A 56,402-nucleotide genomic window follows, 5' to 3' on the forward strand; every position below is an offset into this window, starting at 1 on the left:
GCAGGTCGACCAGGTCGTACCAGTCGCCGGCCACGCTGAGTGCTTCGGCGGCGGGCCGGTAGCGGACGGCCGTCGGGTGCCGGCCGACCGGGCGGAGGGTGGGCAGCATGGCCTCTTGCAAGGTCAGCGCGACCTCACGGGCGCGGATGAGTTCGGTGACGTCCTCCAGCCGCTGCAGCAGCAGCGTCACCCGCCCGTCAGCTCCGAACACGGGAATGTTGGTCACGTTGAAATACCGCTCGTGCCATACCCCGGGCTGGTCGGGATCTTTCATGTCGAAGCGTTGCAGCAGTACGACGGTGCGCTCACCGGTGTCCGCGGCCCGGCGCAGTGACGCCAGAACCCTGAGCAGAAGAGGCTCGGCGGAGTCGTTTTCGGGGCGGTCCTCGGGCATGAAGCTGCCGACCACTTGCTCGCGGGGCAGGCCCCGCAGGCGCAGGAACTCCGCGTTGGCGTCCGCGAAGACCAGCTGCGGAGTCACCAGCGCCACCGCCCCGGGAAGAGCCTGGAACACCGCCGCGTAGTCGACCGCCGGTTCTGCCATAATTTTCCCGCTCACCGCGCCGCTCTGTCTTCTCACGATACGAGCAGTTGGTCATGGCTCGCATCATGAGGTCGCGGCGTCCCGCGCCTTCCCTGCGCCGTGTGTACGGATCACGCCTGGTGGAGGGCCGTCCTTGCCCCTCACCCGGCACCGGAACGCCTCCGCTCGGAGCCTTCCTGGGACAAGGAGCTCAGGACGAGAGAGCCTGGACGGCCGAAGCATCCGGGAGAAGGCGGATGTCGTCGTCGGTACTCGCGGGTGGCGGCGAAAGGTGGATTCCGGCGGCCATGCGCAGTCGTCCGGCCCCGAGGCTATCGGCGGCCATCTAGTTGACGCCGCCTGCGCCGCAGTGCGCGACGTTGCTTTCCTGGCAGGGTGCCGGCCAACTCGCCCACCAGGGAGACGTCGTGGCAATCGCCGTCCCGGCTGCCCCGGCACCACCACACTGGTGGGCCGGCCGCGTACGGTCCGCCCTGGTCCCAGTCGTCAGTGGTCCCCGCGGGGCGAGGGTGCATTCCGATCTTGTGTTCCGAGCAGATCGGCCACACCCGCCAGAGCAACTCCATGATGGTCGACTGCGCCGCGTCCGCGACCACGGTCAGGACCGTCGACGCATCGTCCGGCTCTGGTGGATCGCCCTCCTCCAGGTCGCACGCGTTCACCGAATTGCCGTGCCAACGGCCGTCGGGCATCGCCACATAGACCTGACCCCTGTCGATCCCGCTCGGAGGAGAAGGCTGCCGCGGCGGGTCGACCATCAGTATCAGTGCTTCTTGATCCGGCAGTGTCGCCACCAGGTCGAGGTTGACCACAGCGAGCGCGGCCTCCAACTTCGGCCACCGACCGGGCTCGGCCGGCCCGGGCTCCGGGAAATGCTGCCGGTCCTGACCAGGACCGATGCCGAAATACGAGAAGTGGTTCACCGGGGCATCGTCTCAGGCACCCCGTCGTGGCGGCGGACCTTGGGCTGCCCGTGCCCTGCCGGGAGATACGCCGCGTCCTGGTCACCCGTCCCGGCCACCCGCGAACTACGGAGCTAGTGCCGCTCGGCCAGGCTCTGGGTGCCGAGTACCGAGATCAGTTCCAGTTTCTCGGCGTCCTCGGTGCCCGGCTCGGCCGAGTACACGAGGATGTGCAGGTCGTGCTGTTCGACCCGGAGCTGGTCGCAGTCCAGCGTGAGCAGGCCGACCTGCGGATGCTCGATGGTCTTGCGCGACGCCTCCAGCCGGCCGACGACCCCCGCGTCCCACAGCTCGGCGAACCGCTCGCTCCCTGCGCGCAACTCCGTGATCATGCGCTGTAGTTGACGGTCGGCCGGATAGCGGGCGGCCGTCGAACGCAGCTCGGCGACCATGCCGACCTCGAAGGCACGCCGTTCCTCGGGCGCGTGCCGTACCCGGGTCGGCCGGCCGAGGAAGTTGCGCCACACGCCGTTGCGTTCGAAGCCGCGCCGACCGGACGGGTCGCCCATCAGCGCCGCGTACATCGGATTGGCCACCAGCAGGGTCATGGCCGCGTCGGAGACCGCGACCGGAGTGCCGGACAGCCGGTCCAACAGCCGCTGCACGCTGGGCGTGAGATACCCGGGAACCACGTCCGGACCCGGCGGCACCAGCCCCGACAGCCCGAACAGGTAGGTCCGCTCGTCCGCGGAGAGCCGCAGCGCCCGCGCCAGCGCCTCGACGACCTGCACGGACGGATTGACCGCCCGGCCCTGTTCGAGGCGGGTGATGTAGTCGACCGAGATCCCGGCCAGCAGCGCCAGCTCCTCGCGCCGCAGCCCGGCCGCGCGCCGCTGGCCACCGGCAGGCAGCCCCGCCGCGTCCGGGGCCACCCGGTCGCGCCAGCGCCGCAGCGCCCGTCCGAGTTCCGTCGCCGTCATGCCCCCCAGTCAACACCGCCGGCCGCGGATGTGCCTGGTACCGGCAGTCCCAGTCTCCGACTGCCTCACGTCGTTGTTTGTGCAGGTCAGAGGGAACCCTTGGGGGGTGTAGCAGGGTGTGGGGTCGAATTCGGGTCGAAGTGGCTGCGCAGTAAGCGGCAATTCTCTGCAGAACTGGGGAGTCTCATTGAGGGGTGGCGAGTGTCGAATTTGGATTGGCCCCGACTCGAATAGAACCCCCGGCATACAGCCCGACTCGGCTGCCGCTTTACGTTTTTTGGCCAAACAAACCCTCCGGGTCGAATCCGGGTCGAATTCGACCTCGCGTATTGTCCGCCGCGTCCAACCTGCCGAGGGACCAGCGGCTCATATAGGGCACGCTGGGAGCGAGGGGATGGGAGGCGGCGGACGGCGGCACGGGAAGGCAGGAGCGCATACGAAAGTACCGTCCAGCAGGTCCCTTGTGGATTGGGCTGATGCCGCGTTGGCGGGGTTGTGTTGGATCTGGCGCTGCTCAAGGGATCTGTTTCCTATGACCTCGCACGTGAAATGCGTGGCGATCTTGGAGCCTGCTCAGTAGGGCCTCTGACCTGCGGTTTTTCAGGTGCTGTCGGTCTACCCGACCTGTTTCCGGGACAACAACAGGTCAAGTGGTCGGCGTGGCTGCGGAGACGGTCTGACCCGCGAGTTCGTCGGGAAGCAAGGAACTGCGCCAGTGTCCTGTCAGGGCGTCTGTGTGAATTCTTGACGCCCAGGTGACGCTCGTGGGCGGTGTCCGGATGCGGTTCCTACCTGCTGATGGGACGAGGACAGCTTCTCTGGGCAGGTCGCTGAGTCTCCACCTATCTCGACCGTGCCCGCGCGGCCCGCGTGGAGCAGCGCCTGGGCTCCTGCCCCACTGTCCGGGTTGCAGGTCGCGCACGCGGCGGCCGGTGGCGTGGAAGACGGCGTTGGCGAGGGCGCGTGCCACACCGAGGGTTCGCGTTGACGATGCGGCCGTCGCGGTGGTCGGTGACGGTGTGTTCGAGCTGGGCTGTGCCGATTCCGCCGACCCTGGCACCGATGGCCTGGCTGTCGGCGAGCTTGGGGCTGATGATGCGCCCCGCGTCGAAGACGCCCAGCACGCGTCGCACCCGGACCATGCCGCGGCAGGCCTCGACGGCGACCTCGGCGACCACCGCGTCGTAGGCGTACATGGACGACCGCGACCGGCTCGGTGTAGGAGCTGAGCGTTTCCAGGGCGTCCAGGTCATTGCGGGTGAGGAGCTGCCGGTATGCCTCTCCGCGGGCGGGGTTGTCCTTCATGTGCAGCCGGTCGCCCCGGGCGACGATGTCGTCCGCGTCACCCTGTGGGGGCGTATGGCAATGCCAGACTTGGCGGATCAGCAACACTGGTGCGAAAACTGCTGCTCCAGTGCAAAATTGACGGTCCGTCGTCTACGCAGGGGCGACTGGGGGTTATTCACCTGGAGACGACATGTCGGTAGGGAAGCAGGCGCTGTTCGAGCGGCTGGACCGGGGTCCGTCCTTCTTGTTCCTGGGGCAGAGCTATCTATCTATCGAAACGGGGCACGACCCGCTGGTAGGACCTCTAGCCAGGTCACTGGGTATGGACAACTTGCCCGAGACCGCCTATCAGGCAATCCTTGGCGCCGCTCCGGACAGCCGTGAGGCAGCTGCCGAGGCGCTCAGTGATGCTGGACGTGCACTGGTACTGCCGCCGTCATTGAAGACCACGCTGGAGTTCCCATGGAACGGCGTGCTCTCCTCGGCCGTCGATCCCTCGTGGCGGCTGGGTCTCAGACAGGACTGGCGGACGGTCCAGGAGACTGTGCCCCAGCGCGACCGGACGCGCCTGTCGCGCGACATGGCCGACGTCCAGGCGCTCATGCTCTTCGGAGGCGTTGATCAGCCGGTCGACGAAAGACCGCCCGCGACGAAGATGGAGTTGTCGCGACGCAAAGCGTTGGCAGCCGAGGCTCTGTCGCGGATCGTTACGGACGGACTGACCCCGCGGGGTTTGCTGGTGGTGGAGGGGTGGTCCCTCAACGACTGGCTCGACCCCGAGACGCTCTACAGCCAGATCTGCGACGCGGTCGCGAACCAGGTGCACCTGTTCTCCACGACCGACGAAATCCTCGCGGACGAGTTCATACGTGAGGCGATCAATCTCAAGGTGCTTGTCCCGCATCGGGAGACATTCGCCTCCCTGGTGGAGGAGGCACGCAGCACTGGTCGTTTGAGCGACGGCGGCCCGACCACAACCTCAACCCACGCGGTACGCGTAGGCGACCGACGCCTGCCCATCGAGCGGAGTCGCTGGCAGCGGATTCTGCCGCACGCCCGCCCGGTGGACGTGGACCTCCTGGACGATCCGCCTGCTGAGTCCAAGCATCGGCGCTTCCAGAAGTTCCGCGAGTTTCTCGGTGCGAGCGACGGCTCGCCGACCTGGTGGGCGCACGCCCGCGGACTCCCCTTCCAGCGCAACTTCGAGAAGGTCTTGACGGACTTGGTCGAAGATGCAGCCGCATCCCCGGAACGACAGGGGCCGCTTCTGGTCGTCGGTCAGTCGGGGACGGGGAAGAGCGTCGCTCTGGCTCGACTGGCCTTCCAGACCGCCCGGACGGGGAGGCGAGTCGTCCTCCATATCCCGCGCAAGTCGACGCGCCCGGAGTTTCAGGCACTCGACGACTTCTGCCTGTGGGCGGAGGAACAGTCAGGGGCCAACACTCTGATCGTGTGGGACGGCATGCTGGAGCCTGAGGAGTACCAGCGACTCTTCGACTATCTGCGCAGCCGGGGCCGCAAGGTGGTCATGGTTGGCAGTTGCTACTGGGACGCGGACCAGTTCGGCGACGGCGGCGGCAGAAAGCGCGGGCGGGCTGACAAGCAGGTGAGGACGGCCTCCCGGTACCGGCGAGATAAGGATTTCGTTGAGGCGCCGGCCACCATCGCCGGAAGGGAGCTTGACCGCTTCACCCGCTACCTGGCGGACTTTGGCATCGTCCTCAAGGGCGCGGACGAGGCGATCGTGGCTCGCGATCGGTCGTTCCTGTCGGCTCTGTACCGCCTGCTGCCCGACGCGCACGCTCCTCTGTCCCGCGGCTTGGTGCTCGAGCTGAGGCGTTCCGAGGAGCGCCTGGGCCATGCCGCCCGTACGCGGGTCAACTACGAGCCGTCCACGATCATGGCGGCGGCCCTGGAGGAGGCCGGCCTGCTGCACGGCCTGGAAGCACTCCCGGGTACCTCGGAAGAGGGGGCGGCCGCCTGGCAGGACGACCCATACGAGCGCCTCCTCAGCCTGATCCTGCTGATTCACAGCCACGGTCTGCGCACGCCACTTGAACTTGCCCTGCGCACCATCGGCCGCGACGGCGTCCGGAATCTTCCGGACCTGCTGAGTGGCATAGACATAATCCGCTGGGACGAGGACGAACAGGGCAATTACACACTCGGAGGGCGCAACCAGTTGGAGGCAACCCTGCTGACCGGCGCCCGCAGATGGGGGGAGGAGCGGGAGGCGGCTCAGATTTCCGAAGTGATCGAGCTGGTCCGGCCTGATTCCCGAGCCCGTAATGGCGGCCCGGAGATCGAGTTCGTCATGGCGCTCCTCACCGCGATCGGCCCGCAGAAGAACCGGGAGCAGCGGAAGTACGGGGCCCAGTACCTGCTGATCGCTGACTCCATCGCCAAGCTGAGAATGCTGGTGACCAACCCTGTGATTCACGCTCGGCTCACCCACAAAGAAGTGAACATGCGGCGTGAGTGGGCGGTGTGGGACCAGCGCCGGCAGGGACCGGACGTCGACCTGCGGCGCCGTGCCTTGGAGGCAGCGCAGGAGGCGGTGGACGAGGCGCTGCGGGAAGCGGAAGACCTGGGTCACCGGCGGGACATCCGCCTGAATCTCTACGTCGAGCAGGCCAGCGTCCGGGGCTCCCAACTGTACGAACTGCTCCACTCCGGACCCGGCGGCGGCATCCCTCAGACGTTGCCGAGCGAGGAGTACATCTCGGGCGAACTCCGGGAGCTCAAACGAAGCGTCCAGTCGGCTCTGGAGTGTGAGGCGACCAATTACTACCCGGTGGATGTGCTCTGCTGGGCTACCCGGGACACGTTCAAAGCGGGAGCGCTGTCCGACGAGACCGCAGCCACGCTGGTCGGTGACTGCCTGAGCGCCCTGACAGTGATCGACCCGGAGACTCTAGAGCCCGGACAGGCCGGCCTGTACCACAGCAAGTTCGTGGATATCGCCTCGCTGGCGAGCGACCATTTCCTGGCAGAGCAGCAACTGAAAAAGCTCGAGGCGTACGACGAGCCGCTGGCCGCCTTCTTCTATGCCCTGAAAGTCAGTGGCTTCATCAACAATGAACCCAACCAGGAGGGAGTGCAGCGGGCTCTGGAGCATCTCAGGCGGAATCCCCTCCGGCTCCAAGACGAACGCTGCGTGCGCCTTGCCGTCGATCTGCTGTGGTTCGCGCGAACCGGTGAGCGCTTCCTCTCGGGTGAGCGACAGACCCTGCCGCTGGATCAGGCTGCCTGGCAGGAATGCCTCGAGCTCACGGAGCTTGCGTCGGCCTACGACGCGATGCCTTCGCTCAGGGTCCACTTCATGCGCGCGCTGGCGCTCTTCCACCTGGGCAGCATCGACCGGGCGATGGAGGCGTTCCGGGACCTGGACCGGCTCTCACTGGAGCAGCGGGATCGCCGCCGCGTGATCAACGTCTACGTGTCGAGCTGGGAGGACGGTGCTCCCCGAGTCTTCAGGGCCAGAGTCCTCCGGGTCGACGCGAACTTCCAGGGCGGTCGCTGTTGGGTCGAGGGGTACCAGCGGGAGCTCCCCTTCGACCCGTCCGGCTTCGGACCCGATCAGGCCGTCGAAGGCAGGACTCTTGACGCCTACATCTCGTTCAACATGATCGGTCCGCGGCTGGAGCCTCCGCGGGAACCTGGAGAGCGTCGTGGGCCCACGCTTCTGGGTCCTGCCGCCCATCGGCAGAGCAAAGTGCGAGGTGCACGGTGACAACGACGCAGTCCACCCCGCCGGTCGCGCCTGCGGCCGCCTGGAATCGCATCACCGGCGTCCATCGCAATCTCGACCGGCTCGCCCGCCACTTGCTGAGGCGCTCAGCTGGCACGGACGTCAGTCTGCCTCCACCCGACTTCACCCACCCGCAGACCGCTTTCTTCTTCGCCACGATATGGATGCGGGCGTGGTACTCGGAGGCATGGGCGGCGTCCAGCAGGTGGCTCTACGAACAGGCGGCGGCCCTGGGACACACGCCGCCCGAGAAGGACTTTGCGGACACGATGCGCCGGTTGCGCGCGTTCCTGGTCCATCACATGGACGCTTCGGTGTCCGAGAGCGAGGATACCGAGCGAATTTGCAACGAGTGGTTTGAGCGGGCCTGCGGGTCAGTTGTGCCCCAGTCCACCGTTGAATGGCAGCACTGCTTGGCCAGGCTGCTCGAACAGAACGAGGCGTATGCCCACTTCATGCTGGCCATAGCCAAGTCCGTCGAGCGTAGTCCGGAGAAGTCCACGCTGGTGTTGCAGTGGCGTGCCGCCTTGGAGCGTCAGGACTATCCGCGCTACAGGCAAAGCCTTCAGGAGGCTGCGGGAGACCTGGGGCTTCAGCGGTTCAACGATCAGAAGCTGAACAGCATCCATGCAAGGTACCGGGTGCGGTGGGCGAAGGCACTCGAGAAGCTGGCGCACGATGCCGACTTCGACCGTGAGATCCGCCTCCGCGCCGAGTGGGCACTTCTCGCCGACACGACCGGTGCCCTGATCGTCTCCGCCTCCGACGTCATGGAGGCGCTCGGCCTTTCCCCTGGTCCCCAGGTGGCCCGCGCCCTGCGTCTCGCACAGGTCCTCCGGGAGTTCCACCCCGACGACTCGGCCGAGCAGCTTCTGCAGCGCCTTTCCGTGCAGTGGGTCGCTGTACGTCAGTAGCTGCACGCGTCGACAACGCCAGGGGGATGGGCCACGGATCGGAAGCGCGGCCCATCCCCTGTGACGGGAATGACCAGCTCACGGATCGCCGAAACGGACAGCGCACCGACCGCGACGGTGAGGGTCGTGGAACGCCACCGGTGTCTACTGCGCTGGGCTCCACCACCGTCGCCGTGACGCTCGTATGACGCTCTAGGTGCCCGCAGGGGCGCTCGGAGCACCGGGAACCAACCCTGACCTGCGGTTATGCCTTCCCCGCTTAACGTGACGTGTTTCCGATGACGCACCATGTGGAGTGCGTTGCCAGCCTTGAACCGGTCACGAAGAGCGCCTGACCGGGGGTTTTGTGTGTGCACATTATGTGCGGTGTGGGGCGGGCGATATCTTGACGCTCGTTTGACGTTCGTTCTGATGAGGTGTCAGGTGTGTCGATGGGCTGGTCAGGCCACCTGCCCGTCGACTTCGACGGCATAACATTCCTGGCCCTATCGCTTCATCATGCAAGAGGGCGCCGCGGCCATTTGGACGGCCACGGCGCACTGCTCCAGGATCGAGGAGGTATCAGACCAGTTCCAGGCCACCGTCGACGGTGAGGACCTGACCGGTTAGCCAGGTGGTCGCAGGGTCGGAGAGGCGGACGATCCACTCGGCGACCTCCTCCGGTTCGCCGCGACGGCCGAGTGGAATGAGGGCGGCTTCCGCCTTCTTGGCCTGTTCGATGGCCGCGTCGGGAAGTCCCGCGGCGGCCAGGGCCTCGCTCTCGGTCGGGCCGGGGGCGACGGCGTTGACGCGGATGCCCTCGGCCGCGAGTTCAACGGCCCAGCTACGGGTGAGGTGTTCGATGGCGGCCTTGGATGCCGCGTAGTGGGCAGCGTTCGGCGCGGCCTTGTGGCCGTAGGTGCTGGAGATGTTGACGATCGTGCCCTTGCTCCGGCGCAGATGCGGCAGGGCGGCGTGCGCCAGCAGGCTGGGGGCGAGGACGTGCAGGTCGAACAGGGCGGTGACGGCTGCGGGATCGGTGTCGGCCAGCGGCATCATGCGGAAGACCCCGGCGTTGTTGACCAGGACGTCCAGTTGTCCCCAGCGCTCGACGGCGGTGGCGATCACGCCCTCCGCGGCTTCCGGAGCACTCAGGTCGGCCGAGTGGACGGCGATCGACGGGTGTCCGGCGGCGGTTTCCTCCAGAGCATCGATGCGGCGGCCGACTGCCAGCACGTTGGCCCCTGCGTTGGCGTAGGCGCGTGCGGTGGCGCGGCCGATACCGGTGCCGGCGCCGGTGACGATGACGACACGCTCGTTGAGGTCGGCAGGGAGCTTGGTGTTCATGTCTACCTTTCGGTGTTCGGTGTGCACTGTTCGTTGAGGGGCGCTCAGTGGCCCCGTCCGGGTTGCTCTGATGGGTGTTTGCCGACAGGCGCGAGCATGGAGGGGGCGGACTCTCCGTGCCGGTCCAGGTCCGTCTCCTCCTTGTAGCCCGCGCGCGCTGTCGAGGCGCGGCCGGCCCTGGGCAGGAACAGGGCCAGGACCACGCCGATGGCGACCGCGACCGTGGCTATCAGGAAGGAGACGCGGAAGCCCCGCAGGGTCGGGACGGCGACTCCGTCGATGGTCTGCGAGGTGTTGGCCAGCACCATGCCGACGACGGCGCTCGACACGGACGTACCGATGGACCGCATCAGCGTGTTGATGCCGTTGGCCGCGCCGGTCTCCTCGGGCGGGACCGCGCTCATGATCAGCGTCGGCTGTGCGGCGTAGGCGAGGCCGAGGCCCGCGCCCACCAGTACCGCGATGACCAGGGACTGCCAGGCCGCGTTCATCAGGCCCTGGCCGGCGCCATAGCCGATCCCGATGACAAGAAGGCCGAGGATCAGGGTTGCCCTGGGGCCGTACTTCGCCGACAGACGGGCGTAGACGGGTGCGGTCAGGAGCATCGTCAGGCCGAGCGGGGCGACCAGCATGCCCGCGGTGACCATCGACTGGCCGAGGCCGTAGCCGGTGCTGGTGGGCAGCTGGAGGAGCTGGGGCAGCACCAGGGAAATGGTGAAGAAGGAGACGCCGATCATGATGGAGACGAGGTTGGTGAACAGCACCGCGGACCGGGCCGTGGTCCGCAGATCCACCAGCGGCGCCGACCGGCGCAGTTCCAGCACGACCCACAGCACCAGGGTCACGAGCGCGCCGGCGAAGAGGCCGAACGTCGCGGCGGACGTCCAGCCCCAGTCGCCGGCCTTGGTGATCGGCAGCAGCAACATGACCAGCCCGGCGGACAACCCCACCGCGCCCGGCAGATCGAAGGAGCCCTTCGCGCGTACCGTCGTCTCCGGTACGAAGAGCAGCGTGAGGACGATGGCCGTCGTGCCGAGCCCTGCGGCGCCGTAGAACAGGACGTGCCATTCCATGCGTTGGGCTACCAGGGCCGCCGCGGGCAGCGCGAGACCGCCGCCGACGCCCATCGAGGAACCCATCACCCCCATGGCCGAGCCCAGCTGTCCGCGCGGCAGGGTGTCCCGCATCAGGCCGATGCCGAGTGGCAGCGCGCCGTGCGCGAACCCCTGGAGGATACGGCCAACCAGCATCGGCAGCAGCGTGCTGCTGAGCGCGCTGATCAGAGCGCCGGCCACCATGACCGAGAGGCTGAGGATCAGCATCCGCCGCTTGCCGTACAGGTCGCCGAGCCGACCCATGATCGGGGTGGCGACGGCGCCCGAGAGCAGCGTCGAGGTCACCACCCAACTCGCGTCGCTGGGCGCGGTGTCCAGCAGCAGCGGCAGATCCTTGATGACCGGGACGAGCAGGGTCTGCATCACCGCGACGACGATGCCCGCGAAGGCGAGCACCGGGACCACGGTTTTGCCGGTGCCCCGGCCGGGCCGGTCGTTCGGGGTGTGCGTCATTGAACGGGGCCTCCGGGCCGACGAGGTCGGGTTCTGAACGACTGGATCTGAGTGACTGGATCTGGACGAGTGGACCTCAGCGAGGGAGGCAGCCCGCCGAGGCGGGCCAAGGGGCCGAACCCGCCTGTCGCCGGTGCGGCCGGCAACGATCAGGGGTATCACCAGGACCCCGCGGCGCGTGACGTGGCGTATGCCGCGTTGCCTACACGTTCGAGTCACACGTCCGGCTCGCTGGGGTCCGCCCGCCGATGGCCCCAGTAGCTTGCCGCGTCGTAACGGGCCGGCGCCCAGGTGGCGTCGTCGACCAGCTTGCCGCCGTAGCCGTACTCGACCTGGAACCCGGAGGGAGTCACCACGTAGAAGGAAAGCATCTCGTCGTTGGTGTGCTTGCCGAAGGTCGCTGCGATCGGGGCAGCGCCGTCCTGGACCTTGTCCCAGGCCCTGCCCACGAGGTCGAGTTCGGTGACCTCGATCATCAGGTGCCCGAAGCCGGTCAGCCCGGGGACCGAGGCGAAGGCGAAGGAGTGATGGCGCTCGTTGGCGTGGAGGAACGTGCCACTCTGGCCGGGTGCGAACTCGATGAGGTCGCTCAGCCGGAAGCCCAGGAGGTCCTGGTACAGCCGGCTCTGGGCAGCGCCGTCGGCGGTGAACTGGAAGACGTGGCCCATCCCGCCCCGCCCGGTGAGGAAGCGGGCCCCGGTGGGCGACACGAACCGCTGGTTCGCCTCCAGGAGGCCCCAGAAGAGTTCCAGCCGCTGGCCGCTGGGGTCGTCGAACTCGACGAGCCCGCTCACCTGACGTGTTGTCACCGCGTCCTCGGCCGCCCGCTTGACGGAGTAGCCGTTGCTCTCCAACCGCGCCGAGATCTCCTCCAACTCCTTCGGGCCCTTCACCTCCCAGCCGATCGCGGTGACCTGGTCGGTGTCGCCACGGCGGATGTCGAGGCGGTACGCCTTCTCGTCCATCCGCAGCAGGAGCCTTTCCGGTGTGTCCACGGCCGGCTGCAGACCGAGCAGATCAAGGGCGAACTTCCGCCATGCGTCGAGGTCTTGAGCCTCGACGACCACATATCCAAGACCGATGACCTCAGCCATGATCCGTCCTTCCTCCTGCATTGAAGTTCTGCCGGGCGTCGGTGCCCTCGCGCTCACGGCGCGGAGACGAAGTCGGCGACGAGACGGTTGAACTCGTCGGCGTGTTCGAGCTGGAGCCAGTGGCCGCACCGGTTCATCAGGACCATGCGGGAGTCGGGGATCAGCGAGACCAGCTTCAGCGAGTTCTCGAAGTGCACGACCCGGTCGTCCCGGCCGTGGAAGTGCAGCGACGGGACCCGGATCGCGGCGATGTGGTCCGCGGTGATCCCGCTGGGCATGTCGGCGCCGAGCCCGCCCGCGAGGAAGTGGGCCAGATGGTCGGGGCGGCGACGGGCCTCGTCCGAGCGCTGGCGGACCAGTTCGTCGGTGGCGAAGGCGGAGTCGTACGTCATGATCTCGACCAGCTCGCGGATCGTCTCGGGCGAGGGGTCGTGGTAGCCCTTGAGCAGGACCTTCAGGCCCTCGCTGAGGCCGCCGCCCGGGCCGAAGAGCGACAGGCTCACCCCCGGGGCTCCGGAGCCCATCGTGACCAGGCGCGAGATCCGGTCGGGGTGCCGGACCGCGAAGGCGACGGAGATGAGGCCGCCCAGCGAGTTCCCGACGAAGGCCGCCTTGTCGATCTCCAGGGCTTCCAGCAGTTGCAGGGCCGCTTCGACGTGGTCACGGTCCTGCGGCGCGACGGCGTCGGAGGCGCCCCAGCCGGGCATGTCCACGGCGATCACCCGGAAGCGATCGGCCAGCATCGCCATGTTGGGTCCGAAGTTGCTCCAGCCGGTGGCGCCCGGGCCACTGCCGTGCAGCATCAGGATCGGCGGACCCTCGCCCGCTTCGTTGTAGTGGATCTTCCAGCGCTTCGTCCGGACGGTACGGCTGGTTCCCTCGGCCGTCAGCGTCTGCGGCATACGTCACTCCTACGTGATTCGTGCTCACCGTCCGGACCCTGGCCGACGGCCTCGGGCCGACCGCGGATCGGGTGAGCCGACATGACATTCACCCTGCTCGTGGGGCCTAGGTCACCGGAAGGGCGCTGTTCCACATCGCGGCACACCTGTGAGCCGGCCACCCCGTCCTCGCCTTGACAGCCGCCCCCGGCAGGCGTAAATGTCGTACATGTAAATGGCCATTTACATGATGGCTGTCGGCGAGGGAGGCGACTTAGGTGAGTGGTCTGATCGGTGTTCCCGCCGACGTGTCGGATATGACGTCGCGACAGGCCGAGGCGCGGACGGGCCTGGCGGACACCTCCGCCGCGAAGGTGCTGGTCATGCTCGACGCCTTCCGGGGACCGAAGACCGTCCTGGGTGTGACGGAGCTCGCGCACATGGTCGGGGTCCCGAAATCGACCGCGCACCGACTGTTGTCGATCATGGTCAAGGGCGGCTTCGTCCGGAAGATCGGCGGGCGCTACTGCCTCACCGAGCGCCTCTTCGAGGTCGGGAACCGGGCCGGCCCCACCGCCATCCGGTCCACCGGACTCAGGCGGCGGGCGATGCCCTACCTGACCGAGCTGTACGCCGGGAGCCGGGACACCGTGCACCTGGCCACGCTCAGCGGCACAGACGTGCTCTACCTGGAGAAACTGTTCGGGCACAGCACCGGAAGTTCTCCCACGGCCGTCGGAACGCGGCGGCCCGCGCATGCCACCGCGTTGGGCAAGGCCATGCTCGCGTACGCCTCGGACGAACAACTGGAACCCGTCATGGCCGGCCCGTTCCAGCGGTTCACCGCGCGGACGATCCACAGCGCCGACCGGCTTGAGCAGGACCTGGCGCGAGTGCGTGAGGAGGGTCTCGCTTACGACGAGGGCGAGTTGAGGGACGGCCTGCACTGTGTCGCCGTACCGATCCTTGATCCCGAGACCCGTACATCCGTCGCGGCCGTCTCCGTCTGTTCCTTCCGCCCGCAGAGTCTGAAGCGCTACGCGCCTCGGCTCATCTCCATGGCCCGCGACCTGTCCCGCGCCGCCGCCTGACTGTGCCGCCCCGTGGAACTCCGCTGTGTTCCGCGGCGAACGGTTCGCCGACCATCGGGGCATGACAGAGACCACCACCCCTTCAAAACCGGTACTGGAGGAGGCCGCCCAGCGGCTGCTCGACGCCGAGACACTCCGCACACCCTGTGCACCGGTACGGGACCTCATCGGTCGCGACGACCTCAAGGCCGCCTATGACGTCCAGCGGCTTGTCGTCGCGGCGCGGCGTGCTCGTGGCGCGGTCGTCGTCGGGCGGAAGATCGGTCTGACCTCGGACGCCGTTCAACAGCAACTGGGCGTGGACAAGCCGGACTTCGGCATCCTCTTCGACGACATGTCCTACCTCGGCGGCGACACGATTCCGATCGACTCGATCATGCAGCCGCGCGCCGAGGCGGAAATCGCCTTCGTGCTCGCCGAGGATCTCTCCGACGGCCCTCTCGACGTCGCGCAGGTGCGGGCCGCGGTCGACCACGCGGTCGCGGCCCTGGAGATCTGCGGGAGCCGGATCCGGAACTGGGACATCAGCTTCGCGGACACGGTTGCGGACAACGCGTCCAGCGGCGCCTTCGTACTGGGGCCGCGGCGCATGCGTCTGCACGAGTTCGAGCCGAAGGACGTCGTGATGTCGCTGTCGATCGACGGCACGGAGGCGGCGACCGGGAACGGTGCAGCCTGCCTCGGGGACCCGCTGGAAGCGGCTGCATGGCTGGCCCGCCAGGCCCGGGACCTGGGCGAGCCGCTGCGCGCCGGCCAGGTGATCCTCTCCGGCGCCCTCGGCCCGATGCGGCCCGTGACCGCCGGCGACAAGGTGACCGCGAGGATCTCGCCTCTCGGCGCGGTGACCGTGACCTTTACCGAAGGAGAATCGTGAGCGATACACATGTGGCGATCATCGGCTCGGGCAATATCGGCACCGACCTGATGATCAAGGTCATGCGGATGGCCAAGCACCTTCGGATGGGTGCCATGGTCGGCATCGATCCGGAATCCGACGGCCTCGCGCGGGCGGCCCGTCTGGGCTTCGCCACCACGGCTGAAGGCGTCGAGGGGCTGATAGCCCTGCCCGAGTTCGCCGACATCGACATCGTCTTCGACGCGACGTCCGCGAAGGCCCACGCGTACAACGCCGACAGGCTCGCGCCCTACGGCAAGCGGCTCATCGACCTGACTCCCGCGGCGATCGGCCCTTACGTGATCCCGGCGGTCAATCTGAGCGATCACCTCGACGCCCCCGACGTGAACATGGTGACCTGCGGGGGCCAGGCAACGATTCCGGTCGTGGCCGCCGTCTCCCGCGTCGTTCCGGTGGCCTACGCCGAGATCGTCGCGTCCATCGCCTCCAAGTCCGCGGGTCCCGGTACCCGCGCCAACATCGACGAGTTCACGGAGACCACGTCGGCGGCCATCGTCGAGGTGGGCGGAGCCCGACGGGGCAAGGCGATCATCGTCCTGAACCCCGCCGAACCGCCGCTGATCATGCGGGACACCGTGTTCTGCCTGGTCGACGCCCCCGACCTGCGACAGCACCAGGAGATCCGCGAGTCCATCGAGAAGATGGTGGCCGACGTGGCAGCGTACGTTCCCGGCTATCGCCTCAAGCAGGACGTCCAGATCACCGAGACCCCCGCCGACCAGCCGGTCCAGACCCTGACGGAGGGGGGCGCGACCCGGCCCACCCATCAGGTCTCGGTGTTCCTCGAAGTCGAGGGCGCCGCGCACTACTTGCCGGCGTACGCGGGCAATCTCGACATCATGACGTCGGCAGCGCTGCAGGTCGCGGAGCGTATCGCCGCCGGAACGGAGACCCGATGACCACCTCGATCTTCGTCCAGGACGTCACCTTGCGCGATGGCATGCATGCCGTCCGTCACCGCATCACCCCCGAAAAGGTCCGCCGAATCGTCACGGCTCTCGACAAAGCCGGCGTCGACGCGATCGAAGTCGCCCACGGGGACGGTCTTGCGGGCGGGTCGCTCAACTACGGCCCCGGTTCGCACACCGACTGGGAGTGGATCGAAGCAGCTGCCTCTGTGATCGAACGGGCTCGACTGACGACCCTGCTCCTGCCTGGCGTCGGTACGATCCACGAACTCAAGCGGGCCTGGGACCTGGGTGTGCGTTCCGTTCGGGTGGCCACGCACTGCACCGAGGCCGACATCGCCGCGCAGCACATCGCCTCGGCCCGCGAGATCGGGATGGACGTGTCGGGCTTCCTGATGCTTTCCCACATGGCCGAGCCCCGTGAACTGGCGCGGCAGGCCAAGCTGATGGAGTTTTACGGCGCGCACTGTGTGTACGTCACCGACTCCGGCGGCCGGCTCACCATGAAGGATGTGGAGGCAAGGGTCCGCGCGTACCGGGAGGTCCTGGACCCGGCGACCGAGATCGGCATCCACGCCCACGAGAACCTCTCGCTGTCCGTCGCCAACTCGGTAGTCGCCGTCGAGCACGGTGTGTACCGGGTCGACGCGTCGCTCGCCGGCCACGGCGCGGGCGCGGGCAACTGTCCCATCGAGGCGTTCATCGCGGTCGCCGACCTGTCCGGCGTGCGGCACGGCTGTGATCTGTTCAAGCTCCAGGACGCCGCCGACGACCTGGTGAGGCCGCTTCAGGACCGGCCGGTCCGGGTCGATCGAGAAACCCTCACCCTCGGCCACGCGGGCGTCTACTCGTCCTTTCTGCGTCACGCCGAGAACGCCTCCCGGCGCTACGGCGTCGATGTCCGTGACCTCCTCATCGAGTGCGGTCGGCGAGGGCTGGTCGGCGGCCAGGAGGACATGATCATCGACATCGCCCTCGCCCTGCTCGCCGAACGCACCCCTGCCGTGTGACCAGGGGGAAATCACTCACCCGCGGATCCGTTCCGAAGATACGGCGTCGAACTGTTCCACCCCTCTGAACGGGACGGTTCGCCTTCCGGACCCGCTGCCGCAGGCTTCTCTTCGAAAGAGTCGCATCGCCTCCACCAGGAGCGGACATGATTGACCTGAACACCATGGTCGACCCGGATCGGGGTTGGAACGACCCGCGGATCTACACCGATCAGGACCTGTACGAGCGCGAGTTGGAGCACGTCTTCGGGCGGACCTGGCTCTTCCTCGCGCACGACTCCCAGTTGCCGAAACCGGGCAGCTTCATCCAGACGTACATGGCTGAGGACCCGGTCCTGGTGGTCCGGCAGCGGGACGGCTCCGTGAAGGCCTTCCTGAACCAGTGCCGGCACCGGGGCATGAGGATCTGCCGGACGGACGCCGGCACCAGCAAGACCTTCACCTGTACGTACCACGGGTGGGCCTACGATCTGGCGGGCAACCTGATCAACGTGCCGCTGGAGGAGGCGGCGTACCGCAACGAGATCGACAAGAGCAAGTGGGGCGCGCTGAAGGTCCCACGGATCGCGAACTACCGGGGCTTCCACTTCGGCACGTGGTCGGAGGAGACGCCGGAGTTCGAGGACTATCTCGGCGACATGGCCTTCTACTTCGACGCGGTCGTCGACCGCTTCGAGGGCGGCCTGGAGCTGGCGCCCGGAACCACCAAGTGGGTCATCGACTGCAACTGGAAGTTCGCGGCCGAGCAGTTCGCCAGCGACATGTACCACGCGCCTGTCTCGCACGCCTCCGCCATGATGGCGCTGACGGACGATCCCAACGCCTCCGGCGGTCAGACCGACCCGGGCATCCCCGGCCGCCAGTTCGGCGGCAACGGACACGGGTCCGGCGGCTTCTTCAAGCCCGCACCCGTCATCAGGCCGCCCTACCTGGGTGACGCCACGTTCGCGTGGGTGAAGAGCCGGCAGGAGGAGTCCGTCGAACGCATCGGGCTGGACCGGCTGTTGAAGGTGGACAACCACAACACGATCTTCCCGAACTTCTCCTGGCTCGCCTTCGGCCTCTCGACGATGCGGGTGTGGCACCCGCGCGGACCCGGCCAGATCGAGGTGTGGGCCTGGACCTACCTCCCCAAGAACGCTCCGGACGAGGTCAAGGCCGAGCTGCGGCAGTACACCCAGCGGACGTTCAGCCCGGCGGGTTCGTTCGAGACCGACGACGGCGAGAACTGGACCGAGATCCAGCAGGTGCTGCGCGGTCACAAGGCGCGCACCAGCAAGTTCCACACGGGCATGGGCCTCGGTCACGAGGAGACCGACGTCCACGGTCTGCCCGGTACGTCGAACTACGTGTACGCCGAGCACGCGGCGCGTGGCTTCTACCGCCGGTGGCGCGACCTGGTGACCGGGACGCCGTGGGCGCAGATACAGAAGTCGGACCGAGCACCAGAGGCCGCGGACGCCGCCCTCGCAGAGAAGGCGTGACCACCATGACGACCATCGACCGCACTGACGTGGCGACCACGGCGTTCCGCACCACCGACGTACAACTCCAGCACGACGTCGAGCAGTTCCTGTACGCCGAGGCCGAACTACTCGACCAGCGACGCTTCCAGGAGTGGATCGACCTGTTCACCGAGGACGTCCACTACTGGCTGCCCACCCGTATGACCCGCACCAACCGCGAACGCCATCGCGAGATCGCCGACGAGAACGAGACCGCCCTCATCGACGACGACAAGTACTTCCTGACCGGCCGGGTACGCCGCTACACCTCCGGCATCTCCTGGTCCGAGGAGCCGCCATCGCGCACCCGCCGACTCATCACCAACATCCGCGTCGCGCCGGGCACGGAACCCGGCGAACTCGCCGTCGTGTCCAACTTCTACGCCTACCGCAGCCGCCTGGAACGCCACCAGGACTGGTTCGTCGGCGAACGATTCGACACCCTGCGCCCCGCCGACCCGGACACCGGATACCCGTACAAGATCGCGGCCCGGAAGATCGTCCTGGAGCAGACCACACTCCTGGCGCCGAGCCTGAGCATCTTCCTGTGATCGCCATGACCCAGCACACTCTTCCCTCGGCCCTACCCCAACTCCCCGACCGCAAATGGGTCCGTGCCTGCGCGCTCGACCAACTCCCGGAGGACGAAGGGCTCAAGCTCGCCACGGTTCCCCTCACCTCCGTCTTCGCGGCGGAGGACGAGGTGTTCTGCATCGACGACACCTGCACACACGAGACGTTCTCCCTCGCGGACGGCTGGGTCGAGGGCTGTGTCGTCGAATGCACCCTGCACATGGCCAAGTTCAGCCTCCGTACCGGCGACGTCGTCTCACCGCCGGCCACCAGGCCCGTGGCCGTCCACCCGGTGGAGTGCGTCGACGGTGTCGTCTTCGTCGCGCTCCCCCTGAACTACCTCGTGAAGGAGGGCTGACCATGGCACGGCTCGACAACGCGTCCGTGGTGGTCACCGGAGCCGGTTCCGGCCTCGGCCGAGCCATCGTCGACCGCTTCACCGCCGAAGGCGCGAGCGTCGTCGCCTTCGACCGGTCGCAGGAGAAGCTCGACAAACTCAAGGCCGAACTCGGCGAGTCCGTGGTCACCGTCGTCGGCGACGTCACCAGCTACGAGGACAACCACCGCGCCTGCGAGGCCGCTGTCGACTGGCGGGGAAAACTCGACACGTTCATCGGCAACGCCGGCCTGTGGGACTTCAACCGCTCACTCGTCGAAAGCGATCCGCAGTCCCTCGCCTCCGGGTTCGACGAACTGTTCGCGGTGAACGTGAAGGGCTATCTGCTCGGAGCCAAGGCCGCACTGCCGGCCCTGACCGCGTCCCAAGGATCGATCGTTTTCACGTTGTCGAACGCGTCGTTCTACCCGCGCGGCGGCGGTCCCCTGTACGTCGCCTCCAAACACGCCGGCGTCGGGCTGGTCAGGCAACTGGCCTACGAACTCGCCCCCGACGTACGGGTGAACGCGGTCGCCCCGGGCGGCATGGCCACGGACCTGCGCGGACCCGGGTCGATGGGCCTGGCCGACACCTCCATCGAGGACGCCCTCCCGATCCGGGACGTCATCCGGACCTTCTCGGCCCTGCAAATCGACATCCGGCCCGAGGACTACGTCGGCTCGTACGTCCTCCTCGCCGCACGAGAGGAGTCCGCCACCGCTACCGGGACCGTCATCGACATCAGCAGCGTCGGCACGCCCAGCCGGTCCGCGGCTCCGTGAACCGGCCGGGGTGATCTCCGGCAACCTACGCAACTTGAACGAGAGGGCCATCGTGTCCAAGACCCACCACGTGATCGTCGGCGGAAGCATCGCCGGTGTGTCGGCCGCCATGGCGATGCGGCAGAGCGGATTCGACGGAACAGTCACCGTCGTGGACGCCGAGCCGCTCCTCCCGTACGAGAAGCCGCCGCTGTCGAAGGAGCCGGACCCGGAGCAGGCCGTGCGGCCCATCCTGCCCGAGGAGCACTACCGGAAGCACGGCATCGACCTGGTCATCGGCCTACGGGTGCACAGGCTCGACGACGAACACCGGCGGGTCGTCCTGGCCGGCGGCGGTGAGCTGCCGGCCGACCGGGTACTGCTCACCACGGGGGTCTCCGCACGCCAACTTGGCACACCGGGGGAGGAGTTGGTGAACGTGCACACCTTGCGCACCGCGGCCGACGCGCGACGCATCTTCGCCGGCCTGCACCGGGGCGGCCCGCTGGTCGTGGTCGGCGGCGGCTTCATCGGACTCGAAGCCGGCGCGGTGGCCCGGACGATGGGCCTCGACGTCACGGTCGTCGAGGCGACGGACTTGCCTCTGCTCGGCCCGCTGGGCCCGGCGGTCGCCCGGCTCATGACCCAACTGCACCGGGACAACGGCGTACGGGTCATCAGCGGCCGGACCGTGGAGAGGTATGTCGGCCACGGTTCCGTAGAAGAGGTCGTTCTGGCCGGCGGCGAACGGCTGCCCGCGGCCAACGTGGTGGTGGGCGTCGGGGTGGTTCCGAACGATCAACTCGCCGCTGCCACCGGCGCCACCATCCACGGCGGGGTCGTCGTGGACGAGTATGGCCGCACCGATCATCCGTGGCTCTGGGCGGCCGGCGATGTGGCCAGCCAGATCCACCCGCGCACCGGGGTCCGTGAGCGGATCGAGCACTGGGACGTCGCCATGCGCCACGGCGCGTCGGTGGGCGCGTCGATGGTCGGCCGGCCCACGATCAACGATGCGGCGCCCTACTTCTGGTCCGATCAGTACGGCAAATCGTTGCAGATGTTCGGCCGAGGACGCGGGTCCGACCAGGTGGTGGTGCGGGAGGGAGCGACTCCCGAGCGGTTCGTGGCCTTCTGGCTCCGCGCGGGTCGGCTCGCCGCCATCGCCGGACTCGGCGAGCCGAAGGCGGTTCGCGCCGCGAAGGCGATCCTCGACACGGACGCCGCAGTGGCACCCGACGTGCTCACGGACCCGTCGACCGACCTGCGGGCACTGGCCCGCCGACTCACACGCCCCGCGGCCGTCCCGGCCCAGAGTCAGCCAGTCAAGACATGAATGACGATTGTGGCAGACTGATACGTATGACTGCCGGAGGTCCATCGGACGGGACGCGACAGGCTCGTCCGAAGGGGCGCGACGCACACCGTGCCAAGGACTCCGCCGCGACACGCAACGACATTCTGCGAGCGGCGGCGCGGCGGTTCGCGGAACGTGGTTTCGCTCACGTGACCCTCCAGGACATCGCCGAGGACGCCGGCGTCACACCGGCCCTCGTCAACCGGTACTTCGTCTCCAAACGGGCGCTCTTCGAGTTGGTGGCCCAGGCTCACGTCGACGAGGCACAACCCCTCACGGACGTCGGTGAATTCGCGTCCGACCTCATGGCGTACTGGCAGGACGTCGACCGCAGAACACCCGCACTCGCCCTCGTCCGGTCCATCGACCTGGACGGCGGGAAGCTCCTCAAGCATGAGCTGGAACGAAGGGTGCGGGGGCACTGGCGCCAGTTCCTCGCCGGGGATCCGGAAGCGACGGCCAAGATCCGCCTGCTCGAATCCCTGACCCTGGGCCTCGGCCTCTTCGGCATCGGCGCGCTCCTGGGCGAGGAGGAGGGCCTGTCCTCCGAGACCCTGACCGCGATGGAACGCCGGCTCGCCCTGATGATCGAAGCTTGCCTGAGTGACTGACGGTCCGTGAACCGGAGGACTGGCCAGGAAGGGGTGGGCGTGTCTGCCGGTCTCCGCGCGAGCGGAGGTGAACCGGACGCTGCGGCGCCCTTCTCGCTGGAGCTGACGCGTTCTCCGCGTGAGCGGGGGTGCTGCTACTGCGGCGGCCTGGGCGCTTGTTGGGGCTGGTGGCTATGAGGGGACGGCTGTTCTCGCCGCCGACGCGGAAAAGATCGCCCGCACCATCATGCCTCTGAGTGACCCGGGCCGAACCGGGGTCGAATCGGAGCGCTTTCCTCTGACTGCCTTCGATCGCCTCTGCAACCCGACCTAGCAGGTCAAGCCCAGGTCAGAGAGGTGCGTCGGTAGGACTGGCAGTCCCAGGAAGAAGGGTCTGCTGGCTGACCCGGCGGCCGGGGCGCAGGCTGGACGCATGACGACAACACTGATCACCGGAGCCAACAAGGGCATCGGCTACGAGACCGCCCGCCAGCTCATCGCCGCAGGTCACACCGTGTATGTGGGTGCCAGGGACGCCGATCGCGGCCGCCGGGCCGCCGAGGAACTGGGTGCCCGGTTCGTCCTCCTCGACGTCACCGACGACGCCTCCGTCGACGCCGCGGCCAAGACGATCGAGGCCGACGGCGGACTGGACGTCCTGATCAACAACGCCGGGATCGAGACCCGGACCGCGGACAACAGCGTGCCGACCGCCGAGACCGTGACCGCCGACCAGATGCGGAACACCTTCGAGACCAACGTCTTCGGCGTGGTCCGCGTCCTGCACGCCTTCCTGCCGCTGCTGCGGCGGTCGGCGGCACCGGTCGTGGTCAACGTCAGCAGCGGACTGGCCTCGCTGACCGCGCTCTCCGACCCCGACCACCCCGCCCACTTCTATCCGGGCATCGCCTACCCGACCTCCAAGACCGCCGTGAACATGCTCACCGTGCAGTTCGCGAAGGCGTTCCCGGGGATGCGGATCAACTCCGTCGAGCCCGGCTTCACCAAGACCGACCTGAACGGCAACACGGGCACGCAGACCGTGGCGGAGGGCGCCGAGGTCATCGTCCGGACGGCACAGCTCGGCCCGGACGGACCGACCGGCGGCTACTTCGACGTCAACGGCCCGCTGCCCTGGTGAGTCACAGGAGTCGCAGCTGAACCAGCCGGGGCGCGGTGCCCTTCGCCATCACCGGCGCCCCGGCTTCGCGGGTCGGCCAGGAGATGGTGCTGAACCACGGTCCCGGCACGTGCTGGGGCCGCCCAGGTCGTACTGACCCGGGCAGCCTGGCGGTGGTCAGCCCTTGCCGCTCTGGCCGACCTCAATCGGCCGGCGCTCGGTCGCCGGCTGTGCCGGAGCGAGCAACATCGCCGAGAAATCAGCCAGTTCCCGCAGTGGGCACATCGCCACAAGCTCGCCCGGCGCCTGGATGTTCCCAGAAGCCGGGTGGAACGGCCCAGCGTCTTCATCGAGGACGACGAGCGCCTGCGGCAGCTGTGCGCACCAATCGGATGGGCCGATCGGGCGCCCGCGGACAGCAGGAAGCCCGCGTCCGCCCCGACGCGGGCTTCCCTGTTGCCCGAACGGACCGGGCGCCTCCGTGGCCTGAGCCCGGAGGAAGCTTTCTTCAGGACTCGCGGCTGGGATCGCACAACACCATGACCGCGCGGGCGACGAGTTCGCCCGCGCCGCCCAGTTCCTGGCGGTAGCGGCCCGTGATGCCGCGTACGGTCTCCGCGAAGGCCGGGTCGGCGGCGCGGGCGCGGGCCGGGGGCGCGAGTTCCTGGGCCATCGCGCGGCGGCGGGCGAGAAGCGCGATGATCTCCTCGTCGAGGCGTTCGAGCGGGGCGAGTGACAGATCCGCCGGCGCGTCCGTAGCGGGGTTCGTCGTCACGTGAGGTCTCCGTTCTCCGAGGACGGGACCCCGGTCGTGGTTCCCGTCCGCCTTTTCACCGCAGTTGGTCCTTCATCACTGTGCCCATGGCGTTCAGCGGCAACTCCTCACGGAATTCCACGGACCGCGGCACTTCGAAGCCGGCCCCTGGCGGACCGCACGGGCAGGATCGTGGCGAGGTGAAGACGACGTCCGCCACGTCGTCACCGCTCACCCGCGTCCCGAACGGTGAAGCCGCCGCCGGGAAGGCGGACTTGGGATCGGCCACGGGCACACCCGGCGGACCGGTGAACTCCCGCCCGGGGAAACCCGGTTGGACCAGTACCCGCCGTGGCCGCGCCGCGTACGACGATGTCGTGCGGCAGTGGCGTGTCCGGAAGAACGGCGTGAACCCGTACGGTGGGCCGCCGTCGGGGCGGAGTGCCGTACGGGTTCGAGGGCTACTTGTTCTCGCCGGGTTTGCCGACGTGTTCGCCGTCGCCGGGGGTGTCGTCACCGGGCTTGGCCTGGTCCTGGCCGGGGGCGGCGGGTGCGGTGGAGCCGGGTTCGGTGTGGTTGCCGTCGTCTCCCGATTTGCCGGTGGTGCCGGAGAGGTTGAGCTGGAAGGCGAGGAGGAGGCCGGTCACGGCGAGGGTGGCGGTGATCCAGAGGGTGATGCGGCGCATGGGTACTCCCGGTCGGTGGGTCAGGTGAGGCGTGGTGGTCGCGCGGCTACCAGGCGAACTCCTCGGTGTGGACGTCGTCCCGGTGGGCGCCGGCGCCGCGGGCGGCCCTGCGGACGGCGGTGATCCAGGCGGGCGGCCCGCAGACGTAGATGTCGCGGTGGACGATGTCGGGGACGAGGCTCTTGAGGGCCTGTGCGTCGTCGCCGGGGTGAGCGGGGCCTGCGGCCTGCCAGGAGGTGTCGGCTCGGCGGGGCCCGGGCAGGAAGATGAGCTCGACGCCGCGGCGGGCGGCGATCTCGCGGAGTTCGTCGACGAAGACGGCGTGCTGGTCTTTGCTGTAGCGGTAGACGAGCGTTGTCTCGCCGGGGGCGTAGGGGGTGTCTTCGAGCAGAGCGCGCAGGGGGGTGATGCCGATGCCCGCGGCGATCAGGAGCATGCGGGGCTGGGTGCGCCGGCGGGCGGTGAGCGTGCCGTAAGGACCTTCGATCAGTACGCGGGTGCCGGGGGCGAGGCGCGCGGCACGTTCGCTGCCGTCTCCGGCGGCCTTGACGGTGATACGCAGCCGGTCAGGGGTGGGGGCGGCGGAGAGGGTGTAGGGGTTGCCGCGGGACCAGCCGGGGCCGTCGAGGAAGCGCCAGACGAAGAACTGGCCGGAGGCGGTCTGCATCCTGTCCAGCCGGTGGCCCTTGAGGGTGACGGAGACCGCGCCGGGTGTTTCGGTGACCACCGACTCCACCCGCAGGCGGTGGTAGAGGGAGCGCCAGGCGGGCAAGGCGATGCGGTAGAGGAGGGTGGCGGCGAACGCGAGGCCGTACAGGCACCACCAGTAGTCGCGGGTCCAGGTCTCGTGGAAGTCGGCACCGTCGACGAAGGTGTGGGGGAACGTGGCGGCGATCCCGGCGTAGGAGTACAGGTGCAGCAGGTGCCAGGACTCGTAGCGCAGGCGGCGGCGGGCGGCGCGGATCGAGGTGACGACCACCATGGTCAGAAGGATGGTGCCAACGGTGGCGAACAGCATCCAGGAGTCGGTGATGAACACCCGCACCAGCGCGTCCAGCATCGCCGCGGGTTCGCGTACGGCGCGTTCGACGGCGAAGAGGACGACATGGGCGACCATCAGCCAGCACGAGGCGAAGCCGATCCAGCGGTGCCGGCGGGTCAGCAGGTCGTGGCCCCAGGAACGCTCGACCCAGGGGATCCGGGCCAGCAGAACGACCTGAAGGATCATCAGGTCGGAGGCCAGCAGGCCGGTGAGCAGGCCGAGCGAGCCCGTCGCCCGATCCGGGGTGGTGAGGCTGAGCGGGCCGCCCTGGTTCATCACCCACAGCGCGACGACCGCGACGGCGGAGAGGATCGCGAGGGCGCCGAGCGGGTCGGCCAGGGTGAAGCCCCGCCGGCCCCGGCGACGGCCGGGCGGCTTGCGGTGCGCGGGGGGCAGCACGGTGGACAAGGTCATCAGCGGGCTTCCTTCGGCACGGTGGGAATCGGGCAGAGCCCCGGAGACGGGGCGTGCACTTCACCCTGGCCACGGTTCTTGTGGCCGCTCTAAGGAACCCGTGCCACCACCGGTCGGCAGGAACCGCACACGCTGCCTGTGACCTGCGCGGATGGCGACGAGGCCAGGGGGTTGTGGCGATCGGGTGGGCCCGCGTGGTTCTTAGACTTCCTTGTCGTTCACCGCCGATCCTGGGAAGACGCAGCGGCATCCGGTTCCCGGTGGTGTCGGCGGGGAAGCCGAGGTGCTCTATGGCAGCGGGCCGCAAGCCGGAGGTCCTGGTGGTCGACGACGACCCCGGCGTACGCGAGGCCCTGGACCTGGGCCTGGGCCTGGAAGGCTTCACCGTCAGGCTGGCCGAGGACGGCGAGAGGGCGCTGGAGGAAGTCGCCGCCCGTCCACCGGCGGTGATCGTCCTGGACGTGACGATGGCGGGCCTGTCCGGCGTCGAGGTCGTCCACGCGCTGCGCGCGCAGGGCCGGACGCTGCCGGTGTGCATGCTCTCCGCCCGTGACGAGATCGACGACCGGGTCGCCGGGCTGGCCGCCGGCGCCGACGACTACGTCGTCAAGCCGTTCTCCGTCGCCGAGCTCGCCGCCCGCCTGCACGCCATGGTGCGCCTGCACGAATCCACCCGCACCCGCCCCCTGGTCGTCGGAGACGTGACCATCGAACCCGCCCGGCGTACCGCCTCCCGGGCCGGGCGGGAACTGCGGCTGACCACCCGCGAGTTCGACCTCCTGCTCGCTCTCGCCCATCGGCCCGGCCAGGTCCTCTCCCGTGCCCAGCTCCTGGAGCAGGTATGGGGTTACACCTGGGACGTCGACACGAACGTCGTCGACGTCTTCATCGGCTACCTCCGCAAGAAGCTCGAGGCCGACGGCCTGCCTCGCGTCCTGCAGACGGTCCGCGGTATCGGCTTCGTCCTGCGCACCGGCTCGTGAAACTCACCCCGCGCAGCCTGCGCTCCCGGATCACGGTCGCGGTCGCCCTGCTGGTGACGGTCGTCGTCGCGCTGGCCGGCCTGGTCATCGTCGCCCGGATCGACCACCGCGACCGCACCGACGTCGACCGGCAGCTCGCCGCCCGCGCGACGAAGGTCCACCAGGACGCCGGCAAACTCCTCGACCAGGGCGACCACACCGGAACCGGCAAGGAGGCGGGCGGGGACGACTACGGCGGCCTGCTGGCCGGCAGTCAGAGCCTGGTCCGCCTCTTCTCCGACGGGCAGGTCGTCGCCCAACGCGGCGAGACGCCGCCCACCCGCCTTCCCCTGCCGACCGGCGACGGCTACGCCACGGTTCAAACCGACGGGCAGACCTGGCGCTCCCTGACCGAACCCCTCGGTACCCAAGGAGACCGCCTCGAAGTCCTCCAGGACCTCGACCCGATCGAACGCCGCCTGGCCGACAACACCGTCATCGTCGCCGCCGTCACCCTCTTCGCGGCCCTCACCACAGCCGTGGGCGTCTGGCTGATCACCCGGATCGTCCTCCAACCCCTCCAACGCCTTCGGACCGGCGCGCTCGCCATCAGCGCCGGCACCACCGGGCCGCTGCCCGCCGCCACCCGGCCGCAGGAAGTCGCCGACCTCTCCCACGCCCTGAACACCATGCTCGACCAGCTGCGCACCAGCATGGAGGCCACCCGCCGCTTCACCGCCGACGCCGGCCACGAACTACGCACCCCCCTGACCAGCCTCGGCATGACCATCGAAACCCTCCAGCGCAACCCCGACCTCCCCGCCCCCCAGCGCAGCCGCGCCCTGGACGCGATGCGTACCGAGCACGGCCGGATCACCGCCCTGCTGACCGGACTGCAGACCCTGGCCCGCGGCGACGCCCACGCCCTGCCCGAACGCACCCCCGTCCACCTCGGCGAACTCCTCGACGAGGCCGTCGCCCACGCGTCCCGCCGTCACCCCGCCGTCACCTACCACCTGGCGGCCGCCACCCCCGCAACGGTGCTCGGCTGGCCCGCCGGCCTGCGCCTGGCCGTGGACAACCTCCTGGACAACGCGGCTCTCCACGGCCGCCCCGACGGCACCGTCGACATCCACCTCACCCACGCCACCGGCAGCGACACCGTGCGGATCACCATCGGCGACGACGGGCCCGGCATCCCGCCCGACCAGCGCCACGCCATGAAGGAGCGCTTCACCCGCGGCACCCGGACCCGTGCACCCGGATCCGGCCTCGGCCTGGCCCTCGTCGAGCAGCAGGCCCACCTCCACCAGGGCTCCCTCCACCTCGGCCAAAGCCCTGCCGGAGGGCTAAAGGCCCAACTCACGCTCCCGGGCGCCGACGAGCCGGGCCCAGGCGGGCAAGTGCACAGCTGACGGCGCTCCCACGGCCGGTTCCCGACGTTCCACGCGGTGAACCGCGGAGGCACGGTGAGCATCCCGCGCGCCACCCGGCTTTCGACGGCCGGTCCGTCCCACCCGAACGCGCCCCGACCCGGGGGCTGGTGGACCGGATCGAGGAGTGGGACGGCGGTCCGGGCGGTGCGTCAGCCGAGGCAGATGACCAGCAGACAGAGTTGCGGGGGCGGGGGCGAGGGCGAGGGCGAGGTCGCGGTCGGCGCGGGACTCGCCGTCGACGCCGGTGTGCTGTCGCCGGCGGTGGGGGTGGACGTGGGCGTGGCCGCCGGTTCCGACTGGGGGGCGGTGGTGCTGCCGGATGCCGCGGCCGCGGCCTGGGGCTGGCCGGCGGACGACGCCCTGGACGGCACCGACGTGAGGGTGAGCCGACGGGGCGTCGAGGTGGCGCGGGGTGTACCGGCGGTCTGCTCCTGCGGCGCGTTGGCGGTGGCCGTCGACCGGGCGGAGGGGGTGGGGTCCGGGGCCCGGTGGCGGCCGGTCGGTGCCGACGCCGACGGCGTGGGCACCGTGGCCTCCTCGTCCGCGACTCCCATGGTCGTGTTGTCCGGAGCGCTGGCCGCCTGCGCCCGGTCCGTGGACTGCCGGTCCAGGGACGCGACGGTCAGACCGCCGCCGACCAGCGCGACCGCGGTGGCCACCAGGGCACGCCGCTGGGTCTTCTTCCAGCGGGCCCGCTGACGGCGCCGGGCCGCCCGGCCGACCGACGCGGCGGACCCGGCGGGGGAACCGTCGTACGAAACCCCGGAGGCCTCTGCCCCCTCTTCCGTCTCATCCGTGTGGTCGTGCCAGGTGCTGTCCGCCGGGGGCCGCCAGGGCGTCACAACGGCGCGGGGAGCGATGTCCGGGGCGTAGGCGCCGCAACCGGGGCACGCGAGGGCGCCGTTGAGGTGCCGACGGCACGAGGAGCAGTAGTCCATCCGCGGTCTTCCTGACTCGACTGCGCCAACGGCGTCCTCGGCCGTGGCCTGATCTCGATCGCACGTGGGATCGAACGGCCAGAACGGTAGCGATCCTTTGGCCGGGCAGTGTGCAGCCTGTGTGCTGGTTCTGCGCAGATGCGATACCTGGCTACGACCGGACACGCGGAGTCACCGCCGTACGCGAACCGCGGTGGCCCCGCTGAAAACGCGGTACGCCGACGCGGATGCGTGCACCGCGCCGTGAGTCCGCGGGTTGCCAACAGGGGGACGACGACGGGACACACCGTGTGCGGAGAGCCTCGGGTCCCCGGCAGGAAGCAGGACTACGGGAGTCCGTCGCGCGCGGCGGGTCAGCCCGCGGTCTCCTCCTCGGGTCTGCGTCCCCAGGCGGTCAGCATGCCGGCGGAGAGCGCGGCGCACTCGTCGGAGGCCAGGTAGCGGACCGCAGCGTCGACGGCCGCGTCGTCGACCAGGCCGGTGGCGAGCATCGCCGCCCGGCTCCGCTCCCAGGTGTCCGCCCAGAACCGGCTGATGGGGCTGCCCGGCAGCAGCGGCGGCACGTGGATCTCGGCGGCGACGGACACCAGCCCCGCCCCCCGCAGCAGTTGCGGGTACGACGGCACCCAGGAGATGTCGGTACCGATGGTCGCCCGCAGCCCCTGCCACATCGCCCGCATCGCCATGGTGTACGGCGTGTCGGGCGTCCGGTCGCTCGTCAGGTCGACCGCGTCGCTGAGCACCAGCACCCCGCCCGGCTCCACGAGCCCGGCCAACGCGGTGATCAGGCGGTCGTGCTCGGGCAGGTGCATCAGCACGAAGCGCGCGTGGACGAGCCGGAACCGGCCGTGGACGGAGTCCGGGGCGGCGCTGATGTCGGCCTCCAGGACATCGAGTCCGGGCCGCTCGGTGAGGAACCGTACGTCCCGGTCCACGGCGAGCACGCTCTCCACCCCCGCCTCCTCCAGGAGCCTGCGGGAGACCGTTCCCGTACCGGCGCCCACATCGAGGCAACGCCAGCCCGGGCCGACCCCGAGCGCCCGCAGTCGGGCCATCGTGACGTCGTCGTAGACGAGGGCGCCGACGTCGATGCGCTCACCCTCGCCCGCCTGATCGGGCCGGAAGAAGGTCTCGCCGTAGCGGCCGCCGCCCGGAGCGGTCGTCATGCCGCCGCCGCGGTGCCGCCGGGACGGCGGCCGAGCCCGAGCGGCCGGAACGACGGGCTGTCGAGGAGTTTCATGGCCGGGCCTCTTCACGTGGTGATGCGGCCCGTCCCGAGGCGGCCGCACACCCGATCCTGCACCGACGACCGCCCGCACCCCCGAGGCGCGCCGCGCCTGACCCGATCGGCCTCACCTGTCGCCCGCGCCCGCGCCCGCGCGCCGTACAGTGCCGATGGCCCTCACCTTCCGTACGCCGACCAGGAGTTACGACGATGACGCAAGCGACCGGCAGCCCCGATGCGTCCCTGTACGGCTTCGTGGGGCTCGGCGTGATGGGGCAGCCCATGGCGCTCAATCTCGCCCGGGCCGGTACCCCGCTCGTCGTGTGGAACCGGACGGCCGACCGTGCCGAGGCGCTGCGCGCGGCCGGGGCTCAGCTCGCGGCGAGCGTCGAGGACGTCTTCGCACGCGCACGTGTCGTGATCGTCATGCTCCTCGACGAGGCGGTGACGGACACGGTCCTCGGCCGGGGCGGCCCAGGGTTCGACAAACTGGTCGCCGACCGCGTCGTCGTGTCGATGGGCTCGACGGCACCGGAGTACGCGCGCGGGCTGGCCGCCGACGTGCACGCCGCCGGCGGCCGGTTCGTCGAGGCCCCGGTGTCCGGATCGCGCAGGCCCGCCGAGGCGGGCGAACTGGTCGCGATGCTCGGCGGCGACCGGGACACGGTGGAAGAGGTACGGCCGCTGCTCGCCCCGATGTGCCGGGAGACCGTCTACTGCGGTGGGGCCGGCACCGGCGTGCTGATGAAGCTGGCCGTCAACCTCTACCTGAACACGACGATCGCGGCACTGGCCGAGGCCGTCCACTTCGCCCAGCGGCAGGATGTGGACCTGGAGACGTTCCGGGCCGTCGTGGACTCCGGCCAGCTCGGCAGCGGTGTGACCCGGGTCAAGGTCCCGATGCTCGCCACGCACGACTTCACCGTGCAGGCCGCCACTTCGGACGCCTACGCCAGCACCCGGCTGATCGCCGACGCGGCCCGCGCGGCCGGCATCGCCACCCCGCTCCTCGACCTGAGCAGCGACCTCTACGGCGAGAGCGTACGGCTGGGCAACGGCCGCCTCGACATGTCATCGGTCCTCACCGCGATCGAGGCCCGCACGGATGCCGCCCCGGACCGGCCCTAGGCTGTGGACATGCGGATCTCCGTCTCCTCCGACATGGACGAACCTGTCGCGCGTCTCCTCGTCGAGGAACTGCGCCGCCGTGGCCACGAGGTGCGCACATACGGCGCGCTCGAACCGGGGGCCGACCCGCAGTGGGCGGTCTGCTCGGAGACGGCCGCCCGCGATGTCGCCGCCGGCACCGCCGACCAGGCGGTCGTCTGCTGCTGGACCGGTACCGGCGCCTCGATCGCCGCGAACAAGGTGGCCGGCGTCCGCGCGGCCCTGTGCGCGGACGCGTACACCGCCGACGGCGCCCGCCGCTGGAACGACGCCAACGTCCTCGCCCTGAGCCTGCGCCTGACCTCGCAGCCGGTGCTCAAGGAGATCCTCGACGCCTGGTTCGCGGCAACGCCGAGCCAGGACGCCGAGGACCTCTGGAACGTGGCCCACGTCGGACGTCTCGACGCGGGCCGGGGGGCTGTCTAGGGTCAGTGGGCGCCGAGCCCGCCACCGCCGAACGAGCCGCTGCTGCCCTTGCTCCAGCGCGGCCGGTCCGTCGACGTGCTCGGCCTGGTCTGCTGATTGCTCAGCTCGTAGGGAGTGAGCGGACGGCCGCCCTTGGGCATCCGGGGGATCTCCTCCGACTCACGGTTCTCCCGGATCTCATGGACCGCGCCCTCCGGTGGCAGCTTGGGCTGCTCATCAGGGCGCGGCCGGGGCGACTCGCGGTACTTGACACGGTTGCCCAGCCAGAAGCCCCCGGCGAGCATCGCCAGTACGGCCACGGCCACTACGAACAGCACGAGACTCAACAGGCCACTGGGAGCCGCCAGCTCCATCGGTTCCGTACTCATAGCAAAGGGATACCCCGCCCGTAACGGTACGAACCGGACACGTTGGGTCGCCGGCCGTGCCCTGACGGTGCAAGTCGGGGCGTGTCACCTCGCCCGTGTTCGTTGCCGCCCGCGTCGGCCGTCCCTGGCGGCGTCCTGTGATGGGCTTCACCGTAAACATGAGGACCCCCTCGAGTACGCTGGGCAACGCCGAACATGAGGACCCCCTCAGGATCCCTCCCGCAGCTCGGCACCCGGCTGATCCGCCACTTGCGGAATCGCCGCACATCGCAAGGAAATGACAAGGAAATGACCATGAACAGGTGGATCAGGCGCGTCTCGGTCGCTGTCGCTTCTACGGCACTGGCAGGCGGAGCCCTTCTCGGAGCCGGCGGCTCGGCGTCGGCGGCGACGACCTCGGGACCCGCGGAGCACGCGCGGACCTCGGCCGCCGCCTTCGTTGCCGGCAGCGACCGTGACAGCCACCGCGAGGACGGATACAGGAGCGGTCACCACGGCGACCAGCACTTCTACCGCATGCAGGAAGAGCGTGGGGACGGCAGCCGCCTGTACGCCTGGGACGGGCACCGTTGGCAGGAAGAGGTGACGGCGCGGTCCGGCATCGGCGGCGACCGCTGGTACCTGGACCAGGTCGCCTGGTACCTGCACCAGCGCTGATGCGGCCGCAGGCCGTCACGGTCGGTTTGACGAGCCGCAGCGCCGTAGCCGGGGGACACGTCGTTGCGGCTCGTCAAGCCGACCGCTCGCCGGGCCGACATCAGGCCCGGTCCGATGAAATCGCCTCTTGGCCGAACGGGGCCGGCACGCGTGAACCGCGGGTGCCGCTTTCGCCTTCCGGCGCCTCTGATCGCGTCGGCGAGGCCACCACGTGCCGTGCCTCGAAGCACCCGGAAAGCGATCGCGGTGCCGGGCGAGCGGGATGCAGGAGTGAGGGACAGTGAGATCGGTCAGAACCGTGGCGTACGAGCTGCCCGTGGAGCTCGTCCTGTCACACGACCTGTCGGTGCCGATGTATACGGCACTGCGGTATGAGACGGATGACCCCTATGCCGTCCGCGCCGTCTTCCACCTTCCGGGCCAGGACCGAACGGTCGAGTGGTTCTTCAGTCGCGAGATGCTGGCTGAAGCCCTGACCGGGCGCACCGGGCAGGGGGGCGACGTGCACATGTGGCCGGCCGGCGACCCGGGACGCGACGTGGTGTTCATCGCTCTGCGTTCACCCGAGGGATCGGCCCTGCTCGAGTTCCCCGCGCAGGGCGTGAAATCCTTTTTGCGCGAGACGTGGTCCGTGGTGCCGCCGGGGTCCGAGTCCGGCCGGCTCGACCTGGACGCGGAGCTGGCACAGCTGCTGGCGGGAAACTGAACGCGTCCCCTGGAGGGCGACGCCCATCGCGGTGACGAACGGGCCCGGTGCCGACTTCGGCACCGGGCCCTCCGGTTGTCCTGTTGCTCGGCGGCCTCACCTGCCGGGGCTCAGTCCTCCTGGCACTCTCGGCACTCCTCTTCGGGGCACTCGAGAGTGGTGAGGGTCTGGTCGACCTGCCGGGCGGTCAGCGGAGGCTCCGGCAGCTCATGGGCACACTGCGCACGGAACGCGTCGAGCATCAGGTGAAGGTGGCGGCGCCAGGCGTTGGGGGCGACGGCACGGGTGGCCTGGATGATCCCGGCCTGGGACCAGATCACGAAGGCGAGGTCTGCCGGGGTGACATCGTCACGGAGGACGCCCTGCTCCTGCGCGTTGCGGAAGATCTGAGCGGCCCGTTCCTGCGCGCGCTCGAACATTCCCCTGCCGAGCGCGTGGACCGGTAGCCGGGCCGAGGCCAGGTCGTTGAAGGCGCGGTCGCAGGCCTGCAGTTCGCAGAGCTTTTCCAGGTAGTGGCAGAACCCTTCCCAGGCGTCGTCCATGGCCGCGGCTTCCTCGGCTGCGGCCAGCAGGTCCGTGAACTTCGCGGTGAAGAGCTCTTCGACCAGGTCGAGCCGGCGGGGGAAGTGCCGGTAGAGCGTTCCGATCGCGACGCCCGCCTCGCGGGCGACACCCTCCAGGGACGCGTCCAGCCCCTGCTCGGCGAAGGCCTTGCGGGCGGCGGCGACGATCGCGTCCCTGTTGCGCTGCGCGTCACGGCGCAGCGCCTTGGCCGGCGCCTGAGGCGCGGGCAGGACGTGCTGGTGACTCATGCCTCCAGACTAACATGAGGGGCCCCTCAAATTCAGGATGTGGCCATGCTCACGCCACGGAAGCATGCGGCTTGCGCACGCCACGGAAGCGGTGTCGGCAGGTCCTTGGAACCCGCGGCGGTGAACTTCCTCGAGCACCTCCGGTGAGGCGGCGGGTCGGCGGGCCGACGTCCCTGTAGCTCTCGGTGGCGGGTTTGCCGGTCGGGGCCTCGGCAACCCGGGGTGCATGACGTCGACGACTTCTCAACAGGAGCTGTACGGATACCTCGAGGATCGTTTCGCCTGCGCACAGGCCTGTACGGAGTGTGCTCGACTGTGTGCGCTGGGCGCCAGCGTGTTCGATCCGGAGGGCACGGTCGAACTGGAGCGGGTGCGCCGTACGGGCATCATGTGCGCCGAGGTGTGCGACGCGACCTGCCGAGCCCTGACCGACGAGAACGTCCAGGACGAGGCCGGTCTGCGCGTCCAGCTGGAGTGGTGCCGGACGATCTGCCTCCAGTGCGCCCAGGCCTTCGACACCCGTCCCGGCGCCGAGAAGAGCGCGGCCGCGTGCCGGGCATGCGCCGCGGCCTGCACGGAGTTCATGGCGGCACTGGGCTGAACGCCTTGGCCCGTCCGCTTGGTGCCACCGCCGCGGGGAGCCGAGATGCCATCTCCTGAGACGCCGATTCGCCGACACGGTCGACCGTCGTCCTCGCCAGGTAGGGCCGGGGGCTCCCGCGCCGCGACGCCCTGGGGGCAGCACGTCGGGCGCCGCGGGGAGCCGGGGCCGGGGTCAGTCGAGGGTCGGGTAGTCCGTGTAACCGGTGTGGTCGCCGCCGAAGCTGGTGGCGCGGTCGGGAGTGTTGTAGGGGCCGCCCCGGGCGAGGCGGGCGGGCAGGTCCGGGTTGGCGAGGAAGAGGGCGCCGTAGGCGATGAGGTCGGCGGTGCCGTCCTCGATCAGCGCCAGTGCGTCCGCCCCGGTGGGCTCCATGCCCGTGAAGGGGTTGAGGACGAACGTGGTGGGCCAGGCCTTGCGCAGGCGCAGGGTCAGGTCGCGGATCTCGGGGGCTTCCATCTGGTGGAGGTAGGCGAGGTTCAGGGGAGCGAGGGCGTCGACGAGGGCGGTGTACGTGGCGTCGACATCGGTGCGGTCGCTCTCGTCGATGTCGTTGTACGGGTTGCCGGGGGAGATGCGGAAGCCGGTCCGGTGGGCGCCGATGGCCTCGGCGACGGCCTTGGCGGTCTCGACGGCGAACCGGATCCGGCCCTCGGGGCTGCCGCCCCACGCGTCGGTGCGGGTGTTGGAGTTCGGCGCGAGGAACTGGTGGATGAGGTAGCCGTTGGCGCCGTGCAGTTCCACGCCGTCGAAGCCCGCCTCGACGGCGTTGCGGGCCGCGTCGGCGTAGTCCGCGATCGTGTCCCGGATCTCGTCCTTGCTGAGCTCCTTCGGCGTGACGAAATCCTGCGGACCGGCGTGGGTGTAGACCTGGCCCGCGGCCTTGACCGCGGAGGGGCCGACGGGGGTGCGGCCCATCAGGGACGGGTGGCCGACGCGGCCGGTGTGCATCAGCTGGAGGTAGACGACCCCGCCTTCGGCGTGGACGGCGTCGGTGACCTTGCGCCAGCCGGCGATCTGCTCGGCGGTGTGGATGCCGGGAGTGTCGGGGTAGCCCTGGCCGATCACCGACGGCTGGGTGCCCTCCGTGACGATCAGGCCGGCCCCGGCGCGCTGGGCGTAGTACTCGGCCATCAGATCGGTCGGGGTGTTGCCCTCGCCGTAGGCGCGGGAGCGGGTCATCGGCGCCATCACGATCCGGTTGGCGAGGCGCCTGCCGCCGAGTTCGGTCGCTTCGAAGGCCTTCGGCATGATCATCATCCTTGGTTCACGGGAACACCGGCCGCTGAGGGCGGCCGCTTGCGGGAACAGGGCTCGGCGTGTGACGGTCGGCCCTCACTCGAGCCATTTACTGTCCGAACAAGTAAATGCCGTGATCACTTCCAAGGGTGACGTGTGGCGTGGGTCACCTTTGGGTGGCAAGGGCTGCGCTACAGGCCTGCGAGAGCCATTGAGCTGCGCGTTTTCATGCCGGGGGGATCTTGCTCGCGCAGGGTGTCGGAATCACCTCTGCCGCGAGAGAGATAAATGGTCGGCAAATGTTGCCGCCGTGTCGGGAGGCTCAGTCGCTCTCGGCGCCCGTGTGCAGATGGACGGTGATGTCCTGATGCGTCGGGGAGGGCGGCAGCGCTCGGGGGTCGTTCGGGCGCAGGCCGTCCACGAAGATGCGCACATGGCGGGTGGCCAGGGCCTTGGCCTGTGCCGCGGGCAGGTACGGCATGGGGCGGCAGACCAGCGCCCCGGTGGTGATCAGGTCCATGTGCGTGACATCGGACCGGATCGCGCCCCGTGAGCGGGCATGGCTGAGCACCTCGTCCAGGAGCGGTGCGATCCGGCCCTGGAGTTCGACCGCGTCGGGGCTGGTGGCGACCGGCCCGCCGATCAGGGGGAGTACGAGCGTGTCCCGTTCGTCGACCAGGCGGAGCAGGAACCCCTCGACGGCGGCCAAGGGGTCCTGCGGAGCGGTGTCCACGGCGCGGCGAGCAGCCTCGGCCACCGTGGCGAACCCGTCGAGGACGACCTGCTGGACGAGGGCCTCCCGGTCGGGGAAGCGGCGGTAGAGCGTGGCGATGTTCACGCCGGCGCGGCGGGCGATCTCGTCCAGGGGGGCGGCGGTGCCCAGTTCACGGAAGGCGGTGCGGGCGGCGGCGAGGATCTGATCCCGGTTGCGGGCCGCGTCCGCCCGCAGCCGTGGTCTGCCGCTGTCGCCAGGGGTGCGGGAAGCCACCGTGTGCCCGTCCTTTCTCGACCGCGCCGACCGGCCGTGATCATCGCGCCTCGACGCGTCGAGATTACGCCAGTCGGATTCCCGTGACGCCATAAGCGAAGGATTTCCTGCGTTTGATGTTACGGTGGGCGTGCCGTCGTAGGCCGACGACGTCCGGACGCACACTCCCGGGCGCGGTGCACGCTCCCGTCGGGTCGGGGCGCCGCGGCCGTTGCCCACAGAGACAGTCGCCGACGTTTCCTTGGAGAAGAGCAGTGGTGTCATCCGCGCAGAAGGCACGATTCGAAGGCAAGGTGGCGGTCGTCACCGGTGGCAGCCGTGGCATCGGCGCCGCTGTCGCCAGGCGACTGGTCCAGGAGGGCGCGGCGGTGGCCATCGGCTACCGGGGCAACCAGGAGGCCGCGGCCGCCCTGGTCGCCGAGCTCGGTGACGGCGGTGGTCGGGCCGTCGCCGTCCAGGCCGACGTGGCCGACCCGGAGCAGACCGGAGCCCTGATCGAACGGGCGGTCGCCGAGTTCGGCCGGCTGGACGTGCTCGCGTCCTGTGCCGGTATCGAGCACTTCGACGCGCTGGAGAACATCACGTCGGCCGACTTCGACCGTGTCTTCGCGGTCAACACGCGCGGGCAGCTGTTCGCGGTCCAGCACGCCGTCCCCCACCTGGGCGCGGGCGGCCGGATCGTGCTGACCTCGTCGGTGAGCGCGTCCAAGGCGTTCTTCGGGCACACGCTGTACGCCGCGAGCAAGGCGGCGGTGGAGTCGATGGTCCTGAACCTGTCCGCGGAACTCGGACGCAAGGGCATCGCCATCAACGCCATCGCTCCGGGCGGTACCGCCACGGACATGGCCCGCGAGAACGGCGCGAGCTATCTCCACCCCGACCTGGCCGGGAAGCAGGACCTGTCCGAGTGGCTGCAGGTCGGCGTCGCGCTGCGGCGGCTGGCGGAGCCTTCCGAGGTCGCCGCCGGATACGCCTTCCTCGCCTCCGCCGACGCGGCCTACATGACCGGCCGCACGCTGCAGCTCGACGGCGGGATGTTCTAGGACGGCGGGATGTCTGGACGGACAGCCGGCAGAAACAGCAACGGCGAACCCGCCCCGCACCCCGACCCCTCAGCGGCAGGCCACGAAGCCCCGGCGCTCCGCCCGACCCCGGAGGCCCACGAACGCCCAGTGCCTCGCGCGACCTCCGAAACCACGAAGCCCCGGCGCTCCGCCCGACCCCGGAGGCGGAGGCCCACGAACGCCCAGCGCTCCACCTGACCTCGGGACACCACGAAGCCCCAGCGCCACGCCCGACCCCGGAAAGCTCTCGCCCATGCACCACGGCATACCGCCCTCAGTCAGCGTGCCGCCCCAGGCGGCCCCGTACCCCCCGGGTGCCGACCCCGCGGCCGATCACGTCCGGCACGCCAGGCACGCACTGGTCGACTCCGAACCCGGACTGCCCGCCCCGGTGCTCGCGGCGGCCGCCGGTACCCGGAAGGCGATCCTCGTGCCGGTGCTCACCGCGCTGGCGATAGGCACCGTGTTCGTCGCCGTGTACCTCGCGGCCTTCCACGCCCCGTCCGCCCGCCACCAGCCCGTCGGCATCGCCGCCTCCGACAAGGTGGCCGCGCACACCGAACTCGCCCTCAACAACGCGGCCCCGGACGGGTACACCTTCTACCGCTACCCGGACGCCGCGGCCGCCCGCCGGGCCGTCACCCACGACCAGGTTCCGGCCGTCCTGGTCGCCGACGGCCGGGGCACGCGCCTGCTGGTCGCCGGCGCACAGGGGCCGTCCACGGTGTCCAGCCTCGCCACGGCGCTGACCACCGCGGTCGGCAAGCCGGTTCCCGTCAAGGACGTACTGCCCCTGGCGGCGGGGGACTCCCGCGGACTGTCGGTGTTCTACGCCTCCTTCGGCGTCGTGCTCGCCGGCTTCCTCTTCGCCCTCTCCTCCTACCAGATAGCGCCACGCCTGGGGCTCGCCGTCCGCGTCGCCTCCATGCTGGTCTTCGCCGCCGCCTCGGGCTTGATGGTGGCACTGATCGGGCACAGCGCCCTGAGCGCGCTGCCCGCCCCGTTCGCGTGGGTCGCCCTCGTGGTGGGCCTGCTGGCCTGGGCCGCCGCCGCGGCCGCCGGAGTGCTGCTTCGGGTGTTCGGGCCGCTCGGCATGCCGGTCGCCTCCGTGGTGCTGCTGATCCTCGGCAACGCCACCTCCGGCGGCATCCTGCCGACCACCTTCCTGCCCGCCTGGCTCTCCCCGCTCGCCTCGGTCCTGCCGCCGGCCGCGGCGGTACGCGGACTCCGGGGCGCGGCCTACTTCCACGACGCGCATCTCACCGGCGCCGTGACGACCCTGGCCGCCTGGGGCCTGGGCTGCCTCACCCTCCAGTACGTACTGGACCGGGTCGCCGCCCGTCGTAGGCCGGCCGGTTCCGCGGCCCTCGCGGTCGCACGCTGACGGCCCGTCATCCTGTCCTCGGAGACCGCCCGGCCTCGCCGCTGATGTTCGCCCCGTTCCCGGTCAGGTCTGCTGCGACGTGGCGCGGGCGAGGCTCTCCTCGATGCGGTTCAGGACTTCGACGGCCTCGGCCTGCCGGGCCGGGGTCATGCCTTCGGCGACCCTGGCCTCCAGGTCCGTCCAGACCTGCTCCACCTCACCGCGCAGGGCGTTGCCGGCCGCCGTGGGCTCGATGATGGAGACCCGTCTGTCGGTGGCGCTGGGGTGCCGGCGGACGAAGCCCGCGGTCTCCAGCCGCCGGACGGTACGGGTCATGGTGGCGGCGTCGGAGCCGAGCATCCGGACCAGGTCGGTCTGCCGCTGCGGGCCCCGGTCCCACAACTGCATCATGACCAGTTCCTGGCCGGGGTGGAGCCCTACCCGGCGCAGTAGTTGGCCGGCCAGCATGCGGTGCAGACGGGCCACGCGGAGGATCGCGTGATTGAGCGTGCCGGCCGCGACCGAATCCGGCATGGGCACGTCCGCCGGGGCCGTGGTTCCGGCGCTGGGCTCCGGCTGGCTCATGGGGTTCCTCGCCTGACCTGTGCGTTTGATCGAACAGGGAGAGGCTACCGCGCGGCGGGTCCCCAAGAGGGGCGCCGGCCATGCCCCGGAATAGGGGACTGCCCAGTGATCCACGGCCGGAACTACCGTCGGAGCGCGCGTGAGTGGCCGCTTCCGGGTCTTCCACGACCGCCGGTGGCGCGCTCCGTGGTCACTCCTCATCGGCTTTCCCCAGGTAGGAGCCCATCGCCGTGAACAGCGGTCTTCTCACCCCGCCCGCGGCCCGTGCCGGCGGCGCGGTACCCCGACCCCCCGAAGCGTCACTCACCTGGACCGACCCCGTCACGGGACGCCAGGGCTTCCTCGTCATCGACCGGCTCGTGCGGGGTCTGGCCAGCGGCGGCCTGCGGATGCGCGAGGGCTGCCGTCCCGAGGAGGTCAGGGAGCTGGCGGCGGCGATGAGCGTGAAGGAGGCGCTGCACTACGACCCCACGGGCCGCTACCTTCCCATGGGCGGCGCAAAGGGCGGGATCGACTGCGACCCGCTCAGCAGCGAGGCGCGCGGCGTGCTCTCCCGCTTCCTCGCCTTCATCCGGCCCTACCTGGAGAACAACTGGGCGACCGGCGACGACCTCGGCACCACCACGGAACTCATCGACGAGGTGCTCGGCGAGCTGGGTGTGGACGGCTGCATCGCCCCGGTCGTGCGCACCCTCGACGATCCCCCGGCGGCGCGGAAACGGTTCGCCGACGCGTTCGCCGTCGAGGTCGACGGCATCGGACTCGCCGAACTGGTCGGCGGCTGCGGGGTCGCGGAGGCGGTTCTCACCGTCCTGGACCGGGACGGGGTCTCCCGGACGTCCGCCACCGCCGTCGTCCAGGGCTTCGGCGCCATGGGCGGCTCCACGGCCCGCTTCCTGCACGAGGCGGGGATCCGGGTGGTCGGGATCTCGGACGTCCACGGCACCGTCGCCAACCCGCGCGGCCTGGCCGTCGAGGACATGCTGCGCCACCGCCGGGCGTACGGCGCCATCGACCGCGGCCGGCTCGGTCCGGACGACGTCCTGCTGGAGCGGGACGCCTGCCTGTCGCTCGCGGCCGACGTGCTGGTCCCGGCCGCGACCTCCTACACGGTCCACGAGGCCAACCAGGACCGGGTCGCGGCCCGCTACCTCGTGGAGGCGGCGAACCTGCCCGTGACCGCGGGCGCGGAGGAGATGCTCCGCGCCCGCGGCTGCGTCGTCCTACCCGACGTCGTCGCCAACTCGGGCACCAACGCCTGGTGGTGGTGGGTGCTCTACGGCGATGTCGCCCCGACCGCCGACTCCTCGCTGTCCAAGGTCCGGGGAGCCCTGCGCGACCTGGTGACGGAGACGCTGAAGCTCGCCGAGGACGCGGTGTGCACGCCTCGTCAGGCGGCCCGCTACCTGGCCGACGCCAGACGCGACGTGCTGCTGAGCCGGACAGGTGCCTGATGGGCACCACACTGCTGGCCGCCGTGGCGGCGCTCGGCTGGGGCGCGGCGGACTACTGCGGCGCCCGGGCCTCGCGGAACGTGCCGGCCGCGCGGGTCGTGTTCCTCTCCCAGGTGCTGTCCCTTCCGGTGATCGCCGTCTGGCTGGCGGCGACCGCCGAGCACGGGCCCGAACCGACCGCCCTCGCCTGGGGGTTCGGGGCCGGCGCCCTCGGCCTGCTGGGGCTGGTGCTGCTCTACCGGACGCTGGCGGCCGAGGGAATCGTGCTGGTGGCACCCGTCACGGCGGTGACGGTGGCCGTCGTACCCCTGGTGGTCGGACTGGCCGTCCAGACGGCGCCCGGCCCGCTCGCGCTGTGCGGGGTCTGCTGCGCGGTGCTCTCGGTCGCCCTGGTGAGCCGGGCCGGGCGGATCCGGCAGGCCACCGTCGCGACGCGCACGCTGCTGCTGGCCCTGGCGGCCGGCGGAGCGCTCGGACTCCAGCTGGTGTTCATCTCCCATCCGGGACCGGACGCCGGCCTGTGGCCCCTGGTGGGCGCCCGCGCCGTCTCCATCCTGTGCGTGGCTCCGGGCGCGCTGCGCGGGTGGCCGAAGGCGGGCGGCGCGCCCGTGCCGTGGCTGCCCGTGGTGCTGGCCGGGGCGCTCGACTCGGCCGCGTTCGCCTTCTGCCTGTTCGCCACGGACCAGGGTCTGCTGAGCGTGGTCGGACCGATCGTGTCCCTCTACCCGGCGGCCACCGTGGTGCTCGCACTCGTACTCGACGGCGAACGCGTGACGGTGCATCAGGCGCTCGGGCTGTTCCTGGGCGCCGGGGCGCTGCTCCTCGTGGCCGTCTAGCACCGCCCCCGCCCATTCCCTTCCTCCTCCGGAAAGACACCGACATGAGCGACGACCAGAAACAGGTGCTCCAGGCCGCCGACGACCTCGTGGCCGCCTACGCCGAGGGACGCCTCAACGACTACTTCAAGACCTTCGCCCCGGACGCGACCTTCGTCTTCCACACCGCCGAGCAGCGCATCGAGTCCGTCGCCGAGTACCGGCGGGTCATGGCGCGCTGGATGCTGGAGGACGGCTTCCGGGTGCTGAACTGCCTGTCCTACGACCGGATGCTCCAACTCTGGGGCGACACCGCGGTGTTCACCCACTCGGTCGAGACCCGGATCTCCACCGACGCCGGCGAGGAGACCCTCCACGAACGGGAGACCATCGTCTTCCGCCGGGAGGCCGACGGCCGCTGGCTCGGCGTGCACGAGCACCTGTCACCGGCCGCCGCCCCAGCGCTCGACCCGGACCCGCCGGTACCGGGCGATCCGGAGTAACCGCCGGCGGCGAACCGATCTTGCCGGCCATCCGTAGCTGTATGCGGAGGCGGCCGGGAACCCGCGCGGCCGACCCGTCGCAGCGGGGACCGTCACCACGGCGGACCCCCGCACGCGGGCGGCGGTGCACCGGAGGGACGGCAGGCCGCCCATGGACGTACGCCCGCGCAGGGCGGCAGGCCGTCACGGAAGGAGCAGTTCATGTCCCGCTGGGGCACTCTCTTCACGCGCTTGGCACCGGGCCGGGGCCAGCAGCCCGACGGCACGGCGGGAGAGCTCGACACGCCCGTCCTCGTCGACCGGTACGACGGGCTGACGCTGCTGCGCCCCACCGAACAAGCCGTCCCCGGCCCGGACGACGTGGCCGAACTCGCCCGGTCACTGGGCGCCGAAGGGGGCCAGACCGTCGCCACCGTCGTCGTCGGCGTGGACGGCCCGGTGCCGCCCGCGCTGTGGACCCGGCTCGGCGACGTCCTCGACAGGCTCCGGGAGAACGGTACGACCACCCTGCGCCTGGTCGTCTCGGGAGCGGGCAGCGGGGGCGCCGACCGGCCCGCGCTGGCCCAGCGGATCGCCGACGCCTGGGGGTTCGGCGTGATCGCCCCCGAGGGCAGCGCGCTGGTCGTCCCCGGCGGCACCCTCTTCGTCCCCGACCCCGCCGAGCCGTCCGGCGGCTGGCAGCTCTTCCAGCCCGGCACGGAGCCGACACCGCTCGGCGCCCGCCATCCGGCCCCCGGCTGGCAGCCTGCCTTCGCGGCGCTGCCCGAACGCACCGCCGGCGGATACACCGTCCGCCCCGTCCCCAGCGGTGTGCTGCTCCAGCCTCCGGGAACCCCGCCGCCCGCCCCCGGTGCCCTGTGCTACGCGGTGCCCGTCGACACCGGCCGCCCGACCGTGCTGGTCGGCGTGCCGGGCCCCGGCGGCGGCGCCCGCATCCCCGCCGACGACCTGGCCGCGCTGCTCGCCGCGCTGCCGCCCGCGGTGCGCGCGCGGATCCGCGTCGCCCCCGGCGCCGAAGGTGACCTGCTGCCCGCCGTCCAGCAGGTCACCGACGCGCTGGACATCGAGGTGGAGGTGCTGACCGGCCCGCCCCTGGCGGCCCGGGTCGCGATACCGGACGACGCCGACGCCGACGCCGACGCCGTTCCCGGGTCGGTCCTCGTCGACGGCTCGGGCCGGCCCACCTGGCGGCCCTATGTCGAAGCCGTGGTCTGCCGCCCCGCCGCGTCCGGCGACGACGAGTCCGCCGGTCCCCGGCTGCTGCGCTGGCGCTCCCCGGTGCCCGACGTCCGGGAACAGGACGCCGGAGTGGTCCCCCTGTCGGAGCGGTGGCAGGTCACCATGACCCGGTCCGGGCTCGCCCTCGGACCCGTCGGACAGCCCCTGCCGCTCGCCGACCGACCCGTGCTCGCGGACCAACTCGCCGTCGAGATCGGCCCGTCGGACCAGCCGCTCGACGAGACCTGCTGGTCGGCCCTGTCGCATGTGCTCGACTATCTCGATCCCGAGGCACGCGAGTACGCCGTCCTGCACGCCCCCGGCCGCTCGGCCGAGGAGAGCCGGATGCTGCGCCGGCTCGCCGTGCAGCACGGCGTCCGGATGCTGTGGCCGCCGACCGCCGGCGCCGACCCGGACGCCCTGCCCGAACCGGCCGCCGACGCGCAGGCCGCTGTCGCGCCCGCTGGGGAGGCACCCGCGCCGGACGGGTTCTCCCGCTACCGCGAGCGGATCGGCGGCATCGTGCAGGCCGCCAACGGGGGCCGGTACGACGACGCCACGGCCCTGGCCACCGCGCTCGAACGCGAGGCGTTCACCGCCCACGGCTCGGAGCACCCCACGTCACTGCAGATCCGTCAGATCAGGGCGCACGTGATGCGGCTCGCCGGACACAACGCCCTCGCGGCGGACCTCTACCGGCGGGTGGCGTTCAGCCTGCTGGTGACCGCCGGTATGGACAGCGTGGACGCGGAGCAGGCCGCCGGCAACGCGGACGCCTGCTGGCGGGACACCGCCGACATCGCCCTCGCCCTGCGCATCGCGCCGTCGATCATCTCCCTGCGGCAGAAGGTGCCGGGCCCGAACGACCGTTGGCTGCGCGCCGCGGAACGGTACCGGGAGCAGTTGGAGGCCGCGCACGCCACTCCGCCCGCACCGCATCTGCCGTCCGCCGTTCCGGTCCCGGTGACGACCCCGCCGGCGGCCCACGACCACCACCGGACGCCTCCGGCGATCAGCGCCCACCGGCCGCGCGCGGCTGCCGACGAGCCGCGGCCGCCGCAGACTGTTGGCGGGTCGCGGTCGTCTTCGGCTGTCAGCGAGCCTGAGGCGCTTGCGGCTGCCGGAGGGCCGCGGACGCCTCCGGCTGTCGCCGAGTCGCGGATGCCTCCGGCCGTCGTCGAGGCGCGGACGCCCTCGGCCGTCGCTGAGCCGCGGACGTCTCCGGTAGCCGGCGATGCCACTGCCGCTGCCACCGGCGCTGCCGCGCGGGTGCGGCGGGGGGTTGCGGAGCGGGAGCTCTTTCCGGTGGTGGCGGCCAGGCAGGCGAGGAACACCGGGGTCCTGTCGCCGCAGTCGTCGGTCGTCGGCCGGGGCGACGAGGCCGTGGCCGCCACCTCGTGCTCGGCCGTGGCGGGTCGTTCCTGATGCGGAACAGACCAGGAACGGGTGCGCGGTGCCGTGGCGGGCGAGGCGGAAGCCCCCGACCGCGCGCCGGACGCCCGTACCGGCGTCGTAGCCCGCACCGCGCCCCGATATCGACCCGAAAGTGAGCGGGGATGGCACTGGCAACCACCGGCGGAGCCACCGTGGGTGACCCGGCGGTACGCATCGAGGAGCACGACCGCCTGCTGGTGCTGCGTTCCGGCAGCCCCGTGCCGGCGGCCGATGCCGACGTCGACGATCTTGTGCGTGTGCTGCGCTGGGCCGGCGACCCGACGGTCACGCTGCTCTCCGACCCGGGGACCATGGCGCAGGCCGACTTCTGGCCCCGCCTGAGCGGACTGCTCGACTCGCTGCGCGCGTCCGGCCGTACCGCCGTCCGTCTGGCGATGGCGGGCACGGGCGGGGAACGCCCGGGCCACCCGGCGTTGGCCCGGCGGATCGCCGACGGCTGGGGCGTCACCGTGGAGGCTCCCGCCGCCGCGGTGCACGCCGTGCCCGCCGGCTCGCTGTACGCCCCCGGCGGATGGCTGGGGTTCGCCCCCGGTGCCGCTTCCCCGGTGCCGATCGGCGCGCGCTGCCCGCGACCCGCGTGGGAGGCCGCGCTCGACGCGGTTCCCGGACACACCGTGGGCGGGCACGTGATCGAGCGAATCCCCGCCGGCCTGTTGCTGCGGCCCGCGCGGGCGCCCGGCACGGTTGTGGGCGACCTCTACCACACCGTTCCGCTCGACCCCCGCCGGCTCACCGTGGTGGTGGGCGGCCTGCCGGGAGACGAGGTGGCGGCGGACGATGTCGCCGCTCTGCTGTCCGTCCTGCCCGAACCGGTGCGCGACGGCGTGCGGTTGGCGCCCGGCGGCCCCGGTGATCTGCTGCCGCTCGCCCAGCACGTGGCCGACCGGCTCGGCGCTCCGGTGGTGGCCGCCACCGGGCTGCCGCTGCTCACCGACGGCCCGTCGGGAGGCACCCGAGGTGTCCGCTCCGTCGTGCTCGGGGCGGACGGTGCCCCCCGCTGGCTGCCGTTCGTCCACGCCGCCGAGTGCCACCCCGATCGGGAACCCCGGCTGCTGGGCTGTGCGGCACCGCTCCCCGGCGCGGACGGCACGCCGGACGGCGCCGTCCGGCTCACCGACCGCTGGTGGGTGACGGTGACCCGGGCGGGGCTGTGGGTCGATGCGCACGGCGCCGTCCACCCGGGTGCGGGACTCGCGGTCGGCCCGGAGGGGCCGGTCGTCGAGGCCGGTGTCCCGGGGGAGCGGCCGGACCACTCGCTCTGGCCCGCGCTGGACCGCCTGCTCGGCTCGCTGCCGCCGCAGGTGTGCGCGAGCGCCACGCTCCAGGTGTACGGCGCCACCGCGGACGATGCTCCCGCACTGCGCGAACTGGCCATCCGCCACGGCGTGCGCACCCAGGCCGCCCCGGCCCCGGCACCGGCCGCGTCCGGCGGGGCCGAGGTCGTCCCGTACGCGCGCACCCCGGTCGCCGAAGTCGCACCAGCCGTGCCCCGCACCACGGCGGACCCGGCCGTGCCCCGCACCACGACCGGTCCGGTCGCTGCACCGGCCGTGCCCCGCACCGCCGCCGATCCCGTCGCCGCGCCGGATCTCGCCGGAGCCTGGGAGCATCTGATCCGGGGACGGGAGGAGATCGCGGCGCCCCGGCAACCGGTGGTCCCCGAGCCGCCCGCCGGGCCCGATCTCGACGAGGCGTGGGAGTACCTGAGCCGGCGGCCCACACCGGTCGACGCCTCCGCGGAGGGGCCGACAACCCGGCCGGCCCCGCCCCGCCCCGACGCCACCGAGCCGGTACGGCCGGCGCCCGCCCGGTCGTCCTTCCGCGCCGGCCACCGCAGCAGTCCCGCGGAGCACACGGCCCTGCGGCTGCTCGCCGGCCCGGCCTGGGAGCGGCACGCGCCGGCCGTCGCCCGAGCGCTCGGCAGGCTGCCGGCCATGGCCGACGCCGAACGGGAGGCCGCCGAAGCGGACCTGACGGCGCTTCGGCTCCACCTCGACGAGGCGGGCGGCCTGCTCGACCACCACGCGCTGGCCGCGGCCTGCCACGGCCGCGACGACCGGCTCCTGCCGTTCGCCGCCTGCCTGGTGTCGGCGCTGCGCCGGCTGCCGACGCACCGGGGCGCGGTCCTGCGCGGCGCGGGCTCCGCGCTGCCGCACGCGGAGGACCCGGAGAACGACCCGCTGCGCCCCGGCACCGTACTCCGGGACCGCGCCCCGCTCAGCGGCGTGCGCGCGGCCGGGGGAGCGGGCCGGCCGCCCGGCCCGTGCTACGCGATCTGGTCGGTGACCGGCCGGCTCGCCAGGCCGCTGTTCCACGCCCCCGACGGGCCCGAGGAAGTCCAGGAGGTGGTGTTCGCCCCCGGCACCCCCTTCATGATCCTCGACGTCAGGCGCGCCGGGCCGTCCTCGGTCGTCCTGCTGCGCGAACTGCCCGCCTCGGGCGGTGCACCGGCGTCCGCACCGGGCCAGGACACCAACGCCGAACTGGGCGAGGCCGACCGGGCCGCGCTCGCCGGCCTGGACGAGGCGCTGCGTGGCCGGGGCGGCCAGCCCGGCGGCGGAGGCTGGCCGGAGCGGTGCGCCGGCCCCGTGGGCGAGGGTCCCTGAACGCTCGTTCCTACGCGCATATGTGACGTCTTATCAAATCTCTTGCCATGCAGGGGACTTCCGACATGCCCCGGCGTCGCACCGCCCTGGACCGGGACGCCGTCCGGAGGTCCTCGGGGACACCGGAATGGGGATCTGTCGACCTCCCGCCGTCGCTGCGACGCTGAACTGGACCGGTATCAGGCCACCCGGAGAGGAGCAGTACGGTGACCGACTTCAAGGTGACACCGGAGCAGATTTCGCTGGCGGCGACGTCGTGCGACAGCACGGCCGCGGAGATCCAGGGGCAACTCTCGGACCTCAAGACCTACGTGGTCAACATGGAGGGCTGGTGGCAGGGCATCGCCCAGGACACCTTCCAGGCCCTCATGCAGGAGTACGACATCTACTCCCGCATGCTCCACGACGCGCTCACCGACATCGCCAGCGGGCTGCGCGGCAACTACGTCAACTACACCGACACCGAGCAGCAGAACATCACCTCGATCAACAACATCGAGGCCGGTCTGTCGAGCGCCAACCTCAGCTGACGCATCGTCAAACCATCCTTCACCGACCGTCCCACACGCCATCCGGCACCACCAGGGAGTGAATCATGGCAGGAAACGTCGACGGCGCGAACCTCATGGTCAAGGAGGAGCTCGCCGGCTCGGGCACGCACATCAACGGCGTCGCCCAGACCATCGCGGACGAGCTCCACGACCTCATCAACAAGCTCCAGCCGGTCCTCGCCGGCGGGGACTGGAACGGCGCCGCACAGCAGTACTTCGAGGGCCTGGAAGCGGAGTGGAACTACGCCGCCAACGGTCTCTTCGGCCCGGGCGGCGTGCTCGGCGAGATCGCCAACGCGATGCACGTCAACTGGAACAACTACTCCGAGGCCGAGTGGGCCAACTCCCGTACCTGGCAGCACCACTGACCGTCGCACCGGCGGCGGAACACCCCTGCATCCCCTGAGGAATCGTCATCGTGGATGAGCACTGCCGTATCACCGTCGTCGGCGAGCGCCGGAAGGTGGACCTCGCGGTCCCGGCCGGCGCCCCGATCGTGAGCTACGCCGACACCCTGGCGCGCCTGTGCGACCAGCGGGAGTCCGACATCATGCCGGCGGCCTGGACCCTGGGCGCGGCGACCGGGAGTGCCTTCGCCCCGGAGTGGTCGCTCTCGGAACTGGGCGTCACCGACGGACAGGTCCTCTACCTGCGCGATGCCACCGCCGACGAACTGGACGACCCGGTCGTGCACGACGTCGCCGAGCGGGTCGCCGAGGTCTCCGAGGGCGCCCTGGACCGCCGATGGGACGCCCGCTCCCGCACGTACACCCTGACCGCGCTCGCCCTGGGCTGGCTCGTCGCCACCCTCCTCGTGCTCGCCGCCCGGCACCGCACGGGCACCGGCGTCCTGCTCGACCTCGCGCCGGCCGCGGGGCTTGCCCTGCCCGTGCTGGCGTGGGTCGCGATGGAGCGCGGCTGGTCCGTCCCCGCGGCCCTGCGGATGACGATGGCCCTGTGCGCGGTGCCCGCGCTGGCCCTGTGCGCATGGTCCGCCGCCCTGGGCTACGGCACCGAACAGCTCGGTGTGGAAGGCGTCATGACGAGGACCGGGCTGGCCGTGGCGGCCCTGGCCTTCGGCGCGCTGCTCGGCGCCTTCCTCGCCGCCGTGGCGGCGCCGGCGGTGACCACCTCCGCCACCCTGTTCACGACCGCCGTCGCGGCGGTGCTCGGCATCGGCCTCGCGGCGCTGCGGGCCGGCGGGGTCCAGACGGCCAGCGTGGTCGCCGTGGTCGCGTTCGCCCTGCTCACCGTCGTGCCCTCGGCGGTCAGCGGCACGGTGGCCTTCACCTGGCGGCGGGTCAGGATGCGGGTGCAGGAGGAGCCCCGGGACGACGAGGTCGCCCACGCCGTACGCGCCGCGACCGTCCTGCTGGCGACCTGGAGCGGCGCCCTGAGCATGGTCCTCGGCGGCGGCCTGGTCGTCATGGCGGCCTCCGGCTCCCCCTACGCGAACCTCGCGGCCGGGCTGCTGGGGCTCGCGGTCCTGCTGCGCGCCGGGTCGGCTCGGCTGGTCGCCGAGGTGGTGCCGCTGCTGGTGGCCGGTACGGCCGGGCTGTTCACCCTGCTGATCACCGGCCCGGAGCGCTTCGGCTCGGGGAGCTGGCTGGGGCCCGTGTGCAGCGCCCTGACCGGGGCCGTGCTCCTGGTCTACGGATTCCGGCGCATGATGCGCCGCCCGGACCTGCCGGCGATGGCACGGCCGCGGTGGCTGGCCGGCTTCGGCTCGGTACTGGCCGGCGGCAGTGTCGCTCTGGCGGTGGCGACGTTCGGCGCGTTCGGCGCCATCGTCAGCCTGGGGCACCACATCTGACGGAGCGTCATCACGATGTGACCGTACGACTGCGACCGCCGACCCGCACGAGGCTGTGCGAGTCGGCGGTTCGGCGGGGCTTCACAACGCGGGTCTCCACGACGGGACTTCACGACGGAACTTCACGACGGGAAGGACGTGGCGCGATGTCAGGCGGCGGAGGAGTACCCGGCGGGGGAGAAGCCGCCGGCGAGCGCGGGGCTGCGGAACTCGTCCTCCTGGAGCAGGCCGAGTTCGATCGCCTTGCGGGTGAGGTCCGCCTTGTTGCGGACGTTCAGCTTGTTCCTGATCCGCTTCACGTAGGTGCTGACCGTGGCCTCCGTCAGCCCCATCCGCCGGGCGATCTGACCGTGCGTCAGCCCCGTGGCCAGCAGCCGCAACGCCTCCCGCTCCCGGTGGGCGAGGGCCGGGGAGGGAGTGCCGGCGGGCAGCCGCAGCTCGTGGTGGAGCCGGGTGGCGAGGCCGGGCGCGATGTGCAGACCGCCCAGCGCGACCGTCTCCACCGCGCGCAGCAGCTCCTGCTCGCCCGCCTGCTTGCCGACACAGCCGTAGGCCCCGGCGCGCAGCGCGTCGGTCACCGGCTGCCAGCCCGCGAAGTCGGCGACCACCAGCACCCGTCCACACTTCGTGAGGGCGGCGACGGTCTTGGCGAGCGACGGTCCGGGCTGCGGCGGAGCGCCGTAGACGACGACGTCCAGGCGCTGCGCGTCGGCTTCCGGCAGCTGCGCGGGGTCCGCGGCCAGCGCGACCACCCGCAGCAGGGAGCTGCCGGAGAGCAGGGTCTCCAGACCCAGGCGCACGAGGCTGTGCTGCTCGACAACGGCGATCTGAGAAATCTGGGGGGACATTGCGCTCCTGCCATTGTCAGGTTCGGTGAGTTCCTGAGTAAGAACGTAGCCGCCGCGTCAGCCCCCATCTCCGCTCCGGGCCCCGTGAGAGAAAACACGTGAACCTGCCCGTGACCTCGTACGTAACTCAAGTTGGGTGCCCTGCGGCCGAGTAGCCCACCCGTGCACCCGCACCACGGCATTCATCCGGCCGTCCCATTCCCTTTGCCTTTCGCAGGATTATTCAGACACTCAACATCGAGGGGTGCTTTCCCGCATGATTGATGAGGACTGGCGCGAGTTCTCCTCCGCATTCGCCGAATCAGTGCGGCCGGAGGACCCGCGAGGCCGGACCGGCAAGCGCATGCTCGTGGTGAGCGTCTCCACGCTCCTCGCCGTCGCCCTCGGCGCGCTGGTGTACGGCGCGCTCGGGGGCCCTGCCTTCGCACTGCCCAGTGAGGTCAAACCCATCGTCCCCAGCCCGGACGCCACGCCCTACCAGGCCGGCGGCCAGAGCTCGGGACAGACCTGGAAGGCCATCGCGGGCCCCGACTGCGCGGCGAGCAGTGACGGTTCGACCAGCTTCGCCGCCTACGGCTACTCCACCGGGACCGACGCGGACGGCACCACCGCCTGGACCCAGTCGGACAGCGGCGCTTACACCGGCGAGGCCTGCACCGGCGGCTACCTCTCCATGCCGGTCTCCGGCAAGGCGAGCGCCTTCGACGCGAGCCGGTACGCCCTGTGGAAGTACGACTTCAGCTCCCGCTTCACCGTCGCGTCCTGCCGGATCTCCAGCTTCGTGCCCACCAACTCCTCCCGCACCCTGGTCGGCGGCTCGCCCGCGTACTTCTACTACTACGGAGACGACTACGCCGCCGGCGCCGAGACGGACAAGCAGCCCAAGGCGCTCGGCGGCTTCATGGTCGACCAGGTCGGCAAGAAGCAACAGGGCCGGTGGTTCACCTCGCCCTCGTTCACCGTCCGGACCGGCCGGGTGACCGTCAAGCTCGTGGACGCCGGTGCCGAGAGCGCCGACGCGGCCGAGGGTGTCCATGTCGCCGCCGCGCAGGTGCGGCTCACCTGCACCTCGACGTGACGGCCGGGCTGCGCGTCGCCCCCCGCGGCTGGGGCACGTACAAGACCATCGTCGCCGCCGTCCGCGAAGCCCCCGAAGGGGCCGTGATCTCCGTCCAGCCCGGCACCTACACCGAGAGCGTCGTCCTGGACCGCGACATCACGCTCGCCGCGGAGAAGGGCCGCGGCACGGTGAAGATCGTCGCCGGTGGCCACGGCCCGGCGCTCACTGTGCAGAGCCCCGGCGGCCGGGTGCAGGGCCTGGTCCTCGAAGGACGTGGCAAGGAACCCGCCGTCCTCGTCACCGCCGGCGCGGTGGAGATCTCCGGCTGCGAGATCACCGGCGGCGGCGCCCGGGTCACCGGCACCGCCACACCCGTCTTCCGGGACTGCGAACTCCACCACACCGGCGACATCGGCCTCTGTCTCGTCGGAGACAGCCGCGCCGTGGTCGAGAACACCGGCATCAGCGACGTGGACGCCGTCGGCATCCTGGTGGACCACGGCGCGGCCCCCACCCTCACCCGGGTCTCGGTGACCCGCACCGGCGGCCACGGCATCCGGATCACCGGCGCGGCCCGCGCCACCCTGGAGCTGTGCGCCGTGACCCACACCGGGGCGGCCGCCGTCGCCGTGGACGACAGCGCCCGGCCCGTGCTGCGCACCTGCCGGATCGGGGACAGCGAGGCCGGGGGAGTCGTCATCACCGGCGACGCCGGGGCCGACACCGCACCCGACGACGACTCTGCCGGTGAAGCGCCGTCCGCCGGCGGCGAGTTCGGGGTCGCCCTGCGCGGCTGCGAGATCGCCCGCACCGGCCGGGACGCGGTGCATGTCACCGGCCGCGCGGTCGCCTCCCTCATCGACTGCCGGATCAGCGACATCCGTGCGGCCGGCGTCGTCGCCACCGGGGCCGGCCGGCTGCGGCTGCACGACACCACCACCACCGACACCACCGGTTCCGGCCTCGCGGCCGGCGGCGAGGCTCAGGTGGAGGTACGCGGGGGAGCCTTCACCCGTTCCGGCGCCAACGGCGTCTATGCGGCCGACACTTCACGGCTCAGCCTCGTCGACTGCGCGGTCACCGTCTCCGCCTTCACCGGCGTTCACGCGGGCGACGGCAGCCGGGTGACCCTCCACGACAGCCGGGTCCAGGGCACCCCGGAACACGGACTGCGCAGTGTGGGCCAGGCGATGCTGACCCTCACCGACACCAAGATCGACGACGCCGAGCTGTGCGGCATCGAGGTGGACGGCGGCGACCTCTCCGCCCGTGGCTGCCGGATCACCAAGGCCTCCACCGGCATCGCCCTGCGTACCGAACACCGCCCGCTCGTCGACGACTGCTCCGTCAGCTCCTGCTCCGGCGTCGGCATCGACATCGGCGCCGGCACCGCCGCCCTCGTCGTCGACACCCGCGTCACCGGCACCGGTGCCGCCGGGGTCTTCGTCCGCGAGGGCGCCGGCGCCTGGCTGACCGACTGCTCCATCACCGACACCAAGGGCACCGGCCTCGTCGTCCAGGCGAAGGCCACGCCCCGGGTCCGCGGCACCACCGTCACCGGCACCGCGAAGAACGGCCTCTACATCGCCGACAACGCCGCCGGCCGCTTCGAGGACTGCGACATCAGCGCCAGCGGCTTCCCCGCCGTCTACGTCGGCAGCGCGGCGACACCGCTCCTGCGCGGCTGCTGTATCCACGACACCGACGAGGACCTCAAACTCGCCGACGGCGCCGACCCGGTGATGGAACGCTGCCGCGTCGACGACGTGAAGATCAGCACGATGCCGGAAGAGGCGCTCGGTGGCGAACCGGTGCCCGCTCCGGGCGCCGGGGCGCTCGCGGTGGCACCGGGCGGGCGGGCCGGCGGCCCCCCGACACCGGACGCCAAGAGCACGGGAACCCGGCAGACCCGCGCCGAGAGCCTCTCCGAGGTGCTGGCCGAACTCGACGACCTGATCGGCCTGGAGAGCGTCAAACAGGACGTCAGCACCATGGTCAAGGTCATGCAGCTGGTCCGTCGGCGCACCGAGGCCGGCCTCGCCGCCCCGCCGCTCAGCCGCCACCTGGTCTTCGCCGGCAACCCCGGCACCGGCAAGACGACGGTGGCGCGCCTGTACGGCCGTATCCTCGCCGCCCTCGGACTGCTCTCCCGCGGCCACCTCGTCGAGGCCGACCGCGGATCCCTGGTCGGCGAGTACGTCGGCCACACCGCGCCCAAGACCACCGCCGTCTTCAAACGCGCCCTCGGCGGCGTCCTGTTCATCGACGAGGCCTACGCGCTCACCCCGGCCGGTCAGGGCAACGACTACGGCCGGGAAGCCATCGCCACCCTGGTCAAACTCATGGAGGACCACCGTGACGACGTCGTCGTCATCGTGGCCGGCTACCCCGACGAGATGGAACGCTTCGTCGACATCAACCCGGGCCTGGCCTCCCGTTTCACCCGCACCCTGATGTTCGACGACTACGGCAGCGAGGAGTTGGGCCGCATCGTCGAGTTCCACGCGGCCAAGCACGAGTACGAGCTGCCGGACGACACCCGCGAGGCCCTGCTCGGCTACTTCGGCGACCTGGTCCGCGACGACCGCTTCGGCAACGGCCGCACCGCCCGCCAGATCTTCCAGCGCATGACGGAACGGCACGCGCAGCGGGTCGTGGAACTGGTGGAGCCGACCACGGACGACCTGGTGACCCTGCTTCCCGGCGACCTGCCTGCCGTCGCCGTGGAGTGAGGTACCGGCAGGCAGCACAGGGCACACGGAACGGCGCCCGGCCGAGAAGTCGGCCGGGCGCCGTTCGACAGGCGCCGTTCGTGCTAGATCGCCGAGGACGACTCCGTGTCACTTATCTGCACCGCCGGCTGAGCGGTTGTCGGATCCGTCATGGACGACTTCGCGTCCGTGGCCGCGTAGGTCTGGCCGGCGTTGTTCAGCAACGCGGTGAAGCTGCCCATCAGTTCGATGCCGCCGGCACCGTCCTGCATGACCTTCGTCAGCTGCGGGTTGATCGCCTCGGCGAACTGGGCACCGCTCTCGGCGAGTTCGTCCGGGACCCAGCGCGTCAACCGGCCGCCGTACTCAATGTGACCATTGTCCTGGCCGAACAGATTGGGGTCGTCGATGGCGGCCTGCACCTTGGTCCGTAGCGTTTCGTACGCGCTCGTCACGTTCGAGACGGCATCGAGGAAGGTCTGCT

Annotated in this window: 52 protein-coding genes and 1 pseudogene (1 of these 53 running past the window's edge); 32 read left to right on the plus strand and 21 right to left on the minus strand. The window is 70.8% G+C overall.

Translation table 11 applies throughout. The annotated features are described in order from the left end of the window. The 4 genes and pseudogenes from ABZ642_RS21130 to ABZ642_RS21145 form a co-directional block, all read right to left on the minus strand. Positions 1–544, minus strand: a 544-nt coding sequence (locus tag ABZ642_RS21130) for a PAS domain-containing protein (RefSeq protein WP_360486014.1), incomplete at its 3' end; no start/stop codon positions are given. A gap of 311 nt (positions 545–855) precedes the next feature. After that, complete coding sequence (locus ABZ642_RS21135) at positions 856–1,467, minus strand: hypothetical protein (RefSeq protein WP_360486017.1); 612 nt, start codon at positions 1,465–1,467, stop codon at positions 856–858. Between the two features lie 113 nt (positions 1,468–1,580). After that, entirely contained in the window at positions 1,581–2,426 is an 846-nt protein-coding gene (locus ABZ642_RS21140) for a helix-turn-helix transcriptional regulator (RefSeq protein ID WP_360486020.1), read from the minus strand. A gap of 910 nt (positions 2,427–3,336) precedes the next feature. Continuing rightward, positions 3,337–3,785 (minus strand): annotated as a pseudogene (locus ABZ642_RS21145) (molybdopterin cofactor-binding domain-containing protein); the annotation flags it as partial. A gap of 250 nt (positions 3,786–4,035) precedes the next feature. Between ABZ642_RS21145 and ABZ642_RS21150 the strand changes: the two are divergent. Continuing rightward, positions 4,036–7,446, plus strand: a complete 3,411-nt coding sequence (locus ABZ642_RS21150) for a hypothetical protein (protein ID WP_360486023.1) — start codon at positions 4,036–4,038, stop codon at positions 7,444–7,446. Beyond that, positions 7,443–8,378, plus strand: coding sequence for a hypothetical protein (locus tag ABZ642_RS21155; RefSeq protein ID WP_360486026.1), 936 nt, complete (start codon positions 7,443–7,445; stop codon positions 8,376–8,378). Before ABZ642_RS21150 ends, ABZ642_RS21155 begins: the two co-directional genes overlap by 4 nt. A 561-nt stretch (positions 8,379–8,939) precedes the next feature. Here the strand turns inward: ABZ642_RS21155 and ABZ642_RS21160 are convergent. From ABZ642_RS21160 to ABZ642_RS21175, 4 genes are all read right to left on the minus strand, one after another. After that, complete coding sequence (locus tag ABZ642_RS21160) at positions 8,940–9,704, minus strand: SDR family oxidoreductase (RefSeq protein WP_360486029.1); 765 nt, start codon at positions 9,702–9,704, stop codon at positions 8,940–8,942. Positions 9,705–9,748: 44 nt separating this feature from the next. Beyond that, positions 9,749–11,272 carry an MFS transporter gene (locus ABZ642_RS21165; protein ID WP_360486032.1) on the minus strand — a complete coding sequence of 508 codons (1,524 nt, stop codon included), beginning with the start codon at positions 11,270–11,272 and terminating at the stop codon, positions 9,749–9,751. A 215-nt stretch (positions 11,273–11,487) separates the two neighbouring features. Next, positions 11,488–12,366 (minus strand): VOC family protein, encoded by an 879-nt coding sequence (locus tag ABZ642_RS21170; RefSeq protein WP_360486035.1) that lies wholly within the window; start codon positions 12,364–12,366, stop codon positions 11,488–11,490. Positions 12,367–12,419: 53 nt separating this feature from the next. After that, positions 12,420–13,268, minus strand: a complete 849-nt coding sequence (locus ABZ642_RS21175) for an alpha/beta hydrolase (RefSeq protein WP_360486038.1) — start codon at positions 13,266–13,268, stop codon at positions 12,420–12,422. Between the two features lie 296 nt (positions 13,269–13,564). On the opposite strand from ABZ642_RS21175, the gene ABZ642_RS21180 reads away from it, so the two are divergent. The 11 genes from ABZ642_RS21180 to ABZ642_RS21230 all read left to right on the plus strand — a co-directional run bounded on the left by ABZ642_RS21180 (position 13,565) and on the right by ABZ642_RS21230 (position 23,475). Further along, positions 13,565–14,338 carry an IclR family transcriptional regulator gene (locus ABZ642_RS21180; protein ID WP_360486041.1) on the plus strand — a complete coding sequence of 258 codons (774 nt, stop codon included), beginning with the start codon at positions 13,565–13,567 and terminating at the stop codon, positions 14,336–14,338. 61 nt (positions 14,339–14,399) lie between these two features. Further along, positions 14,400–15,212 carry a fumarylacetoacetate hydrolase family protein gene (locus ABZ642_RS21185; protein ID WP_360486044.1) on the plus strand — a complete coding sequence of 271 codons (813 nt, stop codon included), beginning with the start codon at positions 14,400–14,402 and terminating at the stop codon, positions 15,210–15,212. Further along, complete coding sequence (locus tag ABZ642_RS21190) at positions 15,209–16,153, plus strand: acetaldehyde dehydrogenase (acetylating) (RefSeq protein ID WP_360486047.1); 945 nt, start codon at positions 15,209–15,211, stop codon at positions 16,151–16,153. Before ABZ642_RS21185 ends, ABZ642_RS21190 begins: the two co-directional genes overlap by 4 nt. Then, a complete protein-coding gene (dmpG, locus tag ABZ642_RS21195) occupies positions 16,150–17,172 on the plus strand; it encodes a 4-hydroxy-2-oxovalerate aldolase (RefSeq protein WP_360486050.1) in 1,023 nt (340 codons plus the stop codon). Before ABZ642_RS21190 ends, dmpG begins: the two co-directional genes overlap by 4 nt. A 146-nt stretch (positions 17,173–17,318) precedes the next feature. Next, on the plus strand, positions 17,319–18,656 hold the full coding sequence (locus ABZ642_RS21200; RefSeq protein WP_360486053.1) for an aromatic ring-hydroxylating dioxygenase subunit alpha: 1,338 nt from the start codon (positions 17,319–17,321) through the stop codon (positions 18,654–18,656). Between the two features lie 5 nt (positions 18,657–18,661). Continuing rightward, positions 18,662–19,228 (plus strand): 3-phenylpropionate/cinnamic acid dioxygenase subunit beta, encoded by a 567-nt coding sequence (locus ABZ642_RS21205; RefSeq protein WP_360486056.1) that lies wholly within the window; start codon positions 18,662–18,664, stop codon positions 19,226–19,228. Positions 19,229–19,233: 5 nt separating this feature from the next. Next, a complete protein-coding gene (locus ABZ642_RS21210; protein WP_360486059.1) occupies positions 19,234–19,608 on the plus strand; it encodes a bifunctional 3-phenylpropionate/cinnamic acid dioxygenase ferredoxin subunit in 375 nt (124 codons plus the stop codon). 2 nt (positions 19,609–19,610) lie between these two features. Further along, on the plus strand, positions 19,611–20,408 hold the full coding sequence (gene hcaB, locus ABZ642_RS21215) for a 3-(cis-5,6-dihydroxycyclohexa-1,3-dien-1-yl)propanoate dehydrogenase (RefSeq protein ID WP_360486062.1): 798 nt from the start codon (positions 19,611–19,613) through the stop codon (positions 20,406–20,408). 34 nt (positions 20,409–20,442) lie between these two features. After that, entirely contained in the window at positions 20,443–21,723 is a 1,281-nt protein-coding gene (locus ABZ642_RS21220; protein ID WP_360486064.1) for an FAD-dependent oxidoreductase, read from the plus strand. A 26-nt stretch (positions 21,724–21,749) separates the two neighbouring features. Next, positions 21,750–22,355 carry a helix-turn-helix domain-containing protein gene (locus ABZ642_RS21225; protein ID WP_360486067.1) on the plus strand — a complete coding sequence of 202 codons (606 nt, stop codon included), beginning with the start codon at positions 21,750–21,752 and terminating at the stop codon, positions 22,353–22,355. Between the two features lie 412 nt (positions 22,356–22,767). Further along, positions 22,768–23,475: an SDR family oxidoreductase gene (locus ABZ642_RS21230; protein ID WP_360486070.1), complete on the plus strand. Its 708-nt coding sequence runs from the start codon at positions 22,768–22,770 to the stop codon at positions 23,473–23,475. A gap of 487 nt (positions 23,476–23,962) precedes the next feature. Here the strand turns inward: ABZ642_RS21230 and ABZ642_RS21235 are convergent, their stop codons facing one another. From ABZ642_RS21235 to ABZ642_RS21250, 4 genes are all read right to left on the minus strand, one after another. Then, on the minus strand, positions 23,963–24,229 hold the full coding sequence (locus ABZ642_RS21235; protein WP_360486073.1) for a hypothetical protein: 267 nt from the start codon (positions 24,227–24,229) through the stop codon (positions 23,963–23,965). A 55-nt stretch (positions 24,230–24,284) separates the two neighbouring features. Then, positions 24,285–24,497: a hypothetical protein gene (locus ABZ642_RS21240; protein WP_360486075.1), complete on the minus strand. Its 213-nt coding sequence runs from the start codon at positions 24,495–24,497 to the stop codon at positions 24,285–24,287. A 172-nt stretch (positions 24,498–24,669) separates the two neighbouring features. After that, positions 24,670–24,894, minus strand: coding sequence for a hypothetical protein (locus ABZ642_RS21245; protein WP_360486078.1), 225 nt, complete (start codon positions 24,892–24,894; stop codon positions 24,670–24,672). 46 nt (positions 24,895–24,940) lie between these two features. Continuing rightward, positions 24,941–26,350 carry a ferredoxin reductase family protein gene (locus ABZ642_RS21250; protein WP_360486081.1) on the minus strand — a complete coding sequence of 470 codons (1,410 nt, stop codon included), beginning with the start codon at positions 26,348–26,350 and terminating at the stop codon, positions 24,941–24,943. 290 nt (positions 26,351–26,640) lie between these two features. Here ABZ642_RS21250 and ABZ642_RS21255 point away from each other — a divergent pair, with 290 nt between their 5' ends. Together ABZ642_RS21255 and ABZ642_RS21260 are read left to right on the plus strand one after the other, a co-directional pair. Continuing rightward, entirely contained in the window at positions 26,641–27,333 is a 693-nt protein-coding gene (locus ABZ642_RS21255; protein WP_360486084.1) for a response regulator transcription factor, read from the plus strand. After that, complete coding sequence (locus ABZ642_RS21260) at positions 27,330–28,727, plus strand: HAMP domain-containing sensor histidine kinase (RefSeq protein ID WP_360486087.1); 1,398 nt, start codon at positions 27,330–27,332, stop codon at positions 28,725–28,727. Before ABZ642_RS21255 ends, ABZ642_RS21260 begins: the two co-directional genes overlap by 4 nt. A 170-nt stretch (positions 28,728–28,897) precedes the next feature. On the opposite strand, the gene ABZ642_RS21265 is transcribed toward ABZ642_RS21260, so the two are convergent. Next, entirely contained in the window at positions 28,898–29,686 is a 789-nt protein-coding gene (locus ABZ642_RS21265) for a hypothetical protein (RefSeq protein ID WP_360486090.1), read from the minus strand. A 353-nt stretch (positions 29,687–30,039) separates the two neighbouring features. Beyond that, a complete protein-coding gene (locus ABZ642_RS21270) occupies positions 30,040–30,852 on the minus strand; it encodes a class I SAM-dependent methyltransferase (RefSeq protein ID WP_360486093.1) in 813 nt (270 codons plus the stop codon). A 269-nt stretch (positions 30,853–31,121) separates the two neighbouring features. Here ABZ642_RS21270 and ABZ642_RS21275 point away from each other — a divergent pair, with 269 nt between their 5' ends. Both ABZ642_RS21275 and ABZ642_RS21280 read left to right on the plus strand, forming a co-directional pair. Further along, positions 31,122–32,039 carry an NAD(P)-dependent oxidoreductase gene (locus ABZ642_RS21275; RefSeq protein ID WP_360486096.1) on the plus strand — a complete coding sequence of 306 codons (918 nt, stop codon included), beginning with the start codon at positions 31,122–31,124 and terminating at the stop codon, positions 32,037–32,039. A gap of 9 nt (positions 32,040–32,048) precedes the next feature. After that, on the plus strand, positions 32,049–32,504 hold the full coding sequence (locus ABZ642_RS21280) for an RpiB/LacA/LacB family sugar-phosphate isomerase (protein WP_360486099.1): 456 nt from the start codon (positions 32,049–32,051) through the stop codon (positions 32,502–32,504). A 2-nt stretch (positions 32,505–32,506) separates the two neighbouring features. On the opposite strand, the gene ABZ642_RS21285 is transcribed toward ABZ642_RS21280, so the two are convergent. Then, positions 32,507–32,872, minus strand: coding sequence for a DUF6479 family protein (locus ABZ642_RS21285; RefSeq protein WP_360486102.1), 366 nt, complete (start codon positions 32,870–32,872; stop codon positions 32,507–32,509). Between the two features lie 294 nt (positions 32,873–33,166). On the opposite strand from ABZ642_RS21285, the gene ABZ642_RS21290 reads away from it, so the two are divergent. Both ABZ642_RS21290 and ABZ642_RS21295 read left to right on the plus strand, forming a co-directional pair. After that, complete coding sequence (locus ABZ642_RS21290) at positions 33,167–33,529, plus strand: hypothetical protein (RefSeq protein WP_360486105.1); 363 nt, start codon at positions 33,167–33,169, stop codon at positions 33,527–33,529. Positions 33,530–33,881: 352 nt separating this feature from the next. Further along, entirely contained in the window at positions 33,882–34,235 is a 354-nt protein-coding gene (locus ABZ642_RS21295) for an SsgA family sporulation/cell division regulator (RefSeq protein ID WP_360486643.1), read from the plus strand. Between the two features lie 110 nt (positions 34,236–34,345). Here the strand turns inward: ABZ642_RS21295 and ABZ642_RS21300 are convergent, their stop codons facing one another. Next, the gene (locus ABZ642_RS21300; RefSeq protein WP_360486108.1) at positions 34,346–35,047 is read right to left on the minus strand and encodes a helix-turn-helix domain-containing protein; all 702 of its coding nucleotides are present in this window, start codon (positions 35,045–35,047) and stop codon (positions 34,346–34,348) included. A gap of 226 nt (positions 35,048–35,273) precedes the next feature. Between ABZ642_RS21300 and ABZ642_RS21305 the strand changes: the two genes are divergently transcribed. Continuing rightward, positions 35,274–35,648 (plus strand): ferredoxin, encoded by a 375-nt coding sequence (locus ABZ642_RS21305; protein WP_360486111.1) that lies wholly within the window; start codon positions 35,274–35,276, stop codon positions 35,646–35,648. Between the two features lie 174 nt (positions 35,649–35,822). Here the strand turns inward: ABZ642_RS21305 and ABZ642_RS21310 are convergent, their stop codons facing one another. Together ABZ642_RS21310 and ABZ642_RS21315 are read right to left on the minus strand one after the other, a co-directional pair. Further along, positions 35,823–36,896, minus strand: coding sequence for an alkene reductase (locus ABZ642_RS21310; RefSeq protein ID WP_360486114.1), 1,074 nt, complete (start codon positions 36,894–36,896; stop codon positions 35,823–35,825). Between the two features lie 310 nt (positions 36,897–37,206). Continuing rightward, a complete protein-coding gene (locus ABZ642_RS21315; protein ID WP_360486116.1) occupies positions 37,207–37,872 on the minus strand; it encodes a TetR/AcrR family transcriptional regulator in 666 nt (221 codons plus the stop codon). A gap of 257 nt (positions 37,873–38,129) precedes the next feature. Here ABZ642_RS21315 and ABZ642_RS21320 point away from each other — a divergent pair, with 257 nt between their 5' ends. Then, on the plus strand, positions 38,130–38,915 hold the full coding sequence (locus ABZ642_RS21320; RefSeq protein WP_360486119.1) for an SDR family oxidoreductase: 786 nt from the start codon (positions 38,130–38,132) through the stop codon (positions 38,913–38,915). Between the two features lie 274 nt (positions 38,916–39,189). Continuing rightward, positions 39,190–40,320 carry an ABC transporter permease gene (locus ABZ642_RS21325; protein ID WP_360486122.1) on the plus strand — a complete coding sequence of 377 codons (1,131 nt, stop codon included), beginning with the start codon at positions 39,190–39,192 and terminating at the stop codon, positions 40,318–40,320. A gap of 63 nt (positions 40,321–40,383) precedes the next feature. Here ABZ642_RS21325 and ABZ642_RS21330 read toward each other — a convergent pair whose 3' ends face one another. Beyond that, on the minus strand, positions 40,384–40,884 hold the full coding sequence (locus ABZ642_RS21330) for a MarR family winged helix-turn-helix transcriptional regulator (RefSeq protein WP_360486125.1): 501 nt from the start codon (positions 40,882–40,884) through the stop codon (positions 40,384–40,386). Between the two features lie 230 nt (positions 40,885–41,114). Here ABZ642_RS21330 and ABZ642_RS21335 point away from each other — a divergent pair, with 230 nt between their 5' ends. The 8 genes from ABZ642_RS21335 to ABZ642_RS21370 all read left to right on the plus strand — a co-directional run bounded on the left by ABZ642_RS21335 (position 41,115) and on the right by ABZ642_RS21370 (position 51,299). Next, positions 41,115–42,338 carry a Glu/Leu/Phe/Val dehydrogenase dimerization domain-containing protein gene (locus ABZ642_RS21335; RefSeq protein WP_360486128.1) on the plus strand — a complete coding sequence of 408 codons (1,224 nt, stop codon included), beginning with the start codon at positions 41,115–41,117 and terminating at the stop codon, positions 42,336–42,338. Next, the gene (locus tag ABZ642_RS21340) at positions 42,338–43,174 is read left to right on the plus strand and encodes a hypothetical protein (protein ID WP_360486131.1); all 837 of its coding nucleotides are present in this window, start codon (positions 42,338–42,340) and stop codon (positions 43,172–43,174) included. The genes ABZ642_RS21335 and ABZ642_RS21340 overlap by 1 nt, the downstream gene beginning before the upstream one ends. A 44-nt stretch (positions 43,175–43,218) precedes the next feature. Next, on the plus strand, positions 43,219–43,656 hold the full coding sequence (locus tag ABZ642_RS21345; RefSeq protein WP_360486134.1) for a nuclear transport factor 2 family protein: 438 nt from the start codon (positions 43,219–43,221) through the stop codon (positions 43,654–43,656). Between the two features lie 201 nt (positions 43,657–43,857). Next, complete coding sequence (locus ABZ642_RS21350) at positions 43,858–46,299, plus strand: hypothetical protein (RefSeq protein ID WP_360486137.1); 2,442 nt, start codon at positions 43,858–43,860, stop codon at positions 46,297–46,299. A 131-nt stretch (positions 46,300–46,430) separates the two neighbouring features. Then, a complete protein-coding gene (locus tag ABZ642_RS21355; RefSeq protein ID WP_360486140.1) occupies positions 46,431–48,935 on the plus strand; it encodes a hypothetical protein in 2,505 nt (834 codons plus the stop codon). A gap of 206 nt (positions 48,936–49,141) precedes the next feature. Then, entirely contained in the window at positions 49,142–49,465 is a 324-nt protein-coding gene (locus tag ABZ642_RS21360; protein ID WP_351710677.1) for a WXG100 family type VII secretion target, read from the plus strand. Between the two features lie 65 nt (positions 49,466–49,530). Next, positions 49,531–49,854 carry a WXG100 family type VII secretion target gene (locus ABZ642_RS21365; protein ID WP_360486143.1) on the plus strand — a complete coding sequence of 108 codons (324 nt, stop codon included), beginning with the start codon at positions 49,531–49,533 and terminating at the stop codon, positions 49,852–49,854. 50 nt (positions 49,855–49,904) lie between these two features. After that, complete coding sequence (locus ABZ642_RS21370; protein WP_360486146.1) at positions 49,905–51,299, plus strand: EsaB/YukD family protein; 1,395 nt, start codon at positions 49,905–49,907, stop codon at positions 51,297–51,299. A 149-nt stretch (positions 51,300–51,448) separates the two neighbouring features. Here ABZ642_RS21370 and ABZ642_RS21375 read toward each other — a convergent pair whose 3' ends face one another. Next, a complete protein-coding gene (locus ABZ642_RS21375; RefSeq protein WP_360486149.1) occupies positions 51,449–52,147 on the minus strand; it encodes a response regulator transcription factor in 699 nt (232 codons plus the stop codon). 256 nt (positions 52,148–52,403) lie between these two features. On the opposite strand from ABZ642_RS21375, the gene ABZ642_RS21380 reads away from it, so the two are divergent. Both ABZ642_RS21380 and ABZ642_RS21385 read left to right on the plus strand, forming a co-directional pair. After that, positions 52,404–53,225 carry a hypothetical protein gene (locus ABZ642_RS21380; protein WP_360486152.1) on the plus strand — a complete coding sequence of 274 codons (822 nt, stop codon included), beginning with the start codon at positions 52,404–52,406 and terminating at the stop codon, positions 53,223–53,225. Then, the gene (locus ABZ642_RS21385; RefSeq protein ID WP_360486155.1) at positions 53,222–55,939 is read left to right on the plus strand and encodes a right-handed parallel beta-helix repeat-containing protein; all 2,718 of its coding nucleotides are present in this window, start codon (positions 53,222–53,224) and stop codon (positions 55,937–55,939) included. The genes ABZ642_RS21380 and ABZ642_RS21385 overlap by 4 nt, the downstream gene beginning before the upstream one ends. Before the next feature lie 83 nt (positions 55,940–56,022). On the opposite strand, the gene ABZ642_RS21390 is transcribed toward ABZ642_RS21385, so the two are convergent. Continuing rightward, positions 56,023–56,402, minus strand: partial view of a hypothetical protein gene (locus ABZ642_RS21390; RefSeq protein WP_360486158.1) — the 3' portion only. 346 nt of this gene lie beyond the right edge of the window; only the last 380 of its 726 coding nucleotides appear in the window; its start codon lies beyond the right edge, outside the window; its stop codon occupies positions 56,023–56,025.

Source organism: Streptomyces sp. NPDC007157, assembly GCF_040634235.1.
Lineage (GTDB): Bacteria > Actinomycetota > Actinomycetes > Streptomycetales > Streptomycetaceae > Streptomyces.

Bases quoted from the DNA above. Each gene is read 5' to 3' on its own strand.
- ABZ642_RS21140 (WP_360486020.1), bottom strand. From the start codon at position 2,426: ATGACGGCGACGGAACTCGGACGGGCGCTGCGGCGCTGGCGCGACCGG.
- ABZ642_RS21150 (WP_360486023.1), top strand. From the start codon at position 4,036: ATGGACAACTTGCCCGAGACCGCCTATCAGGCAATCCTTGGCGCCGCT.
- ABZ642_RS21160 (WP_360486029.1), bottom strand. From the start codon at position 9,704: ATGAACACCAAGCTCCCTGCCGACCTCAACGAGCGTGTCGTCATCGTC.
- ABZ642_RS21165 (WP_360486032.1), bottom strand. From the start codon at position 11,272: ATGACGCACACCCCGAACGACCGGCCCGGCCGGGGCACCGGCAAAACC.
- ABZ642_RS21170 (WP_360486035.1), bottom strand. From the start codon at position 12,366: ATGGCTGAGGTCATCGGTCTTGGATATGTGGTCGTCGAGGCTCAAGAC.
- ABZ642_RS21175 (WP_360486038.1), bottom strand. From the start codon at position 13,268: ATGCCGCAGACGCTGACGGCCGAGGGAACCAGCCGTACCGTCCGGACG.
- ABZ642_RS21180 (WP_360486041.1), top strand. From the start codon at position 13,565: ATGACGTCGCGACAGGCCGAGGCGCGGACGGGCCTGGCGGACACCTCC.
- ABZ642_RS21185 (WP_360486044.1), top strand. From the start codon at position 14,400: ATGACAGAGACCACCACCCCTTCAAAACCGGTACTGGAGGAGGCCGCC.
- dmpG (WP_360486050.1), top strand. From the start codon at position 16,150: ATGACCACCTCGATCTTCGTCCAGGACGTCACCTTGCGCGATGGCATG.
- ABZ642_RS21200 (WP_360486053.1), top strand. From the start codon at position 17,319: ATGATTGACCTGAACACCATGGTCGACCCGGATCGGGGTTGGAACGAC.
- ABZ642_RS21205 (WP_360486056.1), top strand. From the start codon at position 18,662: ATGACGACCATCGACCGCACTGACGTGGCGACCACGGCGTTCCGCACC.
- ABZ642_RS21210 (WP_360486059.1), top strand. From the start codon at position 19,234: ATGACCCAGCACACTCTTCCCTCGGCCCTACCCCAACTCCCCGACCGC.
- hcaB (WP_360486062.1), top strand. From the start codon at position 19,611: ATGGCACGGCTCGACAACGCGTCCGTGGTGGTCACCGGAGCCGGTTCC.
- ABZ642_RS21225 (WP_360486067.1), top strand. From the start codon at position 21,750: ATGACTGCCGGAGGTCCATCGGACGGGACGCGACAGGCTCGTCCGAAG.
- ABZ642_RS21230 (WP_360486070.1), top strand. From the start codon at position 22,768: ATGACGACAACACTGATCACCGGAGCCAACAAGGGCATCGGCTACGAG.
- ABZ642_RS21245 (WP_360486078.1), bottom strand. From the start codon at position 24,894: ATGCGCCGCATCACCCTCTGGATCACCGCCACCCTCGCCGTGACCGGC.
- ABZ642_RS21250 (WP_360486081.1), bottom strand. From the start codon at position 26,350: ATGACCTTGTCCACCGTGCTGCCCCCCGCGCACCGCAAGCCGCCCGGC.
- ABZ642_RS21255 (WP_360486084.1), top strand. From the start codon at position 26,641: ATGGCAGCGGGCCGCAAGCCGGAGGTCCTGGTGGTCGACGACGACCCC.
- ABZ642_RS21265 (WP_360486090.1), bottom strand. From the start codon at position 29,686: ATGGACTACTGCTCCTCGTGCCGTCGGCACCTCAACGGCGCCCTCGCG.
- ABZ642_RS21270 (WP_360486093.1), bottom strand. From the start codon at position 30,852: ATGACGACCGCTCCGGGCGGCGGCCGCTACGGCGAGACCTTCTTCCGG.
- ABZ642_RS21275 (WP_360486096.1), top strand. From the start codon at position 31,122: ATGACGCAAGCGACCGGCAGCCCCGATGCGTCCCTGTACGGCTTCGTG.
- ABZ642_RS21280 (WP_360486099.1), top strand. From the start codon at position 32,049: ATGCGGATCTCCGTCTCCTCCGACATGGACGAACCTGTCGCGCGTCTC.
- ABZ642_RS21285 (WP_360486102.1), bottom strand. From the start codon at position 32,872: ATGAGTACGGAACCGATGGAGCTGGCGGCTCCCAGTGGCCTGTTGAGT.
- ABZ642_RS21290 (WP_360486105.1), top strand. From the start codon at position 33,167: ATGAACAGGTGGATCAGGCGCGTCTCGGTCGCTGTCGCTTCTACGGCA.
- ABZ642_RS21295 (WP_360486643.1), top strand. From the start codon at position 33,882: ATGTATACGGCACTGCGGTATGAGACGGATGACCCCTATGCCGTCCGC.
- ABZ642_RS21300 (WP_360486108.1), bottom strand. From the start codon at position 35,047: ATGAGTCACCAGCACGTCCTGCCCGCGCCTCAGGCGCCGGCCAAGGCG.
- ABZ642_RS21305 (WP_360486111.1), top strand. From the start codon at position 35,274: ATGACGTCGACGACTTCTCAACAGGAGCTGTACGGATACCTCGAGGAT.
- ABZ642_RS21310 (WP_360486114.1), bottom strand. From the start codon at position 36,896: ATGCCGAAGGCCTTCGAAGCGACCGAACTCGGCGGCAGGCGCCTCGCC.
- ABZ642_RS21325 (WP_360486122.1), top strand. From the start codon at position 39,190: ATGCACCACGGCATACCGCCCTCAGTCAGCGTGCCGCCCCAGGCGGCC.
- ABZ642_RS21330 (WP_360486125.1), bottom strand. From the start codon at position 40,884: ATGAGCCAGCCGGAGCCCAGCGCCGGAACCACGGCCCCGGCGGACGTG.
- ABZ642_RS21340 (WP_360486131.1), top strand. From the start codon at position 42,338: ATGGGCACCACACTGCTGGCCGCCGTGGCGGCGCTCGGCTGGGGCGCG.
- ABZ642_RS21345 (WP_360486134.1), top strand. From the start codon at position 43,219: ATGAGCGACGACCAGAAACAGGTGCTCCAGGCCGCCGACGACCTCGTG.
- ABZ642_RS21350 (WP_360486137.1), top strand. From the start codon at position 43,858: ATGTCCCGCTGGGGCACTCTCTTCACGCGCTTGGCACCGGGCCGGGGC.
- ABZ642_RS21355 (WP_360486140.1), top strand. From the start codon at position 46,431: ATGGCACTGGCAACCACCGGCGGAGCCACCGTGGGTGACCCGGCGGTA.
- ABZ642_RS21365 (WP_360486143.1), top strand. From the start codon at position 49,531: ATGGCAGGAAACGTCGACGGCGCGAACCTCATGGTCAAGGAGGAGCTC.
- ABZ642_RS21375 (WP_360486149.1), bottom strand. From the start codon at position 52,147: ATGTCCCCCCAGATTTCTCAGATCGCCGTTGTCGAGCAGCACAGCCTC.
- ABZ642_RS21380 (WP_360486152.1), top strand. From the start codon at position 52,404: ATGATTGATGAGGACTGGCGCGAGTTCTCCTCCGCATTCGCCGAATCA.